We start from the raw sequence: 55,683 nt of genomic DNA on the forward strand, positions 1-55,683 counted from the left end.
TCGGTCACGGTCTGCATGGTGTCGGTGACGACGATGCCGCGGTGGCAGTGCAGGCGCATCCGCTCGGCCAGTTCGGTGTTGGGGCGGATGCCCACAGCCATGACGACCAGGTCGGCGGGAACCTCGGTGCCGTCCTTGAAGCGGATGGCGGCCACGCGGCCCTGGTCATTGCCCACCAGTTCCTGGGTCTGGGCGCCGATCAGGAACTTCAGGCCCCGGTCCTCCAGCGACTTCTGCAGCAGCTTGCCCGCCACGTCGTCCAGCTGGCGCTCCATCAGCCAGGGCATGACGTGCACCACGGTGACGTCCATGCCGCGCAGCATCAGGCCGTTGGCCGCTTCCAGGCCCAGCAGGCCGCCGCCGATGACGACGGCGCTCTTGTGGGTCTTGGCGGTCTCGATCATGTAGTCGGTGTCGGCGATGTCGCGGTAGGCGATGACGCCTTTCAGGTCCTTGCCGGGCACCGGGAGCATGAAGGGGTTGGAGCCGGTGCACATGAGGAGGCGGTCGTAGGGGGCCTCGGTGCCATCCTCGGCGCGCACGATGCGCTTGACGCGGTCGACCTCGGCCACCTTCTTGCCGGCGTGCAGGGTGATCTTGTTCTCGGCGTACCACTCCCAGCTGTTGAGGACGATCTCGTCGACCGTCTGCTCGCCGGCGAGCACGGGCGACAGGAGGATGCGGTTGTAGTTGGGGTGCGGCTCGGCACCGAAGACGGTGATGTCGTACAGGTCGGGGGCGAGCTTCAGCAGCTCTTCGAGCGTGCGCACGCCGGCCATGCCGTTGCCGACCATCACGAGCTTGAGTTTCTTCATCATGGGTGGGGCCTTCGGAGAATCAATCGATTCGAAACAACAAATACAAATGCCGACATGCAGCCTTTGCGGGGCCGCATCGTCGGGCGGGGATTAAGGGGGCAGGGAAGCCCGCGGAGCGCGGGCGGGGTGCTGGGCGCTCTTCACGCTCCGGGCTCCGCAAGACCGCGGAAACCTCACCAAAACAGTGCTTCGTTACACCGTGAGCTTGCAGTCACGCAAAGACCGTGCCTGCGCCACGCCGGGTTTGCGCGGCGCGAAAAACCATCGTTCCGGCACTTCCAACAAGCGGGCCGAGGGGTCAACATGTGTGCCGTGCGGCCGATCCGCACCGAGAGCAGCTGCGGCGCACCAATTCAAGGAGCAAAAGACATGTCGAATCACGTTTACAAGTCGCTCGAGCTGACCGGCTCTTCGCCGATAGGCATCGAGGATGCCGTGCAGACGGCCATCGCCAAGGCGCACGAGACGGTCCGCAACATCCAGTGGTTCACCGTGACCGAGACGCGCGGCCACGTGGTGGATGGCAAGGTCGCGCACTGGCAGGTGACGGTGAAGATTGGATTCACGCTGGAGTAACCGCGGGCAGCGTACCGGCGCAGCCCGGCAGAGCAGGGCGGTGGGCCGGATCGCTAGGACCCGATCAGGTGCAGGGCCACCTGCCTCCGGTGCGGCTTCAGCCGGTGCTCCCACAGGTAGATGCCCTGCCAGGTGCCCAGCGCCATGCGGCCGTTCGTCACCGGAACCGACAGCTGCACCGCGGTCAGCGCCGAACGCACATGGGCCGGCATGTCGTCCGGCCCTTCGTCGCGATGCCGGAAAAGCGCGTCGCCATCGGGCACCAGGCGCGCAAGAAAACGGTCGAGATCCGCCTGCACTTCAGGATCCGCGTTCTCCTGCACCAGCAGGCTGGCCGAGGTATGGCGGATGAAGAGCGTCAGCAGCCCGGTCTGAAAGCCGGTGCTCGCGACCCATTGCGCCACGGCCTCCGTGATTTCCAGAAGGCCCCGGCCATCGGTGTCGAAGTCGAGTGTGGTGGTTGTCTGCCTGAGCATCGCATCGACACTTTAGCGGCTGCAAGTTCTGCGCACCTGCTCCAGGTGCACGCCAGTGGGTACCTACCGGGCGAGAAATGCGTCGCCGCAAGCGTGGCCCAGGACTAGTATTCCATCGTTCGACGCGCGGCTTGGCACGAGGCTGCCGCGGACCCACTGCTCACTCGTGCCAAGGAGAGTAGCGATGGCAAGTTCTATGAATGTCACCAAGCTTCAGACGAAATCCCACGACGTGCCGGATGAGGTTCGGGAGCCGGAGAAAACGCGCGTCGAAGTGGTCCGCCTCGAGGGGTACACCCTGGGACGCTTCAAGTTTCAGCCCGGGTGGCGCTGGTCGCAGTGCATCAAGCCGGTCGTCGGCACGGACAGCTGCCAGGTGGCCCACGTCGGGTACGTGGTTTCCGGGCGGATCACGGTGCAAATGAACGACGGCTCGAAGACCATCCTCGAGGAAGGCATGTCGTACACCATTCCTCCGGGCCATGACGCATGGGTTGAAGGCAACGACCCGTTCGTTGGCGTCGAGGTAATGAGCGCAGAGGAATACGCAAAGCCCAAGAGCTGATGACCCCGATGGGTCTGTCCGCCGGCTGGCAATGGTGACGAGGATTTACCGCAGCAGCTGCAGGGAGCAGCGGGACATGGACGACAAGGTCCTGCGGGGCGGAGTTGCTGCTTATGTCATTTAACATAATGCACATTGTGTTCCTTTTGGGTGAAGCTGATCGAAGGCCATCCAGGCCAAACCAGCCCGCCCTCAGGAACCCATGGGACTCACCGACGCCAGCGTCGGATCGAAGTCCGCTTCCACGCGCCCCACATCCGGCACCCGTGGATAGCGCAGCACGCGGTAGCCGGCTTCCACCAGCAGCGCCTCGCGGTCCAGGTCGCGCTGCGACTTGCCCTTGCTGCTCTTGTCGCCGCCGAACGCGACCACGGCCACGACCTTGAACGAGCGGTCGCACACGACGAAGTCGGCGATCTTCCGGCTGAACGAGCTCCGCGCCGCGCGCGTGCGGGCCGTGAGCAATGCACCGAAGCTGACCTGCGGCAGCACCACGAGGTCCGGCAGCGTCTGCACGAGCCGGTTGTACATGGCCTGTTCGCGCGCCGTGAGCGGCGGGCGTGCCTTGGGCTTGTCGACGAAACCGCTGCTGTTTTGCGCCGACCTCTTTTTGGCGACCGCTGCGAGCACAAGCAGTCCGATGGCCAGCAAAAAGATTATGAATAGGAACGTATTCATCTCTGCTTCTCCTTCAGCGCAGAGTCTCGCACGAGGCGCGGGCGCCCTCTTTTTGGCGTTTTCCCGGGCCTGCCGTTGCGGCGGATCCGGCCCTCAATGGAGCGTCTGGAAGCTCACCATTTGCCGTCCTTCGGAATGGCCTTGGGGTCCGCCCTGGCGCCGGCCGCAGCAGCGATCAGCTGCGCAGCCTCCGGGCGGTTGGCCTTGTTCGCGAAGTCGACCGCCGTCATGCCGAGCTGGTTCTTCATGGTGGTGTCCGCACCTTCGGCCAGCAGGAGCTTCACGGCCTCGGTCGAGCCGTACATCGCGGCCATCATGAGCGGCGTGGTGCCGTTGGGCGATTGCGCATCGATGAAGGCAAAGTTGTCGAGCAGCACCTTCATGATGCTCAGCTGGCCGCTGCTGGCGGCGTAATGCAGCGGCGTCCAGCCGGTCTTGTTGACGGCGGCGTCGCGCTTGAGCAGCTGCGCGACCACGTCCTGCTGGCCCTTGATGGCGGCCAGCATCAGCGGGGTTTCGTCCTTGGCGTTGGCGATGTCGACGTCGGTCTGCGGCGATTCGATCAGCACCTGGACCACCTTGGGCGACGGTTCGCGCAGCGCGATGATCAGGCCGGTCTGGCCGTGCTCGTCGCGCGTGTTGGGGTCGAAACCGCGGTTCAGCAGGGTGCGCACGCCGCTCGCGTTGTCTGCGCGCACGGCCCGGAAGAAATCTTCGAACGAGCCCGCGTGGGTGGAAAAAGTTGCTGCCACGACAGTAAGATACAAGAACTTCTTGATGTATTTCTTCATGTTGCTTTGACGCCCTTGAACAGCGTTTCGAAGTTGCTGCTGGTGGCCTCGGCCACGGCTTCGAGCGGCAGCTTGCGCAGTTCGGCGATCTGCTTGGCCACAAAGGGCACGTAGGACGGGTTGTTGGTCTTGCCGCGGTACGGCACCGGCGCCAGGTACGGGCTGTCGGTTTCGATCAGCATGCGGTCGAGCGGCACGAAGGCCGCCACGTCGCGCAGGTCCTGCGCCTTCTTGAAGGTCAGGATGCCCGAAAAGGAAATGTAGAAACCCAGGTCGAGCGCCGCGCGCGCCACTTCGGCGGTTTCGGTGAAGCAATGGAACACGCCGCCCGCAGCGTGGCCGGCGCCGTCTTCGCCCTCCTCCTTGAGGATGGCGAGCGTGTCGGCCGAGGCTTCGCGCGTATGGATGACCAGCGGCATGCGGGTTTGCTGCGCGGCGCGGATGTGCACGCGGAAGCGGTCGCGCTGCCACTCCATGTCGGAGATGCTGCGCCCGCCCTTGCGCTCTTCCATCTGGTAGTAGTCGAGCCCGGTTTCGCCGATGGCCACCACGCGGGGCAAGGCTGCGCGGCGCACCAGGTCGTCCACCGTGGGCTCGGCGATGTCCTCGTTGTCGGGGTGCACGCCCACGCTCGCCCAGAAGTTGTCGTAGCGCGCGGCCAGCGCCTGCACATCGTCGAACTCCTCGAGCTTGGTGCAGATGCACAAGGCCCGGTCGACCTGCGCCTCGGCCATGGCGGCGCGGATTTGCGGCATCTGGTCCGCGAATTCGGGGAAAGTGAGGTGGCAGTGGGAATCGGTGAACATGGCGCTGATTGTCTGGCTTATGCCAGAGACACCGAGGAACCGGCTTTGCCGGGCCTCTGGCGTCGCCCCCGGTAGGGGGTGGGCGTAGCGACACGAAGTGCGCGCAGCCTGGGGGCGAGCTAAATGGTTTGTGTGGGGCGGTCGGAGGCCATCGAGCCGCCGAGCGCCGCTTCGATGCGGGCCTTGAGCTGGCGCGATTTCTCGTCCGACGGAAAACGGATGCCCACGCCCGGCGCCCGGTTGCCCGCGGCGCGCTGCGGCGTGATCCATGCGACCTTGCCGGCCACCGGGTAGCGCTGCGGGTCTTCAGGGAGGGTCAGCAGCACGTAGACGTCGTCGCCCAGGCGGTATTCGCGCGTGGTCGGAATGAAGATGCCGCCTTCGGCAAAGAGCGGAATGTAGGCGGCATAGAGCGCGCCCTTTTCCTTGATGGCGAGCTGGATCACGCTCGGCCGTTGAGGCGCCGGGGCGGCGGGTGCGGGTGCGGCTGGTTGGTTCATGGGCGGCGAGCTGCAGAGTTTAGGGTGGTTCGCGCTTCGCTCACAAGCGCTTCCAGCATGAGGCCGGCATTGAAGGGGTGTTCGGCGGTCCTGGCCGCGTTCGCGAGCGACTTCGACCAGCGCGCGAGCGCCAGGTGCGAAGGCACCGCGGGCGGCAGGTCGGCGGCATCGAAGAAACGTGGCGCGGCGCCGCTGCCAACGGCCATCAGGTCGTGGCAGAGCTTCTGCAGCGAGCCGATGGCCTGCGATGGCGACTGGTCCGCAAGCGCGGCCACGTCGCCACGCGAAACGGCCTTGGGCAAGAGCGACCAGGCCTTGGGCGACTGGCCGGAGCGCGCAAGCCGCAAGGCATCGCTGGGGCGCCCGCCGGCGGCGCGCAGCAGTGCGGTGGCATCGGCGGCGGGCACGTCCTGCGCGGCCAGCCAGGCTTCGGCCTCGGCCGTCTCGGGCCAGGGCAGCGTGAAGCCCAGGCAGCGGCTGCGGATGGTCGGCAGCAACTGCCAGGCTGCCTCGCTGGCCAGCACGAAACGGACATCGCCGACCGGCTCCTCGAGCGTCTTGAGCAGCGCATTGGCCGTGATGCTGTTCATGCGCTCGGCCGGATACACCAGCACCACCTTGCCGCGACCGCGGGCGCTGGTGCGCTGGGCAAAGCCGACGGCGTCGCGCATGGCCTCGACGCGGATCTCGCGGCTGGGCTTGCGCTTCTTGTCGTCGATGTCGGCCTGTGCCTTTTCGTCGAGCGGCCAGCCCAGCTCCTGCATGGCGACCTCGGGCATCAGCACGCAGAGGTCGGCATGGGTGCGCACCTCGATGGCATGGCAGCTCGGGCAGTGGCCGCAGGCGGTGCCGCCCTCCTCCTTGTTGGGCTGTTCGCACAGCCAGGCCGCGGCAAGCGCGAGCGCGAGTTCGTATTGGCCCAGGCCCGAAGGCCCCTGCAGCAGCCAGGCATGGCCGCGCTGGCGCAGCAGTTCCGCGAGCGGGCGATGCAGCCAGGGCGAAAGCGTGGGCGTGCTCATGGTGCCGCTCCGCCTGCGGGTGCCAGCGCGCCGCGCGCAACGAGCGCGGTCTCGACCTGTTGCCAGACCTGGTCGCGCGTCTGGGTTGCATCGATGCGCACGAAGCGCTGCGCATCGGCCGCCGCGCGGGCCGCATAGCCCGCCGCTACGCGCCGGAAGAATTCGACCGGCTGCGATTCGAACTTGTCGGGCAGGCGCGCGCCTGCGAGCCGCTCGGCGGCAATCTCGGGCGCCAGGTCGAACCAGAGCGTGATGTGAGGCTGAAGAAGCAGCCCCGCCGCTCCCCTGCCCCCCTGCACCCATTGCTCCAGCGTCGACAGCAGCTGCGTATCGAAACCGCGGCCCGCGCCCTGGTAGGCGAAGGTGGCGTCGGTGAAGCGATCGCACAGCACCACGTCGCCGCGCGCCAGCGCCGGCTCGATGACCTGCACGATGTGGTCGCGCCGCGCGGCGAACACCAGCAGCGATTCGGTCAGCGGGTCCATCGGCTGCTCGAGGACGAGTCCGCGCAGGGTTTCGGCCAGCGGCGTGCCGCCGGGCTCGCGCGTGCGCACGACCGTGCGGCCGCGGGCGTTGAAGAGCGCCTCCATCGCGTCGAGATGGCTCGACTTGCCGGCGCCATCGATGCCCTCGAGCGTCAGAAACAAGCCTTCACTCATTGCGCAACTTTCGGTTTGGGTTCGCCGCCGCCGCGCTGGTAGCGGTTGACCGCGCGGTTGTGGTCGTCGAGCGAACTGCTGAACTGGCTGGTGCCGTCGCCGCGCGACACAAAATACAGCGACTTGCTCTGCGCCGGCTGTACCGCCGCCAGCAGCGCGGCCTTGCCCGGCATGGCGATGGGCGTGGGCGGCAGGCCGCCGCGCGTGTAGGTGTTCCAGGGGGTATCGGCCAACAGGTCTTTCTTGCGCAGGTTGCCGTCGAACGCGGTGCCCAGGCCGTAGATCACGCTCGGGTCGGTCTGCAGCGGCATGCCGGCGCGCAGCCGGTTGACGAAGACGGCGGCGATCTCGGCGCGGTCCTTGGCTTTTCCTGTCTCCTTTTCGACAATGCTGGCCAGGATCAGCGCCTGATCCGCCGACTGGAGCGGCAAATCGGCCGCCCGGGCAGCCCACGCGGCTTCGAGCTTCTTGTCCATGGCCCGCATGGCGCGCTGCAGCAGCGCGATGTCGGTCGAGCCCTTCGAATAGGTGTAGGTGTCGGGGAAGAAGCGGCCCTCGGGATGCACGCCGGGCCGGCCCAGTTTGGCCATCAGCGCATCGTCTGGCAGGCCGACGGTTTCGGGCTTGAGCTGCTCGGCCTTGGCGAGCGCGGCGCGCACCTGCCGGATGTTCCAGCCTTCGACCAGCACGAGGCTGCGGGTGGCTTCCTCGCCGCGCACCAGCACGTTGAGCAGCATCTTGGGCGTGATGCCGCGCTCCAGCTCGTAGCTGCCGGCGCGGATCTGGCGGTCCTGCCCCGAAATGCGGAACCAGAAATAGAGCATCTGCGGCTGCACGTCGGTGCCGGTATCGGCCACCGCCTGCGCGACGCCGCGCGGCGTGGTGCCGGGTTCCACGGACAGGTCGACGCTGGGCGCGGGCAGCTTGAGCGGCTGGTGCACCCACCAGAGGCCGGCGGCACCAAGGCCGAGCGCAGCCAGGGCGGCGAGCAGGAAAAGCGTGAGGAAGAAGCGGCGCACGGGTCCGATGATTTAGCGGAGAGAAGAAAACGAATCAGCACGAAAAGCCGGTGGCCCTGCGGGAACCGGGGCGGGATTCCCTGCGGACCCGACGGAACGGCTCCGACCATGATAATTCAGCGATGACTACTGTCGTTCTCAATGGTGTTACCGCTCTTTCCGACCTTGGCGTGATCCGCGCCGAGGGGCCCGATGCCGCCAGCTTCCTGCATGGCCAGCTCACCCAGGATTTCGCGCTGCTGGGCGCCACCGAGGCCCGCCTGGCCGCGCTTTGCACCGCCAAGGGCCGCGTGATCGCCAGCTTCGTCGGCATCCGGCCGCAGCCGGAGCTGGTGCTGCTGGTGTGCAGCCGCGACATCCTGGCCGCCACGCTCAAGCGCCTGTCGATGTACGTGCTGCGCGCCAAGGCCAAGCTCACGGACGCCACCGAGCAATTCGCGCTGTACGGCCTTGCCGGCACCGCGCTGGCCGCCAACGGCCTCGATGCCACGGCCTTGCCCGGCCAGCGCACCGCCATTGGCCAAGACATCAGCGCGGTGTCGCTGTACCCGGCCGACGGCGTGCCGCGCGCGATGTGGATCGCGCCGGCCGGCAGCCCGGCGCCCGCGGGCCCGGCGCTCGATGCGCAACTGTGGCAGTGGAGCGAGGTCCGCAGCGGCATCGTGACCGTGACCACGCCGGTGGTCGAGGCCTTCGTGCCGCAGATGATCAACTACGAATCCGTGGGCGGCGTGAACTTCAAGAAGGGCTGCTATCCGGGCCAGGAAATCGTGGCGCGCAGCCAGTTCCGCGGCACCCTGAAGCGGCGCACCTACCTCGTGCAGGCCGATGCGCCCCTCGGCGCCGGCCAGGAGGTGTTCGCGGCCGGCGATGCCGAGCAGCCTGTGGGCACGGTGGCGCAGGCCGCGCCGGCACCTGGCGGCGGCTGGGCCGCGCTGATCTCGATCCAGATCTCGGCACTCGAAACCGGCGGCCTGCATGCGGGCAGCGCCGACGGGCCGGCGCTCACGGTCGAGCCGCTGCCGTATCCGCTGCTCGAAGACATCTAGACGCAACCGGACTGAAGAAACGGACGCCTGGCGCCGCCCCGAAAGAGGCGGCGCCATTTTTTTGCGCGCGTTTAACCCTGCCGCCGGTGCTGCTCCGTAGAAGCCGTACCGATCCACTCCTGGCAAGGAAAGACATCATGAAGCGCAGACTCCTCTTCTCGACCGCCCTCGCATGGACCGCGCTGGGCGTGCTGCCGGCTTGCGCCGAAAGCCCGGTGCGGCCCCTGCCTCCGCTTTCGCCGCCCTCCAACCGCATCGGTTCGCTGATGCAGCTCAGCGTGGTCGACCGCGCGAGCGGCCGCGAACTGCCCATCTACCGCCACCGCGGCGAATACTGGGTGGCCGGCCGGCCCGGCACGCGCTATGCGATCCGCGCGCGCAATGCGATGGGTGAGCGCGTCATGGCCGTGATGTCGGTGGACGGCATCAACATCGTGACCGGCGAGACCGCGGGCGTGCTGCAGAACGGCTATGTGTTTTCCGGCGGCGAGCGCAGCGACATCACGGGCTGGCGCAAGAGCGATTCGCAGATCGCGGCCTTCGAATTCACCTCCATCGGCAATTCGTATGCAAGCCGCACCGGCCGGCCGGACGACGTGGGCGTGATCGGCGTCGCGATGTTCCGCGAACGCGTGCCCGAGCCGCCGCTTGCGCCGCCCATCGCCTTTCCGCGCCGCGACGGCGGCACGCGCGAGATGGAGCGCCGCAACGGGGCGCCATCGGCCGCAGCCGAGGCCGCACCGGCTGCACCCGCAGCGCAGGCCCGCTCGGCCGACAGCGCCCTGGGCGCCGAGGCGGCGGCATCGGCGAAAGGCAGCCTGGCCCGGCCAGCGCCGCCCAGCCCGAGCCTGGGCACCGCCCACGGCCGGCGCGAGACTTCGCATGTCGGCCACACCAGCTTCGAGCGCGCCCAGTCCACGCCCGACGAGGTGGTGCGCATTCGCTACGACAGCCGCGAGAACCTCATCGCCGCGGGCGTGATCCCGGTGCCGCCGCCCGCGCGCTGGCCGCGTCCCGAAGGCCCGTCCGCCTTTCCGGGTTCGGAGATGGGCTACGTGCCCGATCCGCCGGCGCGCTACGAGTGAGCCCTCTCGAACGCCGCGATCAGGCCAGCGTGCGACGCATCTCGATGTGCGGGATGCCGGCTTCCTCGAAGGGCTCGCCGTGCACGGCATAGCCCAGGCGCGCATAGAAGCGCTCTGCGCTGCGCTGCGCGTGCAGGCCGATCTCGCGGTCGCCGCGCGCCTTGGCTGCGGCCTCCAGCGCCTGCATCACGGCGGCACCGTGGCCGCCGCTGCGCAGCGCGCGGTGCACGGCCATGCGGCCGAGCATGGCCGTGCCGTCGACCGCATCGAGCAGCCGGCCGGTCGCAATCACCTGGCCGAGCCGGTTGCGGACCACCGCGTGCAGCACGATGGCATCGTGCGCATCCCACTCCAGTTCCTTGGGAATGTTCTGCTCCTCGATGAAGACCGCGCGGCGCAGCGCACCCGCGCCTTCGCCCAGCGTTTTCCAGTCGCCCGTCTCCACCGTGCGCATCGGCTCGCCGGCCTCGAACCCCGTGAGGATTTCGCGCAGTGCCGCCGGCACCGGCTTCGAGGTCTGCGTGGCCGGGTCGGCAAACACATAGACGAGCTCGCAGCCCACCAGGTACTGGTCCTGCCGGAACAGCGCACCCTCGAAGACGATGGACGAGTTGCCGATGCGCGCGCACTTCATGCCCACGTCGATCACGTCGTCCATGCGCGCCGAGGCCCGAAAGTCGACCGTGGCCTTGCGCACGTAAAGGTCGCCGCCCAGTGCATGCATGGCTTCTTCGTAAGGCAGCGCGAGCGCACGCCAGTAGTCGGCAATGGCGGTGTCGAAGTACATCAGGTAGTGCGCATTGAATACGATCTTCTGCATGTCGACTTCGGCCCAGCGCACGCGCAGGCGGTGAAAGAAGCGGAAGTCTTTTCTCTGGGGCACGGTCTTGTCGTTCATGGGTTCAGTGCGTCCTTGAGTGCACGGGCCGCGTCGTCCTGCGCCTGCAGCGCCTCGGGGATGGCGCGGCCCATTTTCAGAAATTCGTGGATCACGCCGCGGTAGATCTCGAGGTCGACCGCCACTCCCGCGGCGCGGAGCTTGTCGGCGTAGGCAATGCCTTCATCCACCACCGGATCGCATTCGGCCAGGCCGATCCATGCGGGCGCCACGCCGTCGACGTCGTCGGCCAGGAGCGGCGCAAAGCGCCAGTCGTCGCGGTCGGCCGGCGTGCGCACGTACTGGCCGAAGAAATAGTCGATCAGCGCCTTGGTGAGCAGCGGGCCGTGGGCGTAGCGCCGGTGCGAGGCGGTGTCCTGGTGCGCCGCGGTGCCGGGATAGATGAGCATCTGCAGCGCGAGCGGCAGGCCCGCGTCGCGCGCGAGAATCGCGCACACCGCGGCCAGCGTGCCGCCGGCGCTGTCGCCGCCCACGGCCAGGCGGCTCGCGTCGATGCCCAGGCGCGCGTCTTCGCTTGCAATGAAGGCTAAGGCATCCCACGCGTCGTTCGATGCCGTCGGAAACCTAAACGCGGGCGCCAGCCGGTAGTCGACCGACACCACCGCGCAGCCGCTCTTGCTGGCCAGCACGCGGCACAGCGTGTCGTGCGTGCGGATGTTGCCGACCGTGAAGCCGCCGCCATGAAAATACACCAGCGCCGGCAGCATCGCCGTTGCCGACGGCGCGTAGAGCCGCGCGGGAATCGCGAAGCCATCGCGCGCCGGAATCGTGAAGTCGTCGACGCGCTCCAGCGCGGGCTTTTGCACTTCGAGCACGCCCGCGCCTTTTTCGTAGGAGGCCTTGGCCTCGTCGGGCGTGAGCTGGTCGAGCGAGGGATGGCCGGCCCGCGCCATGCGCTCGACCACGTTGGCCATCTTCGCGGTGAGCGGAGGCTGCCATGTGCCGGGTGCGACAGCGGCAAGGGTTTTGTTCATGTGCAAGACTGTCCCTGCTTGTTAGATTTGGGTGGTCTGCAATCGTACTGCCCCAGGCAAACCCACCTCATGGCCCTCATCCAATACCTCACCCAGATCCAGTTCGAATTCGGCGCCATCAAGCTGCTGTCCAGCGAATGCGCGCGCATCGGCATCAACCGGCCGCTGATCGTGACCGATGCAGGCGTGCGCGCGGCCGGCGTGCTGCAGAAGGCGCTCGATGCCATCGCCGACCTGGAAGTAGCGGTGTTCGACCAGACCCCCTCCAACCCCACCGAAGCCGCCGTGCGCGCAGCCGTCGAGCTGTACCGCAGCGGCCGCTGCGACGGCCTCATTGCCGTGGGCGGCGGCTCGGCCATCGACTGCGCCAAGGGCGTGGCCATCGCCGCCACGCACGAAGGCCCGCTCAAGACCTATGCCACCATCGAAGGCGGCTCGCCGAAGATCACCGACCGCGCGGTGCCGCTCATCGCGGTGCCCACCACCAGCGGCACCGGCAGCGAGGTGGCGCGCGGCGCCATCGTGATCGTCGACGACCACCGCAAGCTCGGCTTCCACAGCTGGTTCCTGATGCCCAAGGCCGCCATCTGCGACCCCGAGCTCACGCTCGGCCTGCCGCCCCGGCTCACGGCCGCCACCGGCATGGACGCGATTGCGCACTGCATGGAAACCTTCATGTCGGCCGCCTTCAATCCGCCGGCCGACGGCATCGGCCTGGACGGCCTGGAGCGCGCCTGGCTGCACATCGAGCGCGCCACCAAGGACGGCAGTGACCGCGAGGCGCGCCTCAATCTCATGAGCGCGTCGATGCAGGGCGCCATGGCGTTCCAGAAGGGCCTGGGCTGCGTGCACTCGCTGAGCCACAGCCTGGGCGGCGTCGATCCGCGCCTGCACCACGGCACGCTCAACGCCCTCTTCCTGCCGGCGGTGATCCACTTCAACGCGGGTGCCGAGTCGGTGCAGAAGGAGCAGCGGCTGCAGCGCATGGCGCGGGCCATGCACCTCGATTCGCCCGGCGATCTCGGCGACGCGATCCGCGACATGAACGCGCGCCTGGGCCTGCCCAAGGGCCTGGACGAGGTGGGCGTCACGCCCGCCCTGTTCGAGCAGATCATCGACGGCGCCATGGCCGACCACTGCCACAAGACCAACCCGCGGCTGGCTTCGCGCGACGACTACAAGGCGATGCTCGAGGCATCGATGTAGGGGGCGGGCGCAGTTGTTCGGGGCGCGATCACGCCGACGGGGTACCTTGCTCCGCGAATGTCCTCCGGCCTTCGGCCTCCCCCTTGATTTCGCTGCGCAAGGCACCCCATCGACGTGATCGTTATGCGGAGCAGTCGTTGATCAGCGATACACCAGCAGCGCGCCCATGTGCACAGAGCATCGGGTGCTCCCCGCAGCGAAATAAAGGAGGAGGCCGCAGGCCGGGGGACATTCGCGGAGGGGAGTACCCGGTGATCTGTGCACACGCCCTGAACGCCCTGCAACAGAAGCGCACGTCATGTATATGACATAAGGAATTTCTAGACTGCCAATCGAAGGCTTCGCATCCGCAGAAGTCCCAAGGGCCAGGGAAATTTCGAATGCCACGTACCGTCCAGGTTCACACCGTACTCAACGCCGAGCAGCTGAAGTTCCGCGCGATGCGGGGACAGGAAGGCCTCTCGCAGCTGTTCGAGTTCGAGGTCGACATGGTCAGCCCGAGCTTCAACCTCGACCTGAAGAAGCTGCTGGGCACTTCGCTCACGCTCGAACTGCAGGACGAAGGCGCATCGCGCTTTCTCAACGGCACCGTGGTGCGCTTCGAGCTCGTGGGCCGCGCCAACGAAACCGGCCGCCACTACGTCTACCGCGCATTGGTGCAGCCCTGGCTCTGGTACCTCACGCGCACCACCGACTGCCGCATCTTCCAGAACATGAGCGTGCCCGACGTGCTCGACGAAGTGCTCGGCAAATACGGCTTCGAATACGAGAAGCGCCTCAGCGGCAGCTACCGCCCATGGGAATACTGCGTGCAGTACCAGGAGAGCGACTTCGCCTTCGTCTGCCGCCTCATGGAGCACGAGGGCATTGCCTACCACTTCGAGCACCGCAACGGCTCGCACCTGCTGGTGCTGGCCGACGACGTCGGCGGCTACAGCACCCTGCCGGGCCACGCCACCATCGCCTACCGTCCGCGCGACCGCGTGGTGAATGCCATGGAGCCCTGCATCGACCAGTGGCGCATCTCGGAGCAGATCACCTCGGGCCGCGTGATGCTCGACGACTTCGACTTCAGGAAGTCGCGCGCCTCGCTCCAGAGCGTGCAGCAGGACCCGAAGGGCCACGACCACTCGAGCTACGAAGTCTATGAATGGCTGGGCGGCTACAGCGAGAACGACCAGGGCGACAGCTACGCGAAGATCCGCCTGCAGGAGCTGCAGTGCGCGCACGAGCTGGCCACGGGCCACACCAACGTGGCGGGCATGGCGCCGGGCTACCTGTTCCAGATGACGCACTGCCCGCGCGAGGCCGACAACCGCGAATACCTCGTCACGCAGACCCGCTACGACCTCCAGGAGCCCGAGTACGCGACCGGCGGCACGGCCGAATCGGTGTGCGAGTTCGACTTCACCGTGCTGCCTTCCAGCGTGCCCTACCGCCCCGCGCGCAAGACGCCCAAGCCGCGCACCAGCGGCCCGCAGACCGCCACCGTGGTCGGCCCCGAAGAGATCTGGACCGACCGCTTCGGCCGCGTGAAGCTGCAGTTCCGCTGGGACCGCTACGGCCAGTCGGACGAGAACAGCTCGTGCTGGGTGCGCGTGTCCAGCAACTGGGCCGGCGCCAACTACGGCACCATGCACATGCCGCGCGTGGGCCAGGAAGTGATCGTCGATTTCATCGGCGGCGAACCCGACCGACCCATCATCACCGGCCGCGTCTACAACAACGACCAGATGCCGCCGTGGGAGCTGCCCGCCAATGCCACGGCCAGCGGCATCCTCACGCGCTCGAGCACAGGCGGCGCGGCCAACCAGGCGAACATGCTGCGCTTCGAGGACCGCAGCGGCGCCGAGCAGATCCTGCTGCATGCCGAGCGCAACCTCGACGTCGAGGTGGAAGCCGACGAGACGCACACCACCAGCGGCACGCGCACCACCCTCGTCAAGGGCCACGAGTCGGCCACCTACCAGAGCGGCGAGACGCGCGACATCACCGCGGGCGCGAAAGAAACCATTACCGGCGGCGACACGCGCGACGTGACCGGCGGCTTCAGCGAAACGGTCAGCGGCGGCGTCACGCAGACCATTTCGGGCGGCAAGAAGCGCACGCTCAGCGGCGGGCTGAACGACACCATCAGCGGCGGCGTCAACCTTGCGATCACCGGCGGCTTCCACGGCACCATCGATGGACGGGAGATCCGCTTCGTGAGCGGCGGACGCAACGACACCATCGACACCTCGAACACCGTGCTGGTCAACGGCCCCTCGAACACCACCGTGACCGGCCCGACGGTGCACACCTCCCCGGATGTGACCTTCAACACGACGAACCACATCCACAACACGACGCAGCACGTCATCAACACCAACGTCTACAACACCACGTCGAACACCTACAACAACCTGACCAACAACTACACGAACAACTCGGTCAGCTACACCAACAACTACTCCAAGAGCAGCGACTGGAGGTGGTTCCGCCTGGGCGGCACCGGCCTGAACATGGACGTGTCGGGCATTTCGCTGGGCGTGGTGGCCGTGCGTTCGATGGCCATCGGCGTGCAGGCGCAGGCCATCGGCGTGAAGCTGGAGGCTGTGGGCGCGGAGTGGAAGAACAAGGCAATGTCGCTGGGGGATGCCGGTGCGCTCATCCAGCTCGTGGGCACGGAGATCAAGACGGGCGGCCTGCGCGCCGGCATCCAGGCGCTCAAGATCCTGCTCTGAAGCGTGGAAAACGTGCTCGAGATCGTGCTGTGGGGGGTGTTCGGCATCGTCAGCCTGGGCGTGATCGCGCTCGCCGCCATCGTGCTCGCGGTGTCGCTGATGAGCCATCGCGCCTATGCCGAGGAAGGCCGGCTGTGGCAGCAGCTGCAGGCCAGCGGGCGTCCGCTGCAGGGCGTCGCGGTTTCCCTGGTGCGCTCGCCCAGCGGCTACTCCCGGCGCGGCCCCGTCGGGCAGCGCATGACAGCCGTGCAGCTGGGCGTCGCCTACGTCGATGCCGACGGCATCGAGCAGCAGACCACCTTGCGCACGCTCATCGACGAGGACCTGCTGGCCCATTTTTCCGCGGGCCGGCCCGACATTCATCTGCTGCAGGACCCGCAAGACCCGTCGCGGCTGGCCATCGACCGCAGGCACACCCCCCTGGTGATCCGCGGCGCAAGGCGCTGATCCCGCCGTGAAGACCATCAAGCCCCTGCGCCTGAGCGTCCTGACGCGACCCTTCCTGCGCGCGCAAAGCCAGCGTCTCGCACTCACCGTGATCGGCATGCACACCCTCGGCGAAGGGGGCGTGCTGCTGCCGGAGACGGAGCTCTGGAAGACCGTCTCTGCCGAACTGGGAAACCAGTCCGCGATCGATCTCGGCATTCCCAAGCTGCGGCCCGAATTCCTGGTGAGCGGCCAGGCCTACACCTGCCACCAGCAGGACAAGACACGCTGCGCGGTCGACCTGCGCGTCGGCACCTTGCGACGCCAGTTCCTCGTTTCGGGCGACCGCTACTGGCTGGATGGCCGCGCCACCGAGCCGCAGGCTTTCGACACCATGCGCCTGGACTGGCGCCACGCGTTCGGCGGCCCCGGCTTTGCCGCCAACCCCGCGGGCATCGGATACGCCCCCGAGATGGTCAACGGCCTGCTGGTGCAGCGGCTGCCCAACGTCGAACGCCCGGGCGATGGCATGGACCGCCCCGACCGCAGGCCGGTCCCGGCCTGCCCGGGTGCGATGGACGTCGATCTGCCCGAACGCCTGAAGCTGCTGGGAACGGACTACGGCGACCAGTGGCGCGAGACGCTCTACCCCGGCTTTGCACGCGACATGGACTGGCAGTTCTTCAACGCCGCGGCTGCGGAACAGCGCTGGAACGACGAACTGTCCATTCCCGCAGCCGCGCCCTACGATATCTGGAACATGCACCCAGAGCATGCGGTGCTGCGCGGACGGCTTCCGGATCTGCGCGCACGCGGCTTCGTGGCGAGAAAGTCTGCGCGGCCTCTTGCGCTGGAAGAGGTGCCGCTGCGGCTGACCACCGCCTGGTTCTTCCCGCACATGGCGCAGGTCATGCTGATCTTTCACGGCGAGACGCTCATCGTAGAGGACGATGCCGCGGATATCACGCATGTCATGCCGGCGATGGAGGCGGCAGACAGCCCGCTGCGCCCCCTCTCCCACTACGAGAAGGTCTTCGAGAATCGCTGCAACCTGGAGAAAGGCGCGATCCATGCGCTCCTCGACGAGGAACTGCTGCCGGCCTCGGCCATCGGCCCCTGGCTGGACCAGATCGACGCGCGCGAATCGATCCTGGCAAGGAACATCAAGGACAAGGGCGAGCGCCTGCGCGCCGAACTGACGGCGCGCGGCCTGGAGGCCGGCCACACGGCGCGCCATTTCCGGGAACGGCCCCTGCCGAAGCCTTTCGACAAGATGCCCACGCTGGCCGAACTGCCCGAGTTCATCGACAAGACACGCGCCTACCAGCGCGAACAGGAACGCAAGCTGGAGGAAGCCAGGCAGGAGGTCGCGAAGGCGGCCCGGGACAACGCATCCGAATCGCGCAAGGCGGGCTTCGACAGCAGCCGGATCACCGAGGAAAGCCAGAACGCGCAGCTCAAGGGCCCGCCGAAATTCGAGGCCGAGACGATCGTCGAGGGCCTGGCCGGCATCGCCGCGGCCACGGGCGCCCCGGCCATGAGCGCCGCCGAGCACGCCGAGCTGCAGGCCATGGGGCAGCGGGGCCGGCAGGACATGCTGGCGCTGTACCGCATGGCGGCCCACCACCAGGCCGCTGCCGATCCGATGGCTGCCGAACAGAATGCGCAGACGCGCGAACGCGTGCTCGCCGCCATGGCCGCGGACCGCGACCTGTCCGCCATGGACCTGACGGGCTGCGACCTGTCGGGCCTCGATCTGCGGGGCGCCCGCATGCACCAGGCCTTGCTCGAAGGCGCCCGCCTCCAGGGCACCCGCCTGGATGGCGCCGACCTGAGCCAGTCGGTGCTGGTGCGCGCCGACCTGCGCCAGGCCTCGTTGACGGGCTGCAACCTGGAGCGTGCCAACCTCAGCCTCGCGCGCTGCGAAGACACCAACTTCGCGCAGGCCCGCTTCGAGCGCACGCAGATGGAAAAGCTGCGCCTCGACGGCTGCTGTCTCGACGAAGCGAGGTGGAGCCATCTGTTGCTGCAGGGGATCGAACTCGCGGATTGCAGCCTGCGGCGCGCCGACCTCCGCTACGTGAGCATGGCCGAACACTGCCGGCTGGCGCGCTGCGACTTCGGCGAGGCACGCCTGGAAAAGGTGCTGTTCGTGCAGGCCGAATTCGAGTCGGTGGATTTTTCCGGCGCCACCGTCGAAGCCTGCAGCTGGGCCCACACGCCGCTGCACAAGGGCATCCGGTTTCGGCATGCCCTGCTCAAGACCACCAGCTTCGTCGGCACCACGGATCTTCGCGAGGCCGACTTCGAGGATGCCACGCTGGTGCATTGCACCCTGCGCGAGCTGCCTCTCGATGGCGCGAACTTCAGGCGGGCGACGCTCGATACCTGCGATTTCTCCTCCGCGTCGCTCAAGAGCGCGGACCTGCGCGCGGCGGCGGCGCCCGACAGCCTCTTCATCCGCGCCGATTTCACGCGTGCCTCCCTGCGGCTCGCCAATCTCATGAATGCCAACCTTCAGAAGGCCTGCCTGGTCGATGCCGACCTGGGCGAGGCCAACCTGTTCCGTGCCGATGTCTCCCAGATCCTCATCACCCCCGGCACGATCACCCTGGGTGCCCACATCGACCAGATAAAGACACTGCCCCGGCGCCCCGAGGCGGGCGGCGCGTGAATGCCGAGACGCTGGCAGCCCAGGTCCGCAACGGCGAGCCGATCCGCGAGAAGGACTTCAGCCACATGGACATGAGGGGCATCGACCTGCGCGGCGGCGTGTTCAGCGAATGCAGCTTCCGGGGCGTTCAGGCCGATGCCGCGCGCCTGGGCGAATCCCTCTTCGAGAAGTGCCGCTTCGACCAGGCGCAGTTGCCGGCGGCGGAACTGACGCGCACCGCCTTCCACGAGTGCAGCCTGCAGGATGCGGTGCTGGATGCGGCCTCCATGCCGCATTCGGTGTTCAGCGGCTGCACGCTGTGGGGCATTCGGCTGGAAGAGGCCTTCATGGACCAGGCGAACTTCCATCAAAGCGAGCTGCGCAACGCCTGCCTGGACCGTGCCAGCCTCGACAAGGCCGTGTTCTCCGAGTGCGACTTGACGGGCGCGTCCTTCAATGCGGTGGCCTTCTCGTCGACCATCTTCTTTCGCGCAGCGCTGGCGGGCACGCGCTACGCCGGAGCCAGCTTCACGAACGCGATTTTCAGCGAGGCGGATCTTGCGGGGCAGGACTTCTCCGGGCAGCAGTTCCACCTCTGCCAGTTCATCGATGCGGTGCTGGCGGCGTGCCGATTCCGCGATGCGCGCCTCACGCAGTGCAACTTCAAGGGGGCCGACCTGCGCAATGCGGTGCTGGCCGGGGCACAGGCCATGCAGTGCCTGTTTCCCGAGGCCGACCTGCGCGGCGTCGATGCGCGGGGCGGCCACTTCCAGCAGAGCATCTGGGTCGACGCCCATCTCGACGGCGCAGATTTCTCGCAGACGCAGCTCGAGCAAGGCGTCTTCCATCGCGCGCACTGCGGGCAGACCACATTCGCCGGCAGCCGCCTGGACTACGCCGATTTTTCCTACGCCTCGCTGGTCCAGGCCGACTTCCGCGATGCCGCTTTCCTGCGCACCGTGTTTCATCGCGCCGACCTGGACGGCGCGAGGTTCAGTACCCGCCTGGGTACGCTGGACCGGGACCCTGCGCTGCACGAAGCCGAGAAGGTGGCGCTCCAGCAACCCGAGCGCCCATCCCGCCTGGACCGCGACATCCATGGCCGCCGCCCCAAGAAAGAAAGCCCATGACCTCCACCCGGACCACCGACGGCCACACGATCGCCACTGCACGCCATGCAACGCAAGGCGTGCTGGATCCGCTCATGCAGCGCCCTTCGCATGCGGCCCGCGCGGACTCCGGCACGCGGACCGCCACGGTGATTGCCAGCGATGGCGATCCCTGGTTCGACGTCGACCTCGACGACGGCCAGGGATCGCTGCGCTGCCGGCGCGTCGCCAGCTGCCTGCTGCTGCCTGCGCCGGGCGATACGGTGCTGATCACCTCGACCCGCCAGGGCGACAGCTTCGTCATCGCGGTGGTCGTCCAGGCCGACCCGCGGCAGGCGACGCTGGCCGTGGACGGCGACCTGACGCTGGTGTCGCGCTCGGGTGGCATCCGCGCGCGCAGCGCCGGCCCGATGGCGCTGGAGTCGGACACCTCGATCGCCATGCAGTCGCCCGAGTGGCGCGCGCAGGCCCGGCGGGCCCATTGCGAGATCGGGGAGATGGACTACCAGGGCGCCCGCATCCGCTTCAGCGTGCTGGTGTCGCGCTTCGTCGGGCGCACTTGCGAGGTGGTGCTGGATCGCCTCAACCTGCTCACCCGCTCGAGCTTCCGCCTGACCGAGGAGATGGAACAGGTGCGTGCCGGCCAGATCGACATCCAGGCCGAAGAGACCCTGCGCCTGCATTCGAAGAACACGCTGCTGACCAGCAAGGGGCTGGTCAAGGTCGATGCCGAGCAGATCCACATGGGCTGAAAAAAAGGAGCACCGCATGTTCGCCAACTGCCAGATGATGGGCCTCGATCTCGCCTTCCCCGACGTCTGCAAGACGCCGCCGGCGCTGCCCATTCCCTACCCGAACTTCGCGCTCGGGCCCACGGCCATCCCCAACGCCTGGAACATCCTGTACGGCGGCGCGCCGGCGCACAACCTGGCCACCGTCACGCCCATCACCAACGGCGACAACGCGGGCGTGCTGATGGGCGTGGTGTCGCAGACGGTGATGGGCCCTTCGCGCCACATCACCGGCGCGTTCACCGTGCTGCTCAAGGGCACGCCCTGCACGCGCATGACCAGCCTGTCGGTGCAGAACCGCTGCAACATCGTCGGGATGCGGATCGTGCCCAGCCAGTTCAAGGTGCTGGTGCTGGCGGCCTGATTTTTTTATTCCGCCTTCACGCCCGCCGTGCGGATGACCTTGCCCCACTTGGCCGTCTCTGCCTTGATGAAGGCATCGAACTCCTCGGGCGTGCTGCCGGCCGGAATGGTGCCCATGGCGTCGAGCTTGGCGCGCGTCTCTTCGTTTTTGATGATGCGCGCGAGCTCGTCCGACATGCGCTTGACGATGTCGCGCGGCGTGCCGGCCGGCGCCAGCATGCCGGCCCAGGTGCTGCCGGTGAAGCCCGCGAAGCCCTGCTCGATGAAGGTCGGCACATCGGGCGCAGCGGCCAGGCGCTTGTCGCCCGCCACGCCGATGAGCCGCACCTTGCCCGCCTTGGCCTGGTTGATGAGGCCCGTGGGTGCATCGAAGAACAGCTGGATCTGGCCGCCCATCAGGTCCGTGAGCGCAGGCACTGCGCCGCGGTACGGAATGTGGATCATGTAGGTCTGCGTGAGCGACTTCCACAGCTCGGTCGTCAGGTGCGCGGCCGAGCCGTTGCCCGACGAGCCGAAGCTCACCTTGCCGGGATTGGCGCGCGCGTAGTCGATGAGTTCGCGCGCGGTCTTGAACGGTGCATTGATGTTGACCGCGGCCAGCAGCGGCGAGATGCCCATCAGCGAGACGCCCGCCAGGTCCTTTTGCGGGTCGTAGGGCAGCTTGGGGTACAGCGTGGTGTTGGCCGCATAGGCCGCGATCACGACGCCGAAGGTGCTGCCGTCGGGCGGTGCCTTGGCAATGGCATCGACGCCGATCAGGCTGTTGGCACCGGGCTTGTTGTCGACCAGCACCGGCTGGCCGAGCCGCGCCTGCAGGCCCACCTGCACCAGCCGCGCCATCTGGTCCGTGAACCCGCCCGGCGTGTAGGGCACGATGATGCGGATCGGCTTGTTCGGCCACGCGCTCTGTGCCAGCACGGGCATCGGAACAGTCGCAGCGGCAGCGGCGGCAAGGGTGAATCGGCGGCGTGAAATGCGGGCCTGCGGCATGGATGGCGGCTTTCTCTGGACAAGAATGATCCGGCCATTCTCGAAGCCGCTGCGCCGCCGACCCCTCAGGGTTTGCCCCGGCGGGGCCTGTTCAGAGCGGCAGGATGTCGCGCGTGCGACCGCCGGTTGCGAGCCAGGCTTCGAACTCGTCCGACAGCCGCTCGGCCTCGCGCGTGGCACGGCTCCATGCGCTGATGCGCGCCTGCGCGTCGTTCGCAAAGTGGATGAAGTCCTTGCGGTCGGGCAGCTTGCCGTTGGGCAGCGAGCGCACCCAATCGGCATCGGGCGCGAGCACCACCATGCGGTCCAGAAAGCTGGTGGACCGGTGGCGCCAGCGCAGGCCCTTGTCGAGCCAGCCCGGCACCACCGCACGCTGGAAATGCGGGTACAGCACGATGCCTTCGTCGGCCGGCTGGTAGTCCAGGTGCAGGTGGTAGTCGGTGATGCCGCCGTCCCAGTACGCACCGCGCGGCGCGCCGGGAATGTCGTGCACCGCGGCCAGGAGAAACGGAATGGAGCACGAGGCCTGCAGCACCAGGTTGAAGTTCTCTTCGCTGAGCGCGTGCTGGCGCGTGCGGAAATCTTTCGTGCCGAAAGGCAAGGCCGCGCCGGGCGTGGAAAACACGCAGCGCTCCAGCCATGCACCCAGCCCCTTGCGATGCAGGCTGTTGGTGGCAAAGGCGCCCAGGTAGCCGACCGGCGTGCGTGCCCTGCCCTCGCGCCCGAGGATGTGGCGGCCGCGCGAAGTCACCACGTGGAGCTTGTAGCGCGCATGGCCCAGCACCTCGCCGATGCGCCCGCCGTAGAAGTCGGCCAGACTGTCGGCAAAGCGCTCGCTGAGCTGCTGCGGGCTCAGGCGCTTCTGCCCCGGCGGTACTTCGAACTGCTGGCGCACGTAGTCGTGCTCGAAACGCGCAAAGGCTTTCTGCGGATCCGCGAGGCAGGCCGTGGCCAGCCGCCACGCACCGATCGACGCGCCCACCAGGTGCACCGGCTGGCTCGACTGCGCGAGCCAGCGTCCGAAGATGAAGCGATCGAGCGGCCCAAGGATCAGGCCCTTGGGGCCGCCCGCCGCGCCGGGAATGGTACGCACGTCCTGCGGGCGCAGGCCGTGCTGTTCGATGTGCTTGCGGGCGGCGGGGCCGGCGTAGATGCGCAGGGCTTTCATGCCACCCTTTGCTCGGAAATGACATCCATGTGCAAAGAAGGCATCCGGACTTCTCTCATTGATCCGGCGCAACACCCCGCCTGCGTGCTTCACCTCTCCGCAGAACGAGGAGCTCGCTACGCGCAGGCGCGAAAAGCAGCAACTCCTTGATCGAGGGAGTGGCCGCAGTGGCCTCTTCGCCTTCGGGTTGAGCGCCTTCTTTCGATTGCCCGCTCGGACAGGCATTCGGACGATCGATGACGCGCACCTTCGTGATTGGGACTGGCTGGCGGCTCATTGCACTCACTCCCTCGGCCCGGTTTCTGACTTGCTCGGCAACTTGATCGCCCCGTTCGCTACGAGATGACGCTCTCAATGAATACTACTTGCGCAACCCCTGCAGCTTGGCAAACGCACTCGCCATCTGCCCCGCGGGCTGCGGCGAATTGTCGCGGCGCGGGCCCTGCTGCTGGCCGCGGCCAGCGCCCTCGAAACGGTTGTCGCGCGGGCCGTCGCGGCGCGCGGGCGCCGCGTCGAGCTTCATCGACAGGCCGATGCGCTTGCGCGCCACGTCCACTTCCATCACCTTGACCTTGACGATGTCGCCGGTCTTGACGACCTCGCGCGCATCGTTCACGAACTTGTGGCTCAGCTGGCTCACGTGCACCAGGCCGTCCTGGTGCACGCCCAGGTCGATGAAGGCGCCGAACTGCGCCACGTTGCTCACGGTGCCTTCGAGGATCATGCCCTCGACGAGGTCCTTGATGTCGTCCACGCCATCGTTGAAGCGCGCCACCTTGAAGTCGGGGCGCGGGTCGCGGCCGGGCTTCTCGAGTTCGCCGAGGATGTCCTTGACCGTGATGACGCCGAACTTCTCGTTCGCGAACAGCTCGGGCTTCAGGGTCTTGAGCATCTCGGCGCGGCCCATCAGCTCGGCAATGGGCTTGCCGGTCTTGACGATGATCTGCTCGACCAGCGGATAGGTTTCGGGGTGCACGCCGGTCACGTCGAGCGGGTCGGCGCCGCCGCGGATGCGCAAAAAGCCCGCGCTCTGCTCGAAGGCCTTGGGGCCGAAGCCGCTCACGTCGAGCAGCTGCTTGCGCGTGGAGAACGCGCCATTGGCTTCGCGCCAGCGCACCACCGCCTTGGCCACGCTGGCCGACAGGCCCGAGACGCGGCTCAGGAGCGGCACGCTTGCGGTGTTGAGGTCCACGCCCACCGAGTTCACGCAGTCTTCCACCACCGCCTGCAGCGTGCGCGCGAGTTCGCTCTGGTTCACGTCGTGCTGGTACTGGCCCACGCCGATGCTCTTGGGGTCGATCTTCACGAGCTCGGCCAGCGGGTCCTGCAGGCGGCGCGCAATGCTGGCGGCGCCGCGCAGGCTCACGTCCACGTCGGGCATTTCCTGCGAGGCGAATTCGCTGGCCGAATAGACGGAAGCGCCGGCCTCGCTCACCACCACCTTGTCGACCGTCATCTCGGGTGCGCCGGCCTGCGCGGCCATCTTGGCGAGCAGCTTGATCAGGTCGGCGGCGAGCTTGTCGGTCTCGCGGCTGGCGGTGCCGTTGCCGATCGCGATCAGGTTCACGCCGTGCTTGGCGCACAGCTTGCCGAGCGTGTGCAGCGAGCCTTCCCAGTCCTTGCGCGGCTCGTGCGGGAACACGGTGGCGGTCTCGACCAGCTTGCCGGTGGCATCGACCACGGCCACCTTCACGCCGGTGCGGATGCCGGGGTCCAGCCCCATCACGACGCGCGGGCCGGCCGGTGCGGCCAGCAGCAGGTCGCGCAGGTTGTCGGCAAACACCTTGATCGCCACCTTCTCGGCCTCTTCGCGCAGGCGGGTGAACAGGTCGCGCTCAGTGGAAAGCGCGAGCTTCACGCGCCAGGTCCAGGCCACGCACTTGCGCAGCAGGTCGTCGGCCGCGCGGCCGGCGTGGCTCCAGCCCAGGTGCAGCGCGATGCGGCCTTCGGCGACGCTGGGCTTGCCCGGCTCGGGCTCCACCGGCAGCACCAGCTTGGCGTCGAGGATGTCGAGCGCGCGGCCGCGGAACACCGCCAGTGCGCGGTGCGAAGGCACGCGGCCGATGGGCTCGTCGTAGTCGAAGTAGTCGCGGAACTTGGCGACATCGGCGTTGTTCTCGTCCTTGCCGGCCATCAGCGTGGACTTGAGCAGGCCTTCGTTCCAGAGCCATTCGCGCAGGCTCTGCACCAGCGCTGCATCCTCGGCCCAGCGTTCGGAGAGGATGTCGCGCACGCCGTCGAGCACGGCGGGAACGGTCGAGAAATCGGGGCCCGGCTTGCCGTCGTCGAGCGTGGTGGCGGGCTGCAGGAAGGCCTTGGCTTCCACGGCGGGGTCGAGCGTGGGGTCGGCCAGCAGCTTGTCGGCGAGCGGCTCGATGCCGAACTCGCGCGCGATCTGGCCCTTGGTGCGGCGCTTCTGCTTGAACGGCAGGTACAGGTCCTCGAGCTCCTGCTTGGTCGGCGCGAATTCGATGGCGGCGCGCAGTTCGGGCGTGAGCTTGCCCTGCTCGTCGATGCTCTTCAACACCGCGGCGCGGCGGTCTTCGAGTTCGCGCAGGTACGAAAGGCGCGCCTCGAGTTCGCGCAGCTGGATGTCGTCGAGGCCGTCGGTCACTTCCTTGCGGTAGCGGGCAATGAACGGAACCGTGGCACCGCCATCGAGCAGTTCGATGGCCGCCTTCACCTGGTGCTCGCCTACCTTGATCTCGGCGGCGAGCTGGCGAATGATTTTTTGCATGTCGGAGGGGATCCCTGGAACTGGCGACGCCGTTCGGACGCCTTGCGGATAAAGCGCGGAAGTTTGCCATAGGGTGCGGCCGCTCCACGCGCTCCGGCGCCCGCGCAAATGCAGGCGCTAGTGGTAAACCACTATGGGCCTAATTGGTATGCCACGCAAAATGTGGTCTAACCACTTTGATCCGCCATGGCCCTCAAGCTCATTCACCCGTCCTCCGAAGCGATGTCGAAGATCGGCCAACCTCCAATGGAGAAGCCGTACCAGCGCCTGGCTGCCAGTATCCATGAATTGGTCAAACAGGGTGAGTTTCTGGTCGGCCAGCGGCTGCCCTCCGAACGGGCGCTGGCGGAGCGCTTCGACGTGAGCCGCACCTCGGTGCGCGAGGCCATCATTGCGCTGGAGCTGCAGGGCGTGGTCGAGGTGCGCGGTGGCTCGGGCATCTACATCTGCCAGCCGCAGGACGCGCCCACGCGGCTGCCGATGGCCCAGGAGACCGGCGCCGGCCCCTTCGAACTGCTGCGCGCGCGCTGCCTGATCGAGTCCGAGATCGCCTCGCTGGCGGCCACCACGCGCAAGGACGCCGACCTCGACAAGATGTTCGGCGCGCTCGCCACCATGCGCGAGCAGATGCACGACAAGGAAGCCAACGAGGCGGCCGACCGCATGTACCACCTGCACATTGCCGAATCCACCGGCAACAGCGTGCTGCTGCAGACGGTGACGAATCTCTGGGACCAGGCCAAGGGCCCGATCTGGACGCAGATCGAGCAGCACTTCCATTCGCCCGCACTGCGCCTCCAGTCGCAGGACGACCACCAGCGCATCTTTGCCGCGATCGTCTCGGGCGATGCCGAGGCCGCGCGGCTGGCCATGCGGGCGCACCTGGAACGCGTGATCGGCGAGTTCGCCCAGAGCTGGCGCTAGGCACCTGCCCCGCGCGCGGCGGCCCCGGCGCGCTTGACCCTTTCAAAAAAAGACGGAGACACGAACCATGAAGCCCAAACTCGCCCGCGGCCTGGCCGCACTGCTGCTCGCCGGCAGCTTCGGCGCCGTCCAGGCGCAGGAACCGCCCGCGCCCGGCGCGAGCCCGCGCATCGACGCCATCCGCAAGGCCGGCGAACTGCGCGTCGGCGTGCTGCAGAACGCGCCTTGGCTGATCGAGAACACCACCGGCAACGGCGAGCCCTGGAGCGGCCCGGCCTGGCTGCTGGCCAAGGAGTACGCCCGCCTGCTCGGCGTCAAGCTCAGCACGGTGCCGGTGTCGCACGAGACCAAGGTGCCGGTGCTGGCATCGAACCAGGTCGACATGACCATCAGCCCGCTGGGCGAAACGCCCGAGCGCTTGAAGGTGGTCGACTTCGTCGTCTATTCCGCCACCAGCGTGTGCATGTTCGGCCGTGCCGACAACGCCAAGCTGGCCAAGGCCGCATCAGTGGACGACCTCAACCGGCCCGAGGTGACGATCGCCTACTTCACCGGCGGCGCCGAGGAAGGCTGGGTCAAGGAACGCTTCCCCAAGGCCAGGCTGCGCGCCGTGGCCAGCTCTGGCGCCACCGCGCCGGTGGAGGAAATCATGGCGCGCCGCGCCGATGCGGCACCGATCAACCGCGTGCCGTGGGTCGGGCTGCAGCACAAGGTCAAGGGCCTCGCGGTGCTGCCCAAGGAAAACAACTGCCAGGGCAGCACCGAGAAGGCCTCGCCGGTCGGCCTGGCCGTCGACAAGAACCAGCCCGCCTACCTCGAATGGCTGCGGCAGGTCGCCAAGGCCCGCAAGGCGCAGCTCGACGCCGACGAGGCCCGCGTGATCGGCGCACTGAAATAAGCAAGCAAGTCACACATCAAGCCAACAGAAAACCGGAGACCTTCATGCCACACATCCCCCGCACTTTCCTCGGCCGCAAGCTGGCCCGCGCAGCACTCGCGGCCGCCCTGGCCGGCAGCTGCCTCGGCGCACTGGCGCAGACGCCGCCGCCACCCGGCGCGAGCCCGCGCATCGACGCCATCCGCAAGGCCGGCGTGCTGCGCGTGGGCGTGGTCAACAACCCGCCCTGGCTCGCGCAGAACACCGCGGGCGACGGCGAGCCGTGGTCCGGCCCGTCGTGGACGCTGGGCAAGGAGTTTGCGAAGCTCCTGGGCGTGAAGGTGGAGCCCGTGCCGGTGAGCCACGAGACCAAGGTGCCGTCGCTCACGGCCAACCAGATGGACATCATGATCGGGCCGCTGAACGAGACCGCGGAGCGCGCGAAGATCATCGACTTCGTCACCTTCTCGAGCACCGGCGTGTGCATGTTCGGCCGCGCCGACAACCCGAAGTTCACCAGCGCGCGCACGCTGGAAGACTTCAACAAGCCCGAGATCACCATGGCGTATTTCTCGGGCGCGGGCGAGGAGCCGCTGGTGCGCCAGCAGTTCGCGAAGGCCAAGCTGCGCGGCGTGGCCAACTCCGGTTCGGTCGCGCCCATCGAAGAGGTGCTGGCCGGCCGCTCCGACGTGGCGCCGCTCAACCGCATGCTGTGGCCCAACATCAGCAAGAAGGTCAAGGGACTGGCCGTGTTCCCCAAGGAGAACGACTGCCAGGACAGCAAGATCTTCCAGATCCAGACCGGCATGGGCGTGGCGAAGGACCAGCAGGTGTACCTCGACTGGCTGCGCGCCGTGGCCCAGCGCATGCAGCCCGCGCTCAGCGAAGAAGAGCGCCGCATGACGCAGAACCTGAAGTAACGCCATGCTGAACTGCGAAATCCACGGCGCGCTCGACCTGCGCCTTGCCGAACGCCCGGCCGAACCGCTGGCGCCCACCCAGGTGCGCGTGGCCGTCAAGGCGGTCGGCATCTGCGGCTCCGACCTGCACTACTACCGCCACGGCCGCGTCGGCGACTTCGTGATCCGCGCGCCGCTGACGCCGGGGCACGAGGCCTCGGGCCAGGTCATCGAAGTGGGCGCGCAGGTGAGCTCGGTGAAGCCGGGCGACCGCGTGGCCCTCAACCCGTCGCGCACCTGCGGCGTCTGCCGCTTCTGCCGCGCGGGCGCTTCCAACCACTGCGAGAACGTGCACTTCTTCGGCAGCGCCAGCCGCTGGCCCCACATGCAGGGCGCGATGCGCGAGCAGGTGGTGGTGGAGGCCACGCAGTGCCTCATCGTGCCCGACACGCTGTCGTTCGAGCTGGCCGCCTTCGGCGAGCCGCTGGCCGTGGCACTGCATGCGGTGCAGGAGGCCGGCTCGCTGCTCGGCAAGACGGTGATGGTGGTGGGCGCGGGGCCGATCGGCGCGCTGATCCTCATGGCCGCGAAGCTCGCGGGCGCGAGCCAGCTGATTGCGGTGGATATCGTGGACGAGACGCTCGCGGCCTGCACCCGCGTCGGCGCGACGCGCACCATCAACGCGGCCACGCAGCCCGATGCGCTGCAGGCATTGGCCGCGGACAAGGGACAGGTCGATGCGTGCTTCGAGGTTTCGGGCCACTACGACGGCCTGGCCAATTGCATCCGGTCGACGCGCCCGCGCGGCACCATCGTGCAGGTGGGCACGCTTGGCGGCAACAGCGAGGGCTGCCCGTTCAACCAGGTCATGGTCAAGAGCCTGCACCTGGTCGGCAGCTTCCGCTTCGTCGACGAATACGCATGGGCGGTGGACTACCTGAGCCGCGGCCTGCTGGACGTGTCGCCCCTGCTGACCGAGGCGGTGCCGGTGGCACGCGTGCACGACGCCTTCGCGCTGGCGGCGGACCGGCACCGCGCGATGAAGGTGCTCGTCACGTTCTGAGGGCGGGGTCGCTTGATCCTGCCGCCCTTCCCTCTCCCGCGGAGCTTCCATGGAATTCGACTTTTCCCCGATTGCCGACAACTGGCGCTTCTTCGCCAGCGGCCTGGGCGTGACGGTCGCGCTGAGCCTGATCAGCGCAGTCACCAGCATCCTCGCGGGCCTGGCGATCGCGCTGCTGCGGCTGTACGGCCCCGGCTGGCTGCGCCGGCTGCTCGTGTTCTACATCGACTCGATGCGCGCCATTCCGGTGCTGGTGGTGCTGGTGTGGATGTACTTTGCGTTCCCGCTGCTCGTGGGCTTCACCTTCGCGCCGTTCTGGGCCGCGGTGATCGCGCTGACGCTGCACATCGCGGCCTATGCGGCCGAGGTGATCCGCGCGGGCATCGAGTCGATCCGACCGGGCCAGACGCGCGCCGCATTGGCGCTGGGCATGTCGCGTGCGCAGCTGCTGCGCAAGGTGCTGCTGCCGCAGGCCACCATCCGCATGCTGCCGGCCTTCGGCTCGATCCTCACCATCGCCATCAAGGACACGGCCATTGCCACCGTGATTGCCGTGCCCGAGCTGATGCACCGCGCCGAAACGGTGGCGGGCCAGAGCTACCGGCCGGTGGAAGTGTTCACCGCGGTGATGGTGGCGTACTTCGCGATCCTGTTCCCGGTCACGCGCGGCATCGACCGGCTCTACCACCGCGTCGCGCACCTGGGGCGTTCATGATGAAGAGGGCCATCCCATGACTTTCGACTGGTCCGTGATCTGGACGCACCGCCAGGCCTTGCTCGAAGGCGCGGCGCTCACCGTGGGCCTCACGGTGCTGACCATGCTGCTGGCCGTGCCGGGCGGCATCGTGCTGGCACTGATGCGGCTGTCGTCCAACAAGCTGCTGCAGTCGGCCTCGCTCGGCTTCGTGGAGTTCTTCCGCAACCTGCCGCTGATCCTGGTGATCTACTGGGTCTTCTACGTGATGCCGATGGCGGTGGACTTCCAGCTGTCGCCGCTCGTCACCGCGCTGGTGGCGCTGGTGCTCAACATCTCGGCCTACAACGCCGAGACCTTCCGCGCCGGCATCAACTCCATCCGCAAGGGGCAGCTGGAGGCGGCGCTTGCCATGGGCATGTCGCGCCGCCAGGCCATGTTCAAGGTGGTCATTCCGCAGGCGGGCCGCCGCATCCTGCCGGTGATCGCGAGCACCTGGGTCTCGCTCTTCAAGGACACCTCGCTGGTGTCCGTCATCGCCGTGAGCGAACTGGCCTACACGGCGATGCAGATCCGCGCGCAGACCTTCCGCGTGCTGGAAATGCTCACCGCCATGGCCGTCCTCTACTGGCTGATGGGCTACCCGCAGGCCAAGCTGGTGGACTGGATCCACCGCACATATGGAGTCAAGGAATGAACAACGACATCGCCCGCGCCCCGGCGCGCAAGAACGCCGACCAGCCGCCGGTGCTGGTCTATGAAGAGGTGCGCAAGCTCTATGGCGACTTCGTGGCGCTCGATGGCGTCTCGCTGCAGGTCCACAAGGGCGAGGTGATGTGCCTGATCGGCCCTTCGGGCTCGGGCAAGTCGACCCTGCTGCGCTGTACCAACGCGCTGGAAACCATCAACGGCGGGCGCGTGCTGATCGACGGCGTGCCGCTGCCCGCGCAGGAATCGGCGGTGCGCAAGGTGCGCCAGCGCATGGGCATGGTGTTCCAGAGCTTCGAGCTGTTTCCGCACAAGTCGGCGCTCGACAACGTGGCCATGGGCCCCATCACCGTGCTGGGCATGCGCGAGTCCGAGGCCAAGGCACGTGCCATGGCGCTGCTCGAGAAGGTCGGCCTGTCGGCCAAGGCCGGCAACTTTCCGGCCAATCTCTCGGGCGGCCAGCAGCAGCGCGTGGCCATCGCCCGCGCGCTGGCCATGGAGCCCGAAGTGATGCTGTTCGACGAGCCCACCTCCGCGCTCGACCCCGAGACCGTGGGCGAAGTGCTCAGCGTGATGCAGAAGCTCGCGCAGGAGGGCATGACCATGATCGTGGTCACGCATGAAATGGGCTTTGCGCGGCGCGTGGCCGACTGGGTGGTGGTGTTCGAGTCCGGCGCCATCATCGAACAGGGCCCGCCGGCGCAGATCTTCGAGCACCCCACCGTGGAGCGCACGCGCGACTTCCTCGGCCACCTCGGCTGGAACGGCTGACGACGCACGAACGCTGCCGCCGCCCCCGCCATCTCTCTTGCTTCAACCATGAAAATCACCAACGCCCGCGTCATCGTCTGCAGCCCCGGCCGCAACTTCGTCACCCTCAAGATCGAAACCGACGAGGGCCTGACCGGCATCGGCGACGCCACGCTCAACGGGCGCGAACTCTCCGTGGCCGCCTACCTCACAGAGCACGTCATTCCCTGCCTGATCGGGCGCGACGCGCACCAGATCGAGGACATCTGGCAGTACCTCTACAAGGGCGCCTACTGGCGCCGCGGCCCGGTCACCATGACCGCCATCGCCGCCGTGGACACCGCCTTGTGGGACATCAAGGCCAAGGCCGCCGGCCTGCCGCTGTACCAGCTGCTGGGCGGCAAGAGCCGCACCGGCGTGATGGTCTACGGCCATGCCAACGGCAGCGACATCGAGCACACGGTGGACGAGGTGCTGCGCTATGCGGACGCCGGCTACAAGGCCATCCGCGCGCAAAGCGGCGTGCCGGGGCTGGAGAAGGTCTACGGCGTGGGCAAGGGCACGCTGTTCTACGAACCGGCCGATGCCGACCTGCCCTCCGAGCACGACTGGTCCACCGAGAAGTACCTGCGCCACACGCCCAAGCTGTTCGAGCGCATCCGCGAGAAGCTGGGCTTCGAGCACCACCTGCTGCACGACGTGCACCACCGCCTGACGCCGATCGAGGCCGGGCGCCTGGGCAAGGCGCTGGAGCCCTACAACCTTTTCTGGATGGAAGACGCGACGCCGGCCGAGAACCAGGACGCCTTCCGCCTGATCCGCCAGCACACCACCACGCCGCTGGCGGTGGGCGAGATCTTCAACTCCATCTGGGACTGCAAGGCGCTCATCGAGAACCAGCTGATCGACTACGTGCGCGCCACCGTGGTCCACGCCGGCGGCATCACGCACCTGCGCCGCATTGCCGACCTGGCCTCGCTCTACCAGGTGCGCACCGGCTGCCACGGCGCCACCGATCTGTCGCCGGTGTGCATGGGCGCGGCGCTGCACTTCGACCTGTGGGTGCCGAACTTCGGCATCCAGGAATACATGCGCCACACCGAGGAAACCGACGCCGTGTTCCCGCACGCCTACACCTTCGACCAGGGCATGCTCTACCCGGGCGACGTGCCCGGCCACGGCGTGGAGATCGACGAGGCGCTGGCCGCGAAGTACCCCTACAAGCGCGCCTACCTGCCGGTGAACCGCCTGCAGCACGACGGCACGCTGTGGAACTGGTGAGCGCCATGACCAGGCTGAATGCCGAGATGCTGGCCGCGCTGCCGCCCGCGGTGTCACGCCCCGCCTACGACCGCGCCACGCTCGAGGCCGGCATCGTCCACCTGGGTGTGGGCGCATTCCAGCGCGGGCACCTGGCCGCCGTCAACGAAGCCGCACTGCATGCGAGCGGCGACTTGCGCTGGGGCATTGCGGGCGTGTCGCTGCGCAGCCCCGACACGCGCGATGCGCTCGCGCCCCAGGACGGCCTCTACACGCTCACGCTGCGCGACGTGGACGAGGCCGGCACGCCGCGCGCGTCGCTGCAGGTCATCGGCTGCCTGCTCGGCGTGCAGGTCGCGCCCGAGGACCCGGCGGCGGTGCTCGCGCGCATCGCCCATCCCGCGACCCGCATCGTGAGCCTCACCGTGACGGAAAAGGGCTACTGCCACGACCCCGCCACCGGTGCGCTGCGTGCCGACCATCCCGACGTGCTGCACGACCTCGCGCGCCCCGATGCGCCGCGCGGCACGCTCGGCTTCGTGGTCTCGGGCCTGCGCCTGCGGCAGCTGCGCGGGCTCGCACCGGTCACGCTGCTGTCGCTCGACAACCTGCCGTCCAACGGCCATCTGCTGCGCGGCCTGGTATTGGACTTCGCGCAGCGCGTCGATCCGCAGCTGGCACGCTGGATCGCCGAGCACTGCAGCTTTCCCTGCTCGATGGTGGACCGCATCGTGCCGCGCACCACCGACGCCGACCGCGCGCAGGTCAACGCCGCGCTCGGCCTGGAGGACGCCTGGCCTGTGGTCGGCGAGCGTTTTCTCGAATGGGTGGTGGAAGACGATTTCGCGGCCGGCCGCCCGGCATGGGATGCCGGCGGCGCCCGCTTCGTGCCCGACGCGCGGCCCTTCGAGACGCTCAAGCTGCGCATGGTCAACGGCGCGCATTCGGCGCTTGCGTACCTGGGCGCGATGGCAGGGCTCGACACCGTGGACCGCGCCGTCGCCACGCCGGCCCTGCACCGCTACCTCGACCGCCTGATGCGCGAGGAGATCGCACCCACGCTGCCGGCGCTGCCCGGCCTCGACCTCGATGCCTACCGCCGGCGCCTGCTCGAACGCTTCGCCAACCCGGCGCTCGCGCACCGCACCGCGCAGATCGCGATGGACGGCTCGCAGAAGCTGCCGCAGCGCCTGCTGGGCACGGTGCGCGACCGCCTGGCCGCGGGTGCTCCGATCGACCGTCTTGCACTCGCCGTCGCGGCCTGGCTGCACTACCTGCGCGGCATCGACGAACTGGGCCGCCGCCACGAGATCCAGGACCCGCTCGCCGATGCGCTGGCCGAACGCTGCGCTGCGGCCGAACGCGCGGCGGCCGCGTCCGCGCCGGCACAGGCCGACGAAGCGCGCGTGGCCGTGTTCGCGGCCTTCGCGCCGGTGTTCGGCAACGACCTGGGGAGCAATCCGCGCTTCGTCTCGGCCGTGGCCACGCAGCTGCGTGCGTTGCGCGAACTCGGCGTGCACAAGACACTGGCCGACCAGCCCTGAGCCAGCGCGCATCGGCCCGCGGTCACAATGCCGTGGCCATGCGCTTCTTCATCCGCCTCCTGCGCGCCCTTGCCGCGGCGCTGCTCGTTCCCATCCTGCTGTTCGAAGAATGGGGCTGGGAGCCGCTCGCCGCGCTGGTGCGCCGCCTCGCGCGGCTGCCGCTCTGGGCGCGGCTCGAACACCGGCTGCGCGAACTGCCGCCGTGGGGCGCGCTGCTCGCGTTCCTGCTGCCGGTGCTGCTGCTGCTGCCGGTCAAGGTGCTCGCGCTCTTCCTGTTCGGCCGCGGCCATGCCGCGAGCGGCGTGACGGTGCTGGTCGCCGCCAAGCTGATCGGCACCGCCTTCGTGGCGCGCATCTTCCAGCTGGTCGAGCCCGCGCTCATGCGCATTCCGTTGTTCGCCCGCTGGTATCCGCGCTGGAAAGCCTGGAAGGACCATGTGCTGACGCTCGTCCGCGAGAGCCGGCCATGGCGCGTGGTGCGAGCCCTCAACCGCCGGCTCGCACGTGGATGGCGGCGACTGCGCGGGGGGTGACTGCTTATTTTTACCCGGGTATATTGTGTTTTTAGTTTTACCCGGATAATATATGGCGCATGAACATGCCCCAGGAGACGAGGCGCGCCCTCGCCAGGAAATACAAGGAAACGGTCCGCCCCGCGGGCGTCTTCGCCATCCGCAATACGCTCAGCGGCCGCCTCTACGTGGCCGGCAGTCTCGATGTGGAGGGAGCGATGAACCGCGCCCGCTTCGAACTCGGCCTGCGCTCGCATCGCAACAAGGCACTGGTGCGCGACTGGGCCGCGCATGGTGCGGCCAACTTCAGCTTCGAGGTGATCGACCGCGTCAAGGAGCGCGACGACCCGGCCTTCGACCGCGCCGCGGAACTCGAAAAACTCCTCGTGCTCTGGCGCGAGGAGCTTCAATGCCACGGCGACCGGGGCTACGACGCGCCATGAGCATCGATCCGCTGGACCTGTGCCTCAACATCGGCCGTGCCCACGCCAGCCTGAACCTGAAGCTCCAGGAGCATCTGGGCGCCTTCCATGGCCTGGACTACGAAGACTTCACGCTGCTTCATCGGCTGCTGGGCGCCGAAGGCGGCCGCATGCCCACGGCCGAGCTTGCGCGATCCCTCGGGTTGCCGGTCTCGGCGTTGATTCGCAAAATGGTCCTGCTCGAAAAAACGGGCCTCGCCGAACGCACGGCCGGCGCGAATGGAAGCGGCCGCCACGCAGCCATCCGCCCCGGCGGCAGAAAATTGATGCAAGCTGCCGTCACGACCGCCGACGCAATCTGCGCCGATGCGGTGAAATCGCTGGCTCCGCAAAGCCTGCTGCAAATCAGCGCTGCGCTCCTTGCGCTTTGCCGCGACGACACACCGTACGACCGAAGAAACCCGACATGCCATCCGACACGCCACCCGGCAACCTGATAGTTTTTGCCGACTTCAAATGCATCGCCCAGGGAAGCACCGCCGACGTGCTCGCGCAACTGCGCGAGCGCAAGGACGACACGCCCTACCTGGTGTTCAACGAACAGACCGGTGAACTGCTCGACTTCGACCTGCACAACCGGGCCGGCGCCGTGGCGCATGCGGCCAGCGCCGAGACCGCCGAGGAAGCCCCGCGCGGCGTGGGCCGCCCCAAGCTCGGCGTGGTCGCGCGCGAAGTCACCCTGCTGCCGCGCCACTGGGATTGGCTCAACCGCCAGCCCGGCGGCGCCTCGGTCGCACTGCGGCGGCTGGTCCAGGAAGCGAGCCGCGTCAACGCCGACCGCGACGCCGTGCGCGCATCGCGCGAAGCCGCCTACCGCTTCATGACCGCGATCGCCGGCGCCCTGCCCGGCTTCGAGGAAGCCACGCGCGCGCTGTTCGCGGGCGAACGCGAGCGCTTCGAGGCGCTGATCGGCTCCTGGCCCGCGGACCTGCGCAGCCACCTTCAAAAATTGTCTGCCGCCGGCTGGAGCACCACCGCATGAGAGCAAGCCCTGAAAACGCAGCCACCGGCCAGAGCGGCCTGCACGGCACGCCGGTGGCGCCCGTGGGCGCACCGCGCGCGCTGTGGAAGACCTTCCTTTTCTTCCTGGCGCCGATGCTGCTCAGCAACATCCTGCAGTCGATGTCGGGCACCATCAACAACATCTACATCGGCCAGATGATCGGTGTCGGCGCGCTGGCGGCCGTGTCGAGCTTCTTTCCGGTGATGTTCTTCTTCATCGCCTTCGTCATCGGCCTGGGCGCCGGGGCCTCGGTGCTGATCGGCCAGGCCTGGGGCGCGCGCGATGCCGCCAAGGCCAAGGCCATCGCGGGCACGGCGCTGTCGGTGGGCATCCTGCTCGGGCTGGCGGTGGCCGTGTTCGGCGGCGCCTTCACGACGCCGCTCTTGTCCTTCCTGGGCACGCCGCCCGACGTGCTGGCCGACTCCACGCGCTATGCGCGCATCATGCTGATCGCGATGCCGGGGCTGTTCGTGTTCCTGCTTTCCACCGCGATGCTGCGCGGCGTCGGCGACACGGTCACGCCGCTGCTCACGCTGCTGATCTCCACCGGAACCGGCCTGGTCGTCACGCCCGCGCTGATCCGCGGCTGGGGCGGCCTGCCGCAGCTGGGCGTTGCGAGCGCGGCCTGGGCCTCGGTGCTGGCCTTCGTGCTTGCCACGCTGTGGCTGGGCTGGCGCCTGCGCCGCCGCGGCAGCCCGCTGGCGCCCGATGCGGAGTTCATCCGCCACCTGCGCATCGACCCCAAGCTGCTGAAGGCCGTGCTGAAGGTGGGCATACCCACGGGCGTGCAGATGATCGTGGTGGCGCTGGCCGAGGTGGCGCTGCTCTCGCTGGTCAACAGCTATGGCTCCAGCGCGACCGCGGCCTACGGCGCGGTGAACCAGGTGGTGGCCTACGTGCAGTTCCCGGCCATCTCGATCGCCATCACGGCGTCCATTCTTGGCGCGCAGGCCATCGGCGCGGGCCGGGCCGACCGGCTGGGCGCCATCGCCAAGACCGCGCTGCTGATGAACCTGGTGCTCACGGGCGGCCTGGTGCTGCTGGGCTACCTGTTCTCGCGCCACCTCATGGGTTTCTTCATCACCAGCGCGCCGGTGATCGAGATCGCGCAGACGCTCTTGCACATCATGCTGTGGAGCCTGGTGATCTTCGGCATGGCCTCGGCCATCTCGGGGATCATGCGCGCCAGCGGCTCGGTGCTGGTGCCCACGGCCGTCTCGATCCTGTGCCTGATCGGCATCGAGGTGCCCGTGGCCTGGTTCATGAGCCACCGCATCGGGCTCAACGGCATCTGGTGGGCCTATCCCGTGACCTTCGGCGCGATGCTGCTGCTGCAGACGGCCTACTACCGGCTGGTGTGGCGCAAGAAGGCGATCCGCCGGCTGGTGTAGGGCCGCGGGGCCGGCGCTTGCTCACTCGCCGTCGAAGGCTTTCTGCGCCGCGGCGAGGTCGAGCTTGATCATCTTCATCATCGCCCGCATTGCGCGCGCGGCCTTGGCCGAATCCTTGTCCTGGAACATCCGGATCATCGCCATGGGCACGACCTGCCACGACACGCCGTAGCGGTCGGTGAGCCAGCCGCACTGCACCGGCTGGCCGCCGCCCTCGAGCAGCCTGTCCCAGTAGTGGTCCACTTCGGCCTGTGTCTCGCACTGCACGAGCATCGAGATGGCCGGTGTGAACTTGTACTCCGGCCCGCCGTTGAGCACCATGAACGACTGCCCGTCGAGCTCGAAGGTGGCGGTCAGCAACGAACCCTTGAGGCTCGGATTGGTGTCGCCCCAGAACAGCCGGTCGGTGACGCGCGAGTTCGGAAAGATCGAACTGTAGAACTTGAGCGCGTCTTCGCCGTTGCCGTCGAACCAGAGGCAGGGAATGATCTTCTGCATGGGAATCTCCTGGGTCTTTGATAATGAACCTGAAGGTTCAGTATCGAGGCGATGCGAGGTGCTTGTCAACCCTTCGGGCTCGCCGGCAGTACGACGCGGAATCCCACGCCCTGGTTCAAAAGGCCCTCGGTCACTTCCACCCTGCCCCCCATGCGGCCGGCAGCCTGCCTGACGATGGCAAGGCCCAGGCCCGAACCGCTCGCTTCGTGTCCCGATCCGCGATAGAAGCGCTCGAACACCTGCTCATGCTCGGCCGCCGGAATACCGGGGCCGTCGTCGGCCACCGTGAGCACCAAGCCTGCCGGGTCTTCGGTGCGAAGCGTCACGGTCACGTGTGCACCGCCGTGCACATACTGGACCGCGTTGTTGAGCAGGTTCTCCAATATCGACTGGAACGCCGGCACGTCGATGGGCGCGTTCAGGCTGTCCGGCGCATCGAATGTCAGCTCGACGCCGCGCGCCATGGCCCGCGGCGCCGCCTGTGCGAGGACCTCGCGGGCCAGCTGCGCAACGTCGACGCGTTTCGGCACCGCGGGCTGGGCATCGTCCAGCAGCGCAAGATCGAGCAGCTGCTGCGTCAGGTGCGAGGCCCGCGCGATCGCCTGCTCCAGATGAGCCTGGGCACGGCCGCGGCTCTCGCTGCTGTCCGCGCCCGCCAGCGCATGCGCCTGCGCCGCAATGACCGCCATCGGCGTTCGCAGTTCGTGCGCGGCGTCGTGCACGAACGCACGCTCGCGCGCCACCTTGTCGCGCAGCTGCTGCAGCATGCGTTCGATTGCGGATGTCAGCGGCCTGAGTTCCGCATAGGGCGGATCGACGCCCAGCGGCGAAAGGTCGGATGCCTTTCGATGCCCGATGCCGTCGGCCAGGCGGCGCAATGGCCGCAATCCGTGCTTCACCGCAAACCAGACCGGCAGCAGCACGATGGGAAAGGCGAGCAGCAGATAGGGCAGCACGCTGCGCGTGTTGTTGGGCAGCACCTTGACGAAGGTGCGCTCGGGCTCTGCAATGCGCAGCGACCAGCGCGGCGTTTCGTCCTGGTACACCCAGTACGGCTCGCCATCGATGTGCTGCGTTGCCACCTTTCGCAACGGCCCGGGCAGGATCTCGCTGCGCAGTTCCGGCGACGAATGAATCAGCTTTCCGCCGCGGTCCGACAGCTGGAACCGGAGCGTCCCCGCCGGGTTGCCGCTGATCCGCATGCTCTTGTAGATCGTTTCGGCCGAGGCGATCACGGCGCGCGCGCGCGCTTCGTCATCGAGCTGCGAGATCGCCTGCGTCAACGACCTGCCGAGCCGGCTCAACCCCTGGTCGACGGTCAACGACTGCCGGAAGTTGATATACATGTACGCCTGCAATGCCAGCAGCACGAAGACGAAGGCCAGCAGCACCGCAAGAAACACACGCTGCACGAGCGAGGGGCGCCAAAGCCTGCTCATGGCACGAGCATGTAGCCCACGCCGCGCACGGTGTGCACCATGGCACCGCCGATCTTGCGCCGCAGGTTGGACACATGCACCTCCACCGCGGCGAAATCCACCGGCTCGCCCAGGGGCTCCAGCTTTTGCGCGAGCACGCCCTTGGCAACCACTGCGCCCGGCTCGCGCGCCAGCTCGAGCAGCAGCCGGAACTCGCGCGGCGACAGTTCCAGCGGCTCGCCGTTCAGCGACGCCACGTGCCGGCGCGGTTCGATGGACAGCGTGCCCAGGGTCCATACCTCGCTGGCCTGCCGCGCCGAGCGGCGCAGCACGGCGCGAATGCGCGAAATCAGCTCGGCGGTGGCGAAGGGCTTGATCACGAAATCGTCCGCGCCTCCGTCGAGCCCGGCCAGCCTGTCTTCCACCGCCGAACGGGCGGTGATCACGATGACGGGGAGGCTGCTGCCCCCGCGCCGCCAGCGTGCGAGCAGCTCAAGGCCATTGCCGTCGGGCAGCGACAGGTCGAGCAGCACGCAGTCGAATGCGCTCCCGTCCAGTTCGCGTGGCGCATCCGCCGCCCGCCGGCGCCATTCGCTGCTCAGGCCGTCGACCTTGAGCGCGGCCTGCAGGGCGCGGCCAAGTTCAAGGTCGTCTTCGATCAGCAGGATGTGCACCCGGCCATTGTGCGCGAGCGAACCTTTGGCAAAGCCAAAGGTTGCGGCCCGCAGAATCCAGGCGCGGACAAGGCCGCACGCCAGAACATTCACGAGGGACCCCAAAGCATGAGAAACATCAGGACCCCCAGCGGTTGGTACGCCGCTCTTGCAGCCATGTGCAGCGCCGCGGCACTGCTTGCCGGCTGCGCCACCGGCCCCACGCACCCCGCGCTGGTGTCGGCGCGGCAGGACAACACGCTCCCGCCGCTCGTGCCGATGCGGCGTTTCGTGGCGAACATCGATGCGGTCAACGGCCATGTTCTCTCGCCCGATGGACAACAGCTTGCGTGGGTGCAGGCGGTCGGTACCGATGTGGGACTTGGCGTGCGCAAGACCTCCGATGCGGCCGAGGTCAAAAGCCCCAGCACCCGCACCTTTGCGACCGGCACGCTCGCGCGGCCCTTCGTGTCGGGGCCAACCTACATGTGGCTGCCCGACAGCCGCCACCTGGCCTACCTCAAGGACTTCACGGGCGACGAGAACACGCAGATCTTCGTGCTCGACACCGAGGCTCCGGGCGCCAGGCCCTGGGCCGTCACGCCCTGGCCGGGCGTGCGCTCGGCCATGCTGGGATGGGGCGCGCCGGGCAGCGCCAGTTTCCTGTTCGCGAACAATCAGCGGGACCGCTCCAGCATGGATCTTTTCGAAGGCGATGCCCGCACGCGCACCGTGCGCGAAATTGCGCGCAGCGAGCCCGACAGCCGCGTGCTGGCCTGGTTCATCGACACCCGGCGCGAACTCGCGGGCCGCATGCGGCAGCTCGGAAGCGCGGACGGCTCCGACCGGCTTCTGGAACTGCGCCAGCCCGACGGCAGCTGGCGCGCCTTCCGGACGGTGAAGGCATTCGATTCCTTCTGGCCGCAGCGCATCGATCTCGCCGCGGGGCGGCTCTGGGCATTGACGAATGTGGGGCGCGACAAGCTTGCGCTGGTCGAGGTCGATCTTGCCAACGGCACGGAGAAGCTGCTCGCGGAAGATGCCGAGGTCGACCTTGACTACGGCGTGTTCCCGCCGCAGCAGGGAGCGCCGCTGGCGTATGTTTCCGAACCCGGCCGTCCCCGCATCTCCTACCTCGACACCGCACTGGCCAGCGAAGTGGCCGGCGCCGTGAAGACGGCCCGGGAGCGCGGCTGGCTGGAGGCCGAACCCGTCATCACGCGGCCCGCGAGCATGGCCAACGACGTGCGCCGCATCGTGCTGCGCTCGACCACCGAGAACGAACGCGTCGAACTGCTGCTGGACCGCACGAGCGGCCAGCTCACGCGCCTCACGCCGCCGCGCGAGCCGACGGCCGACCTCTTCTCGCCCATGGAACCCTTCTCCTTCAAGGCATCGGATGGTCTCATCGTGCATGGCTATCTCGTGCGGCCGCTCGGGGTAAAAGGGCCCGCGCCGCTGGTGGTCGACATCCACGGCGGCCCCTGGGGCCGCGACTCATGGCAATCTGCCGGCTTTACACCCACGCAGATGCTGGCGAACCGAGGCTATGCCGTCCTCAACGTGAACTACCGCGGCTCCGGCGGCTACGGGCGCGCCTTCATGATGGCGGGCGCGCGCGAAACCAGCGGCCGGCTTCAGCGCGACATTGCCGAGGCCGTGCAATGGGCCATCGACCAGGGCGTGGCCGACCCCAAGCGCATGGCCGTGCTCGGCGGCAGCTTCGGCGGGTTCTCGGTGCTCGCCCAACTGATCCAGAAGCCGCACGACTACCGGTGCGGCATCGACGTGGTGGGCGTCGCCAACTGGCCCCGCGTGATCGAGAACTGGCCGCCCTTCTGGCGCAACCGCCACTACTTCGCACTCTTCTTCGGCGACGTGAACAAACCGGAGGAACGCGCACGCATGCTGCAGGACTCGCCCATCTCGCAGATCGACCGCATCACCGCGCCGTTGCTGGTGATTCATGGTGCCAACGACGTACGCGTGCTGCGGCAGGACTCGGACGACGTGGTGGCCACGCTCCAGAAGCTCGGCCGGCCGGTCGAGTACATGAGCTTTCCCGATGAGGGGCACAGCGTGCGCAAGTGGCGCAACCGGCTCGCGCAATGGCGAAAGATCGAGGACACCCTGGCGGTGTGCCTTGGCGGGCGCAGCAACGGGTTCGACTTCTACGAACTGATGCCCCGGCAATAGTCCTCGTGGCGCCGGGGCGCGGCGCGGCTTTTTTTCAGCCGCCGCTGCCGTGGTCCTTCGCCGCCCCGCCGCCGATCATCAGCCAGGCGCTCAAGGCGCTGAGCACGGCCAGGCCCGCGCTCAGCAGCATCACCCAGCGAAAGCCCGCGACGAAGGATTCGGCCACGGCCTTTTTCAGGGCCGCGGCGGTGGCCGCATCGACGCCCGGCGGCAGCGCGGCGCCGGCCAGCTTGCTGCGCTCGCCCTGGAGAAATGCCGTCGCCTCGGGCGATGCGCCGATGCCGTGCAGGTTGTCAACCAGCGCGCCGTCGAAAGCCCAGGCCATGACGACGCCGAACACCGCAATGGCCAGCACCGCGGCCGCGCGCGACACCGCGTTGTTGACGCCCGAGGCCACGCCGGCCTGCTCCGGCCCCACCGCGTTCATCACGGTGGTGGTGAGCGGCGCCACGGTCACGGTCATGCCGAAGCCCAGCACCACCACCGCGGGAAGGAAGCCGCGCCAGTAGCTCGCTTCCACGCCGGGCACCGCGAACAGTGCGAAGCCCGCCGCGGCAATCGCGGGGCCGATCACCAGCGGCAGCCGCGGGCCGAAGCGGTCGACCAGTTGCCCGGCCCAGCCCGAGAGCGCGAACATGATGAGGATGAACGGCAGCAGCGCCGCGCCCGCCACCGTGGCCGAGTAGCCCTGCACCTGGATCAGGTTGAGCGGAAAGAAATACAGCCCGCCGCCGAGCGCCGCATACAGCAGCAGGGTCAGCAGGTTGGCGCCGCTGAAGTTGCCGATGCGCAGCAGCGCGAGCGGCAGCATCGGCGTGCGCGCACGGCGCTCCACGGCAATGAAGCCCGCGCTGGCGGCGATGCCGATGCCCAGCGCCGCCAGCACCGCGGGCGAACGCCAGTGCTGCGTGGGCGCCTCGATGAACGCATAGACGATGCCGCCGAGGCCGGCCGTGGCCAGCAGCGCACCCATGAGATCGAGCCCGCCGCTGGCCGACGAGCCGCGGCTCTCGGGCACGTGGCGCCATGCGATCCACAGCACCAGCAGCGCCATCGGCACGTTGATGAGGAAGGCCCAGGCCCACGAGAAGTGATCGACCAGGAAGCCGCCGAGCACCGGCCCCGCGGCCGCCGTGATGCCGCTGAAGCCCGACCAGACGCCGATGGCCTTGCCGCGCTCCTTCTCGGGAAATGCGGCGCTGATGAGCGCGAGGCTGCCGGGCACCAGCAAGGCCGCGCCGATGCCCTGCACCGCGCGCGCGGCAATCAGCTGCTGCACGCTGCCCGAGAGCCCGCAGGCCACGGAAGCAAGGGCGAAGATGCCCACGCCGATCGCAAAGATGCGGCGCCGCCCGAAGTGGTCGCCGAGCGCGCCGCCCACCAGCAGCAGCGCCGCCAGCAGCAAGGCATAGGACTCGACCACCCACTGCGCCTGGAACGCCGTGGCCCGCAAATCGGCCTGGATGGCCGGCAGCGCCACGTTGACCACCGTGCCGTCGATGAAGGCCATGCTCGACCCCACGATGGCCGCGGCCAGCACCCAGGGCTTGGACGCGTCGGGACAGGCGCCCTCCTGCGTCTTGGCGCCATGCAGGATCAATGCGTTGTCGCAGGGTGCCTTGCCGATCTGTGCCATGGTGAGAGCTCCGATCTATCTGGAAGCAGATGCCTGTCTTGCTCCTTCCCCCTCCGGGGGAAGGTCGGGATGGGGGCTGCTCGCAACTGGACGCCACGCATCGATGAGCGCCGTCGTGCCCCCACCCCGGCCCTCCCCCGGAAGGGGAGGGAGAAAGAGAATCAGGCCGCACATAAGGTCGCGGACGGATTCGCCCGCGCCGCATTCACGCTGCGCGCAATGGCCGCGGCTGCCGCGGCGGTGATGCGCTGCGCGCCCTGCGCCACCGCATCGATGCCGCCTGCGACCGCTTCGCCCGCGTCCAGCTGGCACACCACGGTGCGCGGCTCGTCGGAGCGCCGCAGCGTCCAGTTGAAGCCTGCATCCACGCGCCCGCCATCGACCGCGTCGAACCGCCGCACCTGCACAGCGATGCGCCACACGGGCTGCGCGGACGGGCGGCCGCCCTTGGTGACATCGAGCGCACCGAGCCGCGCCGCGATGCCGCTGGCCAGCGCGTCCTGCAGCTCGTTCTCGAACGATGCGGCCCAGCGGTGCTGCTCGAGCACGTCGACCTGCACGCTGCCGCCCGGCCGGCCCACCACCATCTGCGGCCGCGCGAGCCGCTCGGGCACCGCCACCGGCGCCAGCTCGATGTAGAGCGGCGCCGCGGTGCCGAGGGTCGACGGGGCCGCCTCCGCGGCCGGCACTGCGCTGGCGAGCGTGTAGTAGCTGTCGGGCTTGCTCGCGCAGCCTGCGAGGACCATCAGCGCCGCGACGGCAGCAAGCGAAAGCAGATTCTTCTTGTTCTTCATTTCTTGTCGTCCGGTTTGCCGCGCAGGAGCGACTCGGGATGCCGCTCGAGGTAGTCGGTCAGCACGCGCACCGAGCCCGCGGCGCGCGTGAGTTCGCGCAGCGTCTGGCGCATGTCCTGCTGCAGCGGAGAGTCGTCGGCCAGCGTGCGCTCGGCGCTGTTGACGGTCTTGCGCACATCCTTCATGGCGGCGGCCAGTTCGGGCGTCAGGTCGGTGTTGATGCGGTTCACCGCCTGCTCGGTGCTGGCCAGCGTCTTGTTGAGCGAGGCCAGCGTGGTGCGCAGGTCGGCCGCGATCTGCTCGTAGGGCACCCTGTTGAGCTTGCTTGCGATCTCCTGCACCTGCGACTGGATCTCGTCGAGGCTGTTGGCAATGGTGGGCAGCTCGATCGGGTTCTTCGTCACGTCGATGCGGGCGGGCGGCGCCTTGGGGAAGAAGTCGAGCGCCACGTACACCTGCCCGGTCAGCAGGTTGCCGTTGCGCAGCTGCGCGCGCAGCCCCTTCTCGGCCAGGAAGCGCAGCCGCTCCTGCTGGGTGGCGCGAGACTCCACGCCGCTCTCGCCCGCGCGGCGGCGCAGCCGGTCCGGATAGACCTGCACCAGCACCGGCATGCGGAACTCGCGCTCGGCGCGGTCGAACTCCACGCCGATCGACTTGACCTCGCCGATCACCACGCCGCGGAAATCGACCGGCGCCCCCGGCGTGAGGCCGCGCAGCGACTGGTTGAAGTACATCAGCAGCGTCTGCGGCGGACCGTCGGGTTCCTTCATGGCCGCGGTTTCGTCCTGCGCCAGCGTGAAGGCCGTGTTCTCCTTGGCCAGCGGGCCCATGGCGTCGTCGGGCGCCTGGAAGGCGATGCCGCCGAGCAGGATGGTGGCGAGCGACTGCGTGCGCAGCGTGAAGCCGCTGGCGCTGAGCTGCGCGTCGATGCCGCTGGCCTGCCAGAAGCGCGTGTTGACGCCCACGAACTTGTCGTAGGGCGCATTGACGAAGATGCGCAGCGTCACGCCGCGGCCGTCGCCGTCGAGTTCGTAGGCCGCCACCTGGCCGACCTTGATGCGCCGGAAATACACCGGCGAGCCCACGTCGAGCGAGCCCACGTCGGTGGCGCGCAGCAGGAACTGCTGGCCCGAGGCGTCGCGCGTGACGATCGGCGGCACCTCCAGTCCCTTGAACTCGCTCGCGGTCTCGTTCGACACGCCCGCGTCGGCGCCGATGTAGGCGCCCGACAGCAAGGTGCCCAGGCCCGAGATGCCCGAGGTGTCGAGCCGCGGCCGCACCACCCAGAAGCGCGAATCCTCGGCGGTGAAGCTCTCGGCTTCCTTGCTGAGCTGCACGGTCACGCGCACATGCGAGCGGTCGCGCGCGAGCTTCAGGCTCTGCACCGTGCCGATCTGCACGTCCTTGTACTTGACGGCCGTCTTGTTGGCCTCCAGGCCTTCGGCCGTGTTGAAGGTGAGCACGATCTCGGGCCCGCGCTGCATCAGGATCCGGACCACCAGCATCACGCCGACCAGCGCGGCAACGATGGGGATCAGCCAGATCAGCGAGGGCAGCCATTCGCGCCGGCGCACCACGCGCGGCGCAGGAAGCCCGGGCGGGGGGGATGGATCGTTGGGGGGTCTGGCTTCGTCGTCGCTCATGCTGGCTTGTGTTCCCTGTTGTCGCGTGCCGGTTCCCGGCGTTCCCGTTCGGCTTCCTGCTGCTGCTCCTGCCGGCTGTCCCAGTTGAGCCTGGGGTCGAAGCTCAGCGAGGCCAGCATCGTCAGCACCACCACCGATCCGAAGGCCGCAATGCCGACGCCCGCGTTGATGACCGCAAAGCCCTGGATCTGCACCAGGCCGGTGAGCAGCGACACCACGAACACGTCGAGCATCGACCAGCGGCCGATGATCTCGATGATGTGATAGAGCCTGGCCCGCTCGGGCCGGCGCCAGCTGCTGCCGCGCTGCGCCAGCAAGGCCAGCAGGATCAGCACCGTGAGCTTGAACAGCGGCACCAGGAAGCTCGCAATGAAGATGATGGCCGCGAGCCCGTAGGCGCCCGATACCCAGAAGTAGATGACGCCGCTCAGGATGGTGTCGTACTGCGCGCCGAAGAGCGTGCGCGTGATCATCACCGGCAGCAGGTTGGCCGGGATGTACATGATGCACGCCGCAATGAGGAAGGCCCAGGTGCGGTTCAGGCTGTAGGGCTTGCGCGTGTGCAGGTGCGTGCCGCAGCGCCCGCAGGGCTCGCCCTCGGCGGCGCCGCGCCAGACGGCATCGCAATGCGGGCAGGCCAGGAGGCCCAGCGCGCTGGCCGTGGCCACCGGCGCTTCGGCGTCGTCCGGCGCCTGGAATTCGCCTGCGCTCACGCGGCCTCCCTGCCGGGCTCGCCGGATTCGCCGGGCGGGCGAAAGGTCATTTCCCAGAAGGCATTGGGGTTGAACGAGAGCACCGCGGTGAGCAGCACCGTGAGCGCCATGAAAGCCCACAGCGCCGGCCCCGCCACCACGCTCGCCATGCTCGAGAGCTTGACGATCGCCACCAGCACGCCGAGCAGGAACACCTCGATCATTCCCCAGGGCCGCAGCATCTGCATGGCGCGCACCAGGATCGCAAAGCCGGCCGGGCGGCGCTCGCGGCTGAGCGGCACCAGCAGGTAGGCCAGGATGCACAGCTGCATCAGCGGAAAGAGCAGCGTCGTCGCCAGCACCAAGAGCGCCACCACCGACATGCCCTCGCGGCTCAGCACCAGCACGGCGCCGGCCAGCGTGGTCTGGCTGCGCAGGCCCTGCAGCTCGATCTCGACGATCGGGAACAGGTTGGCAATGGCGAACATGATCAGCGAGGCCACCGTCAGCGGCAGGATGCGGCGCTGCTGGTCGCCCGCGTGGCGATAGAGCTCGGTGCCGCAGCGGGCGCAGCGCGACACCTCGCGCGGCTTCAGCGGCGCGCGGCTGAAGACCGCATCGCAGCCCGGGCAAACCACGGTTCCAGGTACTTCCGTCATAGGGGCGTACCCTAACCTATTCAGCCGCCCTGCCCCGTCGTCTTCAGCCGCAGGCTGCTGAAGACCGCCGCCAGGCCCGCGCAGCAGGCCGCCAGCACCAGCGCCACCACCGGGCCGCGGCCGCCATGCGGGGTCCAGATGCTGAACACGCCGGCCAGCACCACCGCGCCCAGCGTCTGCCCCGTGAGCCGCGCCGTGCCCAGCATGCCGCTGGCCGCACCGCTGCGGTGCGCCGGCGGCGAGGTCACGATGGTGTGGTTGTTCGGCGACTGGAACAGGCCGAAGCCCAGCCCGCACAGCGCCATGCGCCACGCGATGTCGGCATTGCCCGGATGCGCCGGCAGCGCCGCCAGCAACGCCAGGCCGATGGCGAGCAGGCCGAGGCCAATGCCGCCCAGCAGCCCGTCCGGATAGCGCCCGATCAGCCGGCCCGCGATCGGCGCCATGGCCACGATGGCCAGCGGCCAGGCGGTGATGAGCAGCCCGGCCTCGATGTGGCTGCGGCCGTACACCTCCAGCAGCAGGAACGGCAGCGCAATGTAGGCCAGCATCTGCGCGCAGAAGGCCGCCACCGACGTGCCCATGGAAAGCGCGAACACCGGAATGCGCAGCAGGTCGATCGGAAACAGCGGCACCGCCAGCCTGCGCTGGCGCCGCAGATAGACGAAGCCCACCGCCACGCCGGCCAGCAGGATGGCCCAGGCCGAGGCCTGCGCGCCGCCGGGCACGCCGCCCTCGCGCACGCCCAGCCGGTCGACGCCCAGGAACACCAGCGAGAACATCAGCACGTTGAGCGCCACGTCGATGGGCGAGAAGCGCAGGCCCGCCGCCGGCGCCACGCGGTTGAACGGCAGCGCCTTGAGGCCCAGCGCCAGCGTGATGGCGCCCAGCGGCACGTTGATGGCAAACAGCCACGGCCATGAAGCCACCGAGAGAATGGCGGCCGCCACCGAAGGCCCGGCCACCGAGGACGTGGCCACCACCATCGAGTTGATCGCCATGCCGCGCCCCAGCAGCGCCGACGGGAAGGTCAGCCGCACCAGCGCCGCGTTCACGCTCATGATGCCGGCCGCGCCCAGGCCCTGGAAGGTGCGCGCGGCAATCAGCGTGGCCAGCGAATCGGCAAAGGTGGCGCCGATCGAGGACACCGTGAACACCGCCATGCCCACCAGGTAGACGCGCCGGTAGCCGACCAGGTCGCCGAGCGATGCCAGCGGCAGCAGCATCACCAGCGTGGCGATCTGGTAGGCGTTGACCACCCAGATCGCATGCGAGGGGCTGGCCTGCAGTTCGCGCGCAATGCCCGGCAGCGCCAGGTTGACGATGGTGCCGTCGAGCACCGCCACCATGATGCCGAGGATGATCACCAGCATTGCGCGCCGGCGCGCGGGCTGGTCCAGCCCGTCGGCGGCCTGCCCGGCGTTGCCCTCGACCGCCGCCGCGGCTTGCATGTGCGCTGCGCCGCTCACGCCTCTTGCGTCCTGCGCGTGGGTTCGGAACGCACGCTGCCCAGCGTGAGCCAGGTCAGCACCAGCGCGATCAGCGCGCCGCCGGCCATGCCGGCCACCATCGGCAGCGGGCGGCCGTCGGTGAAGAGGCCCACCACCGCCATGGCCAGTGCGCCGGTCAGCATCTGCAGCGTGCCGAGCAGCGCCGAGGCCGTGCCCGCGATGGCGCCGTGCATCTCCAGCGCCAGCACGCCGGTGGTCGGGATCACCAGGCCCATGAAGCCGGAGGCGATGAAGTACAGCACGATCAGCACCCAGAGGCTGTCGCCGCCCGCGGCAAAGTACGCGAACATCGCCAGCATCGCCATGCCCGAGGCCACCACGCCGAACTTGACGAGGCCCACCAGCCCGAAGCGCTCGCCCAGCGAACCGGTGAACTGCGAGGCACCGATGAAGGCCGCCGCATTCACGCCGAAGGCCACGCTGTAGAGCGCGGGCGACAGGCCATAGTGGTCGATCATCACGAACGACGAATTCGCCAGGTAGGTGAAGAAGCCCGCCATCGCAAAGCCGCCGATGAACACCAGCCCGAGGTAGTGCCAGTCGCGCAGCAGCACCCCGTAGGCCGACAGGGCGCTGCCGAGGCTGCTCTCGACGCGCTCCGAGGCCGGCCGCGTTTCGCGCAGCTGCGTGACCATCATCGCAAGGCCCGCCACCGCGGCAATGGTCACGGCCCAGAACACGCCGCGCCAGCCCGCCACCGCAATCACCGCGCTGCCCGCGAGCGGCGCGAGGATCGGCGACACGCTGAACACCAGGATCAGCAGCGACATGAGGCGCGCGGCATCGGTGCCGGTGTGCAGGTCGCGCACCACCGCGCGCGGAATCGCCATGCCGGCCGCCGCGCCCAGGCCCTGCACGAAGCGCAGCGCGATCAGCGTGTGGATGTCGGTGGCCAGCGCGCAGCCCACGCTCGCCAGCGCGAACAGCACCAGCCCGGCGTACAGCGGCGGCTTGCGCCCGACCATGTCCGAGACCGGCCCGTACAGCAGCTGGCCCGCGCCCAGCGAAAGAAAGAACGCCGTGAGGCTCATCTGCACCGCGCCGATGTCGGCGCGCAGCGCCTGGCCGATGGCCGGCAGCGCCGGCAGGTACATGTCGATGGCGAAGGGCCCGATGGCCGAGAGCAGGCCCAGCAGCAGGGCCATCTTGAAAAAAGGAGACGAAGAACGCATTGGAGCGATTGTCGCCAAGCGCGGCATCCGGTGCAGGCGTGGGGTCGCCGCGTCGCCGTTGCTAATTCTGCGCAAAGAGTACGACCTTCGTATTCACGCCATGCGCATGCACGATTTTCGACATACGCAAGGAGGCAAACGCCCGCTACGCTATCGCCTTTCCGGCCGGTTTTGCACAACGAATCACAGCATCGCATCCAGGAGAAGCACCCCATGGCCCTCGCCCGAACGATCCATGCCGACCTCTTTCGCGTCTTCCTTCTGACCCTGGTGTCGCTCTTCGCCATTCCGGCGGCGACGCTGGTCTTCACGGAGTACGCGCTGCGCACGGAGGACGCCGAATTCCTGCAGGCGATCGAGAAGCGCATCGCCTCCGACACCAGCCTGTCCGCCGGCAACAAGGCGCAGGCCACCGAGTTCTACCGCGGCCATCCGCTCTCCAAGGCCTGCAGCGCGACCGCGCCCGAAGACAAGAACTACCACGACAAGGTGTGCAGCCCCTACTCGATGCACTGGCAGTTCCACTGGGCCGACCGCGCCGCCGGCTGGACGCTGGTTCTGGGCGCCGCCCTGCTCGCGGCGGCGCTGGTGCTGGGCGCCTTGGCCTTTGCCAACCGGGGCCTGCGCTATGCGAGCTTCGTGGCGGGCTGGCGGCTCATGACGGTGTCGAGCGCGCTCGAGGTCGCGCTGCAGGGCGCGATGCTGGTGTGGCTGTCGTTCTGGGTCACGGCCTACTTCTGGCACAGCTACTACGTCAAGCTGATCATCATCGCGGGCATCGCGGCCGCGGTGGCCGTGTTCTATGCGATCTACACGCTGTTCAAGAAGCTGCCCTTCGGCAACGAGATCGAGGGCGAAGTGGTGGCCGAGGCCGATGCGCCGCGCCTGTGGGAGCGCATCCGCCAGCTGGCCGCGCGCGTGAAGACCGCGCCGCCCGACCAGATCGTGGCCGGCATCGACACCAACTTCTTCGTCACCGAGGCGCCCTGCGAGGTGGGCGGGCGCACGCTGAACGGCCGCACGCTGTTCGTGAGCATTCCGCTGCTGCGCGTGCTCGACCAGTCCGAGGCCGACGCGGTGCTGGCGCACGAGCTGGCCCACCTGGGCGGCGGCGACACCCGCAGCAGCGCGGCGCTCGGCCCCAAGCTGCTGCAGTTCGACCAGTACACCTGGAAGATGCGCGACGGCGGCCTGAGCATCGTGGCGCACTACCTGCTGCGCCTGTATCGCATGATCTTCGCCTTTGCCCTGGCGCGCGACAGCCGCGAGCGCGAATACAAGGCCGACAGCGTGTCCGCGAGCCTCACGGCGCCCGGCGCCATCGTGCAGTCGCTCATCAAGATCGCGGCCTATGCGAGCTACCGCAACGACGTCGAACGCAAGCTCTTCGCGCAGGACCGCCAGCACGACGGCGCGCTCGGCATCGCGGGCTTCGTGGCCGCCGGCCTGCCGCCCTATGCCAGTTCGGATGCGTTCGTCGAAACCATGAAGACCGCCGACGTGCCGCACCCCTACGACAGCCATCCGCCGCTGCTCGAACGCATGCGCAACGTCGGCCACCATGTGCCCGAAAGCGCCTACGGTGCCATCGTCGCGACTGCGCCCGCGGCCTCGTGGGCCGACGACATCGAAACCGCCGCCGCCATCGAACAGCGGCTGTGGAGCGACTACGAGCAGCGCTTCGTGCAGAACCACGAACTGAGCCTCGCCTACCGCTACGAACCGGCCACCGAGGAGGAGCGCGCCGTGGTGCTGCGCCACTTTCCGCCGGTTGCCTTCGCGCTGAAGAACGGCGAGAGTATCGAGGTGAGCCATGCGGGCCTGCGCCAGAGCGTGGATGGCGGCTCGACCGTCGGCTGGGACGAGGTCAAGGACCTGACCTTCCAGGACAACACCTTCGGCGACCTGCTGGTGGTCACGCACCACGACAAGGGCATGCTCGGCGCGCGCACCACCAAGCTCAAGGTGGGCGGCCTCGGCAAGCAGAAGGAGAACTTCAAGGGCGCAGTGGGCCGCTACTGGCAGCGCCACCAGATCATGCGGGCGCAGCAGCAGCAACAGGCCTCGCCCGAGCCCTGAACGAACCGAAAGGCGCTGCTCAATACAAGGTGGCGCGCTGCCGCGCCGGCAGTTCGCGGTCGTAGCTCTCGCCATCGAAGGCGGCATCGGTCAGCGCCGACAGGATGGCGCCGGGCGTGGGCACCTCGCGGCGCGAATCCGCCGGCAGCGGCGCCCACAGCTTCGAGCGCTGGATGGCGCGCGCACACTGGAAGAAAACCGATTCCACCCGGATCTCGATCACGCACTGCGGCGGCTTGCCCTCCATTGCGAAGCGGGCCATGAGCCCGGGCTCGGTCGTGATGCGCGCCCTGCCGTTCACGCGCAGGGTCTCGCCCACGCCTGGAATCAGGAACAGCAGCGCCACGCGCGGATCGGCCACGATGTTGCGCAGGCTGTCGATGCGGTTGTTGCCGCGGCGCTCGGGCAGCAGCAGCGTCTTCTCGTCCTGCACCGCCACGAAGCCCGGCGGGTCGCCGCGCGGCGAGGCGTCGAGACCGCCGGGCCCGGTGGTGGCCAGCACCGCGAAAGGAGAAGCGGCAATCAGCGCCTGGTAGCTCGGGTGCAGCCAGGGCACCTCCTTCTTGAGCGAGGCCTCGCCGGCTTCGCCGAACAGCGCTTCGAGCTGCTCGATGGTGTCGATGGCATGGGTCATGGGATCACTCCTTGTTGCTTGTCCGGCGATGCCGACGGGTTCCTGCCGCAGGCCAGCGCCGCCGCGGCCAGCAGCAGCGCGCAGATGCCGTACAGCCATGACGATGCCACGACCGGCAGCAGGAGCCCGGCCAGCATCGGCCCGATGCCGGCGCCCACGTCGCGCCACACCGCGCGCGCGGCCAGCGCATGCATGCGCTCGGGCCCCGACGTGCGGTGCGCCACGATCGGCGGCAGCAAGGGCAGCTGCAAGGCGCGCAGCACCACGATCAGTGCCGCGCAGCTCCACAGCCAGCCCAGCCCGAAGCCGACCAGCGCGATCGCGGTCACGAGCGAGAGGCTCACCAGCAGCCGCTCGGCACCGAAGCGCTCCGCCATGTGGCCGCCGACCGGGCTCAGCAGGATTTCCGCGAGGTAGCGCAGCGCCATCAGCGAACCGGCCATGACCACCGCGCCGCCCGGCATCAGGTCCTTGCCCAGATAGGACAGGCCGACGATGAAGAGCCCGTCGAGCGTGAGCCCTTCCATGAACGACCAGGCGTCGAGGCTGTTGGGCCGCTTGAAGCGGCGCGCGGGCTGGCTGTGTGCGCTGCCGTGCGGCGCCGCAGGCAGGCGCCGCGTGGCCAGCACCGCCGCCAGCGAGAACGCCGCAAGAATGCAGAAGATGATGCGCGGTCCGGCCCACAGCGCCAGCAGCGCGCCCAGCGGCAATGCGAGCACCGGCCCCATCGCGATGAGCGCGCGCGAACGCCCGCTGCGGCGCGCCGCGCCGAGCAGCTCGGCCGTGGCCAGCGACTGCGTCGACAGGTTGAGCGCGGCAAAGCACAACCCCCACACGAGCCGCAGCGGCAGCAGCGCCCAGAAGCCCGAGAGCATGGCATAGCCGAGTCCGCAGAACGCAGCCGCCACCACCGCGATGGTGCAAGTGAGCCGATCGCCGTTGCGCGCATAGAAGCGCGCCACCGCACCGTACCCCGCAATGCGCACGAGCCGGTTGGCCGCGAGCAGCATGCCGGCCTCCGCCAGCGTGACGCCGAACTGCCCCGCATACATCGGCAGCAGCAGGTAGAGCACCACGTCGGCCGGCAGCGAAAGGCCGAGCGCAATGGCCGCGTGGCGGGAGTTCAGGTCGGTGGCGGCAGGAGCTGGAGCGGGCGTGGTGCGAAACATCGAGCCCGCATCGTGCGCCGGCGCAAGGCATGCCGACAAACGACATTAACGCCCGCCATGCGTGAGAAAATTGCACGCATGCCGCTTCGAGAACCGCCCCTCAATGCCGTGCGCGCCTTCGTCGCCGCGGCCCGCCACCAGAGCTTCACGCGCGCGGCGATCGAACTTCATGTGACGCACAGCGCGGTGAGCCGGCAGATCAAGAGCCTGGAGGAATGCCTGGGCGTCGCGCTGTTCGAGCGCCGCATCCGCCAGGTCGCCCTGACCGCGGAGGGGCAGCAGTTCTTTGCCGAGGCAGGCCCGGCCATCGCGCAGATCCATGCGGCGGCGCGTGCATTGCAGGCGCAAGGTCCGGTCCGTGCCGTGAGGATCAACGTGCGGCCCTCCTTCGCGGTGCGGTGGCTCATTCCGCGCCTGCCCTTGTTCGTCGAACGCTACCCCGAGATCGAGCCGCAGGTGGTCACGAGCACGGTCATGCCCGAGCAGGCCGCGGGCAGCTTCGACATCGCGGTGCGCCGCGGGCTCGAGGGCTGGCCGCCTTCCATCGAGGTGCGCCCCTTCCTCGAAGACGAGGTGCTGGTGGTCGGCGCGCCGGCGCTGTTCAAGGCGCATCCGCTTTCGGACCTGCGCGCGCTGGCCTCGCACGTGCAGCTGTCGGCCCGCACGCGCAAGGAAGACTGGGACGCCTGGAAGAAGCACGTCGGCGCACCGCGCGCCAAGCCGGCGGGGCGGCTGCAGTTCGA

The 55,683-nt window shown here is 68.4% G+C and carries 54 protein-coding genes (1 of these 54 only partly in view); 28 read left to right on the plus strand and 26 right to left on the minus strand.

What is annotated here, in order from left to right; genetic code table 11:
* On the minus strand, positions 1-815 hold an 815-nt coding region (locus AC1DMS_RS03340), incomplete at its 3' end, for an NAD(P)/FAD-dependent oxidoreductase (protein WP_478180642.1).
* Positions 816-1,187: 372 nt separating this feature from the next.
* On the opposite strand from AC1DMS_RS03340, the gene AC1DMS_RS03345 reads away from it, so the two are divergent.
* A complete protein-coding gene (locus AC1DMS_RS03345) occupies positions 1,188-1,394 on the plus strand; it encodes a dodecin (RefSeq protein ID WP_012747952.1) in 207 nt (68 codons plus the stop codon).
* Between the two features lie 53 nt (positions 1,395-1,447).
* Here AC1DMS_RS03345 and AC1DMS_RS03350 read toward each other — a convergent pair whose 3' ends face one another.
* The gene (locus AC1DMS_RS03350; RefSeq protein WP_012747953.1) at positions 1,448-1,870 is read right to left on the minus strand and encodes a secondary thiamine-phosphate synthase enzyme YjbQ; all 423 of its coding nucleotides are present in this window, start codon (positions 1,868-1,870) and stop codon (positions 1,448-1,450) included.
* A gap of 184 nt (positions 1,871-2,054) precedes the next feature.
* Here AC1DMS_RS03350 and AC1DMS_RS03355 point away from each other — a divergent pair, with 184 nt between their 5' ends.
* Positions 2,055-2,435: a cupin domain-containing protein gene (locus AC1DMS_RS03355; protein ID WP_012747954.1), complete on the plus strand. Its 381-nt coding sequence runs from the start codon at positions 2,055-2,057 to the stop codon at positions 2,433-2,435.
* Positions 2,436-2,627: 192 nt separating this feature from the next.
* Here AC1DMS_RS03355 and AC1DMS_RS03360 read toward each other — a convergent pair whose 3' ends face one another.
* The 7 genes from AC1DMS_RS03360 to mltG all read right to left on the minus strand — a co-directional run bounded on the left by AC1DMS_RS03360 (position 2,628) and on the right by mltG (position 7,907).
* Positions 2,628-3,113, minus strand: a complete 486-nt coding sequence (locus AC1DMS_RS03360) for a DUF2726 domain-containing protein (RefSeq protein ID WP_018905827.1) — start codon at positions 3,111-3,113, stop codon at positions 2,628-2,630.
* 113 nt (positions 3,114-3,226) lie between these two features.
* Positions 3,227-3,904, minus strand: a complete 678-nt coding sequence (locus AC1DMS_RS03365; RefSeq protein ID WP_478180643.1) for an ankyrin repeat domain-containing protein — start codon at positions 3,902-3,904, stop codon at positions 3,227-3,229.
* Positions 3,901-4,710, minus strand: a complete 810-nt coding sequence (locus AC1DMS_RS03370; RefSeq protein WP_478180644.1) for a TatD family hydrolase — start codon at positions 4,708-4,710, stop codon at positions 3,901-3,903. The genes AC1DMS_RS03365 and AC1DMS_RS03370 overlap by 4 nt, the downstream gene beginning before the upstream one ends.
* Before the next feature lie 119 nt (positions 4,711-4,829).
* Positions 4,830-5,210: a PilZ domain-containing protein gene (locus AC1DMS_RS03375; protein WP_012747958.1), complete on the minus strand. Its 381-nt coding sequence runs from the start codon at positions 5,208-5,210 to the stop codon at positions 4,830-4,832.
* Positions 5,207-6,229 (minus strand): DNA polymerase III subunit delta', encoded by a 1,023-nt coding sequence (locus tag AC1DMS_RS03380; protein ID WP_478180645.1) that lies wholly within the window; start codon positions 6,227-6,229, stop codon positions 5,207-5,209. Before AC1DMS_RS03380 ends, AC1DMS_RS03375 begins: the two co-directional genes overlap by 4 nt.
* On the minus strand, positions 6,226-6,888 hold the full coding sequence (tmk, locus tag AC1DMS_RS03385) for a dTMP kinase (RefSeq protein ID WP_478180646.1): 663 nt from the start codon (positions 6,886-6,888) through the stop codon (positions 6,226-6,228). Before tmk ends, AC1DMS_RS03380 begins: the two co-directional genes overlap by 4 nt.
* Positions 6,885-7,907: an endolytic transglycosylase MltG gene (mltG, locus tag AC1DMS_RS03390; RefSeq protein WP_012747961.1), complete on the minus strand. Its 1,023-nt coding sequence runs from the start codon at positions 7,905-7,907 to the stop codon at positions 6,885-6,887. The genes tmk and mltG overlap by 4 nt, the downstream gene beginning before the upstream one ends.
* Before the next feature lie 122 nt (positions 7,908-8,029).
* Between mltG and ygfZ the strand changes: the two genes are divergently transcribed.
* Both ygfZ and AC1DMS_RS03400 read left to right on the plus strand, forming a co-directional pair.
* Positions 8,030-8,956 (plus strand): CAF17-like 4Fe-4S cluster assembly/insertion protein YgfZ, encoded by a 927-nt coding sequence (gene ygfZ / locus AC1DMS_RS03395; RefSeq protein WP_012747962.1) that lies wholly within the window; start codon positions 8,030-8,032, stop codon positions 8,954-8,956.
* 137 nt (positions 8,957-9,093) lie between these two features.
* Positions 9,094-10,041, plus strand: a complete 948-nt coding sequence (locus AC1DMS_RS03400) for a hypothetical protein (protein ID WP_478180647.1) — start codon at positions 9,094-9,096, stop codon at positions 10,039-10,041.
* A 19-nt stretch (positions 10,042-10,060) separates the two neighbouring features.
* Here the strand turns inward: AC1DMS_RS03400 and AC1DMS_RS03405 are convergent, their stop codons facing one another.
* Both AC1DMS_RS03405 and AC1DMS_RS03410 read right to left on the minus strand, forming a co-directional pair.
* Positions 10,061-10,939: a YbgC/FadM family acyl-CoA thioesterase gene (locus AC1DMS_RS03405; protein WP_478180648.1), complete on the minus strand. Its 879-nt coding sequence runs from the start codon at positions 10,937-10,939 to the stop codon at positions 10,061-10,063.
* Positions 10,936-11,913, minus strand: a complete 978-nt coding sequence (locus AC1DMS_RS03410) for an alpha/beta hydrolase (protein ID WP_478180649.1) — start codon at positions 11,911-11,913, stop codon at positions 10,936-10,938. The genes AC1DMS_RS03405 and AC1DMS_RS03410 overlap by 4 nt, the downstream gene beginning before the upstream one ends.
* A gap of 69 nt (positions 11,914-11,982) precedes the next feature.
* Here AC1DMS_RS03410 and AC1DMS_RS03415 point away from each other — a divergent pair, with 69 nt between their 5' ends.
* The 7 genes from AC1DMS_RS03415 (at position 11,983) to AC1DMS_RS03445 (ending at position 21,185) form a co-directional block, all read left to right on the plus strand.
* Positions 11,983-13,119, plus strand: coding sequence for an iron-containing alcohol dehydrogenase (locus AC1DMS_RS03415; protein WP_436044011.1), 1,137 nt, complete (start codon positions 11,983-11,985; stop codon positions 13,117-13,119).
* 380 nt (positions 13,120-13,499) lie between these two features.
* A complete protein-coding gene (locus AC1DMS_RS03420) occupies positions 13,500-15,842 on the plus strand; it encodes a type VI secretion system Vgr family protein (protein WP_478180650.1) in 2,343 nt (780 codons plus the stop codon).
* Between the two features lie 3 nt (positions 15,843-15,845).
* A complete protein-coding gene (locus AC1DMS_RS03425; protein ID WP_478180651.1) occupies positions 15,846-16,289 on the plus strand; it encodes a hypothetical protein in 444 nt (147 codons plus the stop codon).
* Positions 16,290-16,296: 7 nt separating this feature from the next.
* Positions 16,297-18,942, plus strand: a complete 2,646-nt coding sequence (locus tag AC1DMS_RS03430; protein WP_478180652.1) for a DUF2169 family type VI secretion system accessory protein — start codon at positions 16,297-16,299, stop codon at positions 18,940-18,942.
* Positions 18,939-20,051, plus strand: a complete 1,113-nt coding sequence (locus AC1DMS_RS03435; RefSeq protein WP_478180653.1) for a pentapeptide repeat-containing protein — start codon at positions 18,939-18,941, stop codon at positions 20,049-20,051. The genes AC1DMS_RS03430 and AC1DMS_RS03435 overlap by 4 nt, the downstream gene beginning before the upstream one ends.
* Positions 20,048-20,782, plus strand: coding sequence for a DUF3540 domain-containing protein (locus AC1DMS_RS03440; protein WP_478180654.1), 735 nt, complete (start codon positions 20,048-20,050; stop codon positions 20,780-20,782). Before AC1DMS_RS03435 ends, AC1DMS_RS03440 begins: the two co-directional genes overlap by 4 nt.
* Before the next feature lie 16 nt (positions 20,783-20,798).
* Positions 20,799-21,185, plus strand: coding sequence for a DUF4150 domain-containing protein (locus AC1DMS_RS03445; protein WP_012747972.1), 387 nt, complete (start codon positions 20,799-20,801; stop codon positions 21,183-21,185).
* A 5-nt stretch (positions 21,186-21,190) separates the two neighbouring features.
* Here AC1DMS_RS03445 and AC1DMS_RS03450 read toward each other — a convergent pair whose 3' ends face one another.
* The 3 genes from AC1DMS_RS03450 to AC1DMS_RS03460 form a co-directional block, all read right to left on the minus strand.
* Positions 21,191-22,174, minus strand: coding sequence for a tripartite tricarboxylate transporter substrate binding protein (locus AC1DMS_RS03450; protein WP_020610575.1), 984 nt, complete (start codon positions 22,172-22,174; stop codon positions 21,191-21,193).
* A gap of 91 nt (positions 22,175-22,265) precedes the next feature.
* A complete protein-coding gene (locus tag AC1DMS_RS03455) occupies positions 22,266-23,342 on the minus strand; it encodes a patatin-like phospholipase family protein (RefSeq protein ID WP_478180655.1) in 1,077 nt (358 codons plus the stop codon).
* A 361-nt stretch (positions 23,343-23,703) separates the two neighbouring features.
* On the minus strand, positions 23,704-26,079 hold the full coding sequence (locus AC1DMS_RS03460) for a Tex family protein (RefSeq protein ID WP_369663021.1): 2,376 nt from the start codon (positions 26,077-26,079) through the stop codon (positions 23,704-23,706).
* A 186-nt stretch (positions 26,080-26,265) separates the two neighbouring features.
* Between AC1DMS_RS03460 and AC1DMS_RS03465 the strand changes: the two genes are divergently transcribed.
* From AC1DMS_RS03465 to AC1DMS_RS03530, 14 genes are all read left to right on the plus strand, one after another.
* Entirely contained in the window at positions 26,266-27,003 is a 738-nt protein-coding gene (locus tag AC1DMS_RS03465; RefSeq protein WP_478180656.1) for a FadR/GntR family transcriptional regulator, read from the plus strand.
* Between the two features lie 67 nt (positions 27,004-27,070).
* On the plus strand, positions 27,071-27,901 hold the full coding sequence (locus AC1DMS_RS03470; protein WP_018904449.1) for a substrate-binding periplasmic protein: 831 nt from the start codon (positions 27,071-27,073) through the stop codon (positions 27,899-27,901).
* A 44-nt stretch (positions 27,902-27,945) separates the two neighbouring features.
* Positions 27,946-28,800 carry a substrate-binding periplasmic protein gene (locus AC1DMS_RS03475; protein ID WP_027729616.1) on the plus strand — a complete coding sequence of 285 codons (855 nt, stop codon included), beginning with the start codon at positions 27,946-27,948 and terminating at the stop codon, positions 28,798-28,800.
* A gap of 4 nt (positions 28,801-28,804) precedes the next feature.
* Positions 28,805-29,842: an L-idonate 5-dehydrogenase gene (locus AC1DMS_RS03480; RefSeq protein WP_027729615.1), complete on the plus strand. Its 1,038-nt coding sequence runs from the start codon at positions 28,805-28,807 to the stop codon at positions 29,840-29,842.
* 49 nt (positions 29,843-29,891) lie between these two features.
* Positions 29,892-30,557 (plus strand): amino acid ABC transporter permease, encoded by a 666-nt coding sequence (locus tag AC1DMS_RS03485; protein WP_012747982.1) that lies wholly within the window; start codon positions 29,892-29,894, stop codon positions 30,555-30,557.
* Between the two features lie 16 nt (positions 30,558-30,573).
* The gene (locus AC1DMS_RS03490; RefSeq protein ID WP_027729614.1) at positions 30,574-31,233 is read left to right on the plus strand and encodes an amino acid ABC transporter permease; all 660 of its coding nucleotides are present in this window, start codon (positions 30,574-30,576) and stop codon (positions 31,231-31,233) included.
* On the plus strand, positions 31,230-32,015 hold the full coding sequence (locus AC1DMS_RS03495) for an amino acid ABC transporter ATP-binding protein (protein ID WP_478180657.1): 786 nt from the start codon (positions 31,230-31,232) through the stop codon (positions 32,013-32,015). The genes AC1DMS_RS03490 and AC1DMS_RS03495 overlap by 4 nt, the downstream gene beginning before the upstream one ends.
* Positions 32,016-32,063: 48 nt before the next feature.
* Positions 32,064-33,275, plus strand: coding sequence for a D-mannonate dehydratase ManD (manD, locus tag AC1DMS_RS03500; RefSeq protein WP_436287719.1), 1,212 nt, complete (start codon positions 32,064-32,066; stop codon positions 33,273-33,275).
* Positions 33,276-33,280: 5 nt separating this feature from the next.
* On the plus strand, positions 33,281-34,798 hold the full coding sequence (locus tag AC1DMS_RS03505; RefSeq protein WP_478180658.1) for a mannitol dehydrogenase family protein: 1,518 nt from the start codon (positions 33,281-33,283) through the stop codon (positions 34,796-34,798).
* 38 nt (positions 34,799-34,836) lie between these two features.
* On the plus strand, positions 34,837-35,331 hold the full coding sequence (locus AC1DMS_RS03510; protein ID WP_478180659.1) for a hypothetical protein: 495 nt from the start codon (positions 34,837-34,839) through the stop codon (positions 35,329-35,331).
* A gap of 59 nt (positions 35,332-35,390) precedes the next feature.
* The gene (locus AC1DMS_RS03515; RefSeq protein WP_012747988.1) at positions 35,391-35,753 is read left to right on the plus strand and encodes a GIY-YIG nuclease family protein; all 363 of its coding nucleotides are present in this window, start codon (positions 35,391-35,393) and stop codon (positions 35,751-35,753) included.
* Positions 35,750-36,229 carry an AsnC family transcriptional regulator gene (locus tag AC1DMS_RS03520; protein ID WP_436311162.1) on the plus strand — a complete coding sequence of 160 codons (480 nt, stop codon included), beginning with the start codon at positions 35,750-35,752 and terminating at the stop codon, positions 36,227-36,229. Before AC1DMS_RS03515 ends, AC1DMS_RS03520 begins: the two co-directional genes overlap by 4 nt.
* Positions 36,199-36,774: a DUF2239 family protein gene (locus AC1DMS_RS03525; RefSeq protein WP_478180660.1), complete on the plus strand. Its 576-nt coding sequence runs from the start codon at positions 36,199-36,201 to the stop codon at positions 36,772-36,774. The genes AC1DMS_RS03520 and AC1DMS_RS03525 overlap by 31 nt, the downstream gene beginning before the upstream one ends.
* Positions 36,771-38,186, plus strand: coding sequence for an MATE family efflux transporter (locus AC1DMS_RS03530; protein ID WP_478180661.1), 1,416 nt, complete (start codon positions 36,771-36,773; stop codon positions 38,184-38,186). The genes AC1DMS_RS03525 and AC1DMS_RS03530 overlap by 4 nt, the downstream gene beginning before the upstream one ends.
* A gap of 21 nt (positions 38,187-38,207) precedes the next feature.
* On the opposite strand, the gene AC1DMS_RS03535 is transcribed toward AC1DMS_RS03530, so the two are convergent.
* From AC1DMS_RS03535 to AC1DMS_RS03545, 3 genes are all read right to left on the minus strand, one after another.
* Positions 38,208-38,684: a VOC family protein gene (locus AC1DMS_RS03535; protein WP_012747992.1), complete on the minus strand. Its 477-nt coding sequence runs from the start codon at positions 38,682-38,684 to the stop codon at positions 38,208-38,210.
* A gap of 65 nt (positions 38,685-38,749) precedes the next feature.
* On the minus strand, positions 38,750-40,123 hold the full coding sequence (locus AC1DMS_RS03540; protein ID WP_478180662.1) for a sensor histidine kinase: 1,374 nt from the start codon (positions 40,121-40,123) through the stop codon (positions 38,750-38,752).
* On the minus strand, positions 40,120-40,776 hold the full coding sequence (locus tag AC1DMS_RS03545) for a response regulator (protein ID WP_026283990.1): 657 nt from the start codon (positions 40,774-40,776) through the stop codon (positions 40,120-40,122). The genes AC1DMS_RS03540 and AC1DMS_RS03545 overlap by 4 nt, the downstream gene beginning before the upstream one ends.
* Before the next feature lie 108 nt (positions 40,777-40,884).
* On the opposite strand from AC1DMS_RS03545, the gene AC1DMS_RS03550 reads away from it, so the two are divergent.
* A complete protein-coding gene (locus AC1DMS_RS03550; protein WP_478180663.1) occupies positions 40,885-42,951 on the plus strand; it encodes a S9 family peptidase in 2,067 nt (688 codons plus the stop codon).
* Between the two features lie 34 nt (positions 42,952-42,985).
* On the opposite strand, the gene AC1DMS_RS03555 is transcribed toward AC1DMS_RS03550, so the two are convergent.
* From AC1DMS_RS03555 to AC1DMS_RS03585, 7 genes are all read right to left on the minus strand, one after another.
* The gene (locus AC1DMS_RS03555; protein ID WP_478180664.1) at positions 42,986-44,587 is read right to left on the minus strand and encodes an MFS transporter; all 1,602 of its coding nucleotides are present in this window, start codon (positions 44,585-44,587) and stop codon (positions 42,986-42,988) included.
* Between the two features lie 161 nt (positions 44,588-44,748).
* A complete protein-coding gene (locus AC1DMS_RS03560) occupies positions 44,749-45,381 on the minus strand; it encodes a PqiC family protein (protein ID WP_018904464.1) in 633 nt (210 codons plus the stop codon).
* Positions 45,378-47,024, minus strand: coding sequence for a PqiB family protein (locus AC1DMS_RS03565; RefSeq protein ID WP_478180665.1), 1,647 nt, complete (start codon positions 47,022-47,024; stop codon positions 45,378-45,380). Before AC1DMS_RS03565 ends, AC1DMS_RS03560 begins: the two co-directional genes overlap by 4 nt.
* Positions 47,021-47,737 (minus strand): paraquat-inducible protein A, encoded by a 717-nt coding sequence (locus tag AC1DMS_RS03570; protein ID WP_018904466.1) that lies wholly within the window; start codon positions 47,735-47,737, stop codon positions 47,021-47,023. Before AC1DMS_RS03570 ends, AC1DMS_RS03565 begins: the two co-directional genes overlap by 4 nt.
* Positions 47,734-48,375 carry a paraquat-inducible protein A gene (locus AC1DMS_RS03575; protein WP_018904467.1) on the minus strand — a complete coding sequence of 214 codons (642 nt, stop codon included), beginning with the start codon at positions 48,373-48,375 and terminating at the stop codon, positions 47,734-47,736. Before AC1DMS_RS03575 ends, AC1DMS_RS03570 begins: the two co-directional genes overlap by 4 nt.
* A gap of 20 nt (positions 48,376-48,395) precedes the next feature.
* A complete protein-coding gene (locus AC1DMS_RS03580) occupies positions 48,396-49,826 on the minus strand; it encodes an MFS transporter (RefSeq protein ID WP_478180806.1) in 1,431 nt (476 codons plus the stop codon).
* A 14-nt stretch (positions 49,827-49,840) separates the two neighbouring features.
* Positions 49,841-51,031 (minus strand): multidrug effflux MFS transporter, encoded by a 1,191-nt coding sequence (locus AC1DMS_RS03585; RefSeq protein WP_027729600.1) that lies wholly within the window; start codon positions 51,029-51,031, stop codon positions 49,841-49,843.
* Positions 51,032-51,271: 240 nt separating this feature from the next.
* Between AC1DMS_RS03585 and AC1DMS_RS03590 the strand changes: the two genes are divergently transcribed.
* Positions 51,272-53,137, plus strand: a complete 1,866-nt coding sequence (locus tag AC1DMS_RS03590) for a M48 family metallopeptidase (protein ID WP_478180666.1) — start codon at positions 51,272-51,274, stop codon at positions 53,135-53,137.
* Positions 53,138-53,156: 19 nt separating this feature from the next.
* Here AC1DMS_RS03590 and AC1DMS_RS03595 read toward each other — a convergent pair whose 3' ends face one another.
* Both AC1DMS_RS03595 and AC1DMS_RS03600 read right to left on the minus strand, forming a co-directional pair.
* Complete coding sequence (locus AC1DMS_RS03595) at positions 53,157-53,771, minus strand: pyridoxamine 5'-phosphate oxidase family protein (protein ID WP_012748001.1); 615 nt, start codon at positions 53,769-53,771, stop codon at positions 53,157-53,159.
* The gene (locus AC1DMS_RS03600; protein WP_478180667.1) at positions 53,768-54,940 is read right to left on the minus strand and encodes an MFS transporter; all 1,173 of its coding nucleotides are present in this window, start codon (positions 54,938-54,940) and stop codon (positions 53,768-53,770) included. Before AC1DMS_RS03600 ends, AC1DMS_RS03595 begins: the two co-directional genes overlap by 4 nt.
* A gap of 78 nt (positions 54,941-55,018) precedes the next feature.
* Here AC1DMS_RS03600 and AC1DMS_RS03605 point away from each other — a divergent pair, with 78 nt between their 5' ends.
* Positions 55,019-55,683 carry the 5' portion of a LysR substrate-binding domain-containing protein gene (locus AC1DMS_RS03605; protein ID WP_478180668.1) on the plus strand. Its footprint extends 220 nt past the window's final position, so 665 of the gene's 885 nt are visible here — the first part of the coding sequence; the start codon lies at positions 55,019-55,021; its stop codon lies beyond the right edge, outside the window.

It is taken from the genome of Variovorax sp. 05T418 (assembly GCF_056396385.1).

Bases quoted from the DNA above. Each gene is read 5' to 3' on its own strand.
- AC1DMS_RS03400 (WP_478180647.1), top strand. From the start codon at position 9,094: ATGAAGCGCAGACTCCTCTTCTCGACCGCCCTCGCATGGACCGCGCTG.
- AC1DMS_RS03345 (WP_012747952.1), top strand. From the start codon at position 1,188: ATGTCGAATCACGTTTACAAGTCGCTCGAGCTGACCGGCTCTTCGCCG.
- AC1DMS_RS03520 (WP_436311162.1), top strand. From the start codon at position 35,750: ATGAGCATCGATCCGCTGGACCTGTGCCTCAACATCGGCCGTGCCCAC.
- AC1DMS_RS03440 (WP_478180654.1), top strand. From the start codon at position 20,048: ATGACCTCCACCCGGACCACCGACGGCCACACGATCGCCACTGCACGC.
- AC1DMS_RS03550 (WP_478180663.1), top strand. From the start codon at position 40,885: ATGAGAAACATCAGGACCCCCAGCGGTTGGTACGCCGCTCTTGCAGCC.
- AC1DMS_RS03600 (WP_478180667.1), bottom strand. From the start codon at position 54,940: ATGTTTCGCACCACGCCCGCTCCAGCTCCTGCCGCCACCGACCTGAAC.
- AC1DMS_RS03525 (WP_478180660.1), top strand. From the start codon at position 36,199: ATGCCATCCGACACGCCACCCGGCAACCTGATAGTTTTTGCCGACTTC.
- AC1DMS_RS03420 (WP_478180650.1), top strand. From the start codon at position 13,500: ATGCCACGTACCGTCCAGGTTCACACCGTACTCAACGCCGAGCAGCTG.
- AC1DMS_RS03530 (WP_478180661.1), top strand. From the start codon at position 36,771: ATGAGAGCAAGCCCTGAAAACGCAGCCACCGGCCAGAGCGGCCTGCAC.
- AC1DMS_RS03375 (WP_012747958.1), bottom strand. From the start codon at position 5,210: ATGAACCAACCAGCCGCACCCGCACCCGCCGCCCCGGCGCCTCAACGG.
- AC1DMS_RS03410 (WP_478180649.1), bottom strand. From the start codon at position 11,913: ATGAACAAAACCCTTGCCGCTGTCGCACCCGGCACATGGCAGCCTCCG.
- AC1DMS_RS03450 (WP_020610575.1), bottom strand. From the start codon at position 22,174: ATGCCGCAGGCCCGCATTTCACGCCGCCGATTCACCCTTGCCGCCGCT.
- AC1DMS_RS03460 (WP_369663021.1), bottom strand. From the start codon at position 26,079: ATGCAAAAAATCATTCGCCAGCTCGCCGCCGAGATCAAGGTAGGCGAG.
- AC1DMS_RS03370 (WP_478180644.1), bottom strand. From the start codon at position 4,710: ATGTTCACCGATTCCCACTGCCACCTCACTTTCCCCGAATTCGCGGAC.
- AC1DMS_RS03445 (WP_012747972.1), top strand. From the start codon at position 20,799: ATGTTCGCCAACTGCCAGATGATGGGCCTCGATCTCGCCTTCCCCGAC.
- tmk (WP_478180646.1), bottom strand. From the start codon at position 6,888: ATGAGTGAAGGCTTGTTTCTGACGCTCGAGGGCATCGATGGCGCCGGC.
- AC1DMS_RS03515 (WP_012747988.1), top strand. From the start codon at position 35,391: ATGAACATGCCCCAGGAGACGAGGCGCGCCCTCGCCAGGAAATACAAG.
- AC1DMS_RS03485 (WP_012747982.1), top strand. From the start codon at position 29,892: ATGGAATTCGACTTTTCCCCGATTGCCGACAACTGGCGCTTCTTCGCC.
- AC1DMS_RS03565 (WP_478180665.1), bottom strand. From the start codon at position 47,024: ATGAGCGACGACGAAGCCAGACCCCCCAACGATCCATCCCCCCCGCCC.
- AC1DMS_RS03365 (WP_478180643.1), bottom strand. From the start codon at position 3,904: ATGAAGAAATACATCAAGAAGTTCTTGTATCTTACTGTCGTGGCAGCA.
- AC1DMS_RS03475 (WP_027729616.1), top strand. From the start codon at position 27,946: ATGCCACACATCCCCCGCACTTTCCTCGGCCGCAAGCTGGCCCGCGCA.
- AC1DMS_RS03490 (WP_027729614.1), top strand. From the start codon at position 30,574: ATGACTTTCGACTGGTCCGTGATCTGGACGCACCGCCAGGCCTTGCTC.
- manD (WP_436287719.1), top strand. From the start codon at position 32,064: ATGAAAATCACCAACGCCCGCGTCATCGTCTGCAGCCCCGGCCGCAAC.
- AC1DMS_RS03455 (WP_478180655.1), bottom strand. From the start codon at position 23,342: ATGAAAGCCCTGCGCATCTACGCCGGCCCCGCCGCCCGCAAGCACATC.
- AC1DMS_RS03470 (WP_018904449.1), top strand. From the start codon at position 27,071: ATGAAGCCCAAACTCGCCCGCGGCCTGGCCGCACTGCTGCTCGCCGGC.
- AC1DMS_RS03350 (WP_012747953.1), bottom strand. From the start codon at position 1,870: ATGCTCAGGCAGACAACCACCACACTCGACTTCGACACCGATGGCCGG.
- AC1DMS_RS03510 (WP_478180659.1), top strand. From the start codon at position 34,837: ATGCGCTTCTTCATCCGCCTCCTGCGCGCCCTTGCCGCGGCGCTGCTC.
- AC1DMS_RS03580 (WP_478180806.1), bottom strand. From the start codon at position 49,826: ATGCAAGCCGCGGCGGCGGTCGAGGGCAACGCCGGGCAGGCCGCCGAC.
- AC1DMS_RS03355 (WP_012747954.1), top strand. From the start codon at position 2,055: ATGGCAAGTTCTATGAATGTCACCAAGCTTCAGACGAAATCCCACGAC.
- AC1DMS_RS03555 (WP_478180664.1), bottom strand. From the start codon at position 44,587: ATGGCACAGATCGGCAAGGCACCCTGCGACAACGCATTGATCCTGCAT.
- AC1DMS_RS03480 (WP_027729615.1), top strand. From the start codon at position 28,805: ATGCTGAACTGCGAAATCCACGGCGCGCTCGACCTGCGCCTTGCCGAA.
- AC1DMS_RS03595 (WP_012748001.1), bottom strand. From the start codon at position 53,771: ATGACCCATGCCATCGACACCATCGAGCAGCTCGAAGCGCTGTTCGGC.
- AC1DMS_RS03360 (WP_018905827.1), bottom strand. From the start codon at position 3,113: ATGAATACGTTCCTATTCATAATCTTTTTGCTGGCCATCGGACTGCTT.
- AC1DMS_RS03495 (WP_478180657.1), top strand. From the start codon at position 31,230: ATGAACAACGACATCGCCCGCGCCCCGGCGCGCAAGAACGCCGACCAG.
- AC1DMS_RS03415 (WP_436044011.1), top strand. From the start codon at position 11,983: ATGGCCCTCATCCAATACCTCACCCAGATCCAGTTCGAATTCGGCGCC.
- AC1DMS_RS03505 (WP_478180658.1), top strand. From the start codon at position 33,281: ATGACCAGGCTGAATGCCGAGATGCTGGCCGCGCTGCCGCCCGCGGTG.
- AC1DMS_RS03405 (WP_478180648.1), bottom strand. From the start codon at position 10,939: ATGAACGACAAGACCGTGCCCCAGAGAAAAGACTTCCGCTTCTTTCAC.
- AC1DMS_RS03585 (WP_027729600.1), bottom strand. From the start codon at position 51,031: ATGGCCCTGCTGCTGGGCCTGCTCTCGGCCATCGGGCCCTTCGCCATC.
- AC1DMS_RS03535 (WP_012747992.1), bottom strand. From the start codon at position 38,684: ATGCAGAAGATCATTCCCTGCCTCTGGTTCGACGGCAACGGCGAAGAC.
- AC1DMS_RS03540 (WP_478180662.1), bottom strand. From the start codon at position 40,123: ATGAGCAGGCTTTGGCGCCCCTCGCTCGTGCAGCGTGTGTTTCTTGCG.
- AC1DMS_RS03590 (WP_478180666.1), top strand. From the start codon at position 51,272: ATGGCCCTCGCCCGAACGATCCATGCCGACCTCTTTCGCGTCTTCCTT.
- ygfZ (WP_012747962.1), top strand. From the start codon at position 8,030: ATGACTACTGTCGTTCTCAATGGTGTTACCGCTCTTTCCGACCTTGGC.
- AC1DMS_RS03465 (WP_478180656.1), top strand. From the start codon at position 26,266: ATGGCCCTCAAGCTCATTCACCCGTCCTCCGAAGCGATGTCGAAGATC.
- AC1DMS_RS03380 (WP_478180645.1), bottom strand. From the start codon at position 6,229: ATGAGCACGCCCACGCTTTCGCCCTGGCTGCATCGCCCGCTCGCGGAA.
- AC1DMS_RS03575 (WP_018904467.1), bottom strand. From the start codon at position 48,375: ATGACGGAAGTACCTGGAACCGTGGTTTGCCCGGGCTGCGATGCGGTC.
- AC1DMS_RS03560 (WP_018904464.1), bottom strand. From the start codon at position 45,381: ATGAAGAACAAGAAGAATCTGCTTTCGCTTGCTGCCGTCGCGGCGCTG.